The organism is Ruegeria sp. THAF33, assembly GCF_009363615.1.
GTDB lineage: Bacteria > Pseudomonadota > Alphaproteobacteria > Rhodobacterales > Rhodobacteraceae > Ruegeria.
Map to the genome: position 1 here is coordinate 57,672 of NZ_CP045385.1, position 56,659 is coordinate 114,330.

The window sequence follows — 56,659 nt, forward strand, 5'->3', positions numbered from 1 at the left end:
GGCAACCGGATTTTGCCATTTGACCGTGCGGCTGCGGAGGCCCTTGCAAACATGCAAGCCGAAGCGAAAGCCTATGACGTGAAGTTGGCGGACGCGCAGATTGCGGCAATTGCAAAGACACACGGTTTTTCAGTCGCAACAAGAGACGTGAAGCCGTTTCAGTTCTTAGGTGTCAATGTTTTGAATCCTTGGGATCACCCATCCGATTGAGGGACTGGAAGAATGACCAAAGCCACCACCCCAACAGCACCAGAGAGCGCCATTCGCCGCGTCTGGAAGTCCGCGCAGATGTATATTGCGTTCCACAAGGACCAGAACAAACGGCAGCGCAGCGAGCCGAAGTTCTGGCCCCCGAAGTACGGCAGCGCGTCCGTTCATGGCGATCCGAGCGAGCAGGAGGCCATTGTTGTGGTCAAAGCCGCCGACCCGGAGGACACTCAGGATGTGCAAATCAAGCTGCACCCCGGTCGGATTGTTGTGCGTCGTGATGCAGAAAGCTGGTGGCAAGGGGTTGCGGTCGAAGATCATTCTGTAACCGTCCGAATGGCGGATGGCACAATTATTGAGGTTCGACATGATGGGTCTGTCAAACGACGTTCCGCTGAAGATGAAACCCATGTCGAAGCGGATGGCAGCATTTTCAAATGGACCGAACATGCGGAAACAACAATGACAGGTGATGGGATCGAAATGACCCGTCGTACTGAGGACCGGATTACCGCGATCACCTATGACGGCGTTGTCGATCGGGCGCGCAAGCGATAGCCTCACCAAGATTCTTTCATTTTCCTCTTGTGGCGAGAGATACTGGCCCACTTCGGTGGGCCTTTTTTCTTACCGGCGGCTTGATGGTGCAATGTCCTTGTTGTCCTGACCGCGCGGGGTTGGAACCCCGCTCCATCAGGACTGTGCGCTTCCAGCGCAAGGGGCCGCTTCAGCGGCCAGGCCGCGTTTCTTCATCATGGTTTCGGGAATTGAAAGAGGCCAGCATGAGGGGGTAGATGCTGGCCTCTGGGGGAATTACCGTCAGTGAGCGGTAAGTGGTAGGGTTGAGACTTTGATAACCGACTCAAACGCAGGCCGAAATTAGGGCTTTCCCGTAGCAGCGGATGCTTCTTGCGCCGCTGCCAGCAAGAACCGGCGACTTGCGCTGCCACCGCGCCCTTAATCCTTGTTCCGCAGGTCATTCCGTTTCGGGAAAGCGGCCAGATCGCGGATTCGCCCAATGCCCATCTGTCGGATCGAGGTGATGTTGCCGCGTTTCTCTTTGTTCAAGCGTTCCGGGCGCAGCGGGCCCAGAAGCTCTTGCCTTTCACTCGGTCTGACAGCCTCAATCCCGTTGCCAGTGAAGATCCTCGTTCACGTGTTTCTTCTCTGATGAACATAAGCGGGCAGTCGGGGGAGCCGCGCAGCCCCCGTTCCGGGCGCTCCGCTTCAACAGGTAATTTCCCCTGCGCTGATCGCGCATTCCTCGCGGAGCAAATTACCTGCTGACACCCCCTTTATGCCCGCTTCTTCCATGTTCATCGAAACACTCAAAAAACGAGGATCAAACAATGGCAACTCAAACTCTGAAGCTGAACGTCAAAGCCGGTGAAAAAGATGGCAAAAACTTCTGGAACCGCTGCGGTGTCGCGTTCGTAAACACTGACGATCACGGCAACATCACCTCGATCCAGGTCAAACACGATATGTTCCCCGGCGTCGAAATGGTGGCCTTCCCGAAACGCAATGACGACAACGAACAGGTGACCGAATAAAAAGGGGTAGGGCGGCGCAAGTCGCCCTTTCCTTTGCTCCGGCTTCGGTCCGGACGCAATAGCGTCCCAGATTGTCGTAGCCGATGCCTTGGCGGCGCACACCTGCAGCGTCATTGGCCGTCGCTGATCTCATTTTGAGGTCAGTTCCAGCAAACAGATGTATCCACCTGGTTCCCTAGTCGGTTACGTCTTTCTTCGGCCTCATTTTGAGATAAGAAATGCGGTGCTTGCAAAGACGCCACTCACAATACGACCGCACCGGCCACAACCAGCCGTTCCCTCCGGCTAAATTATGATCACTTCCTCCCATTTGATCAGGCCGGTGCGGTTCCTAAAACATCACCTTCAATTGAAAGCCGCCAAAACTCTGTACAGTAGGCTGCGCTGTACAAATGACGGCGTTATGCGCAAATCCCGCGCCTTGGGGCGCGTGACCGCGTGCTAAGCTTCAGCCGGCAGACCGGCTTACGCCCCGAACCAACCACGCCCTTTCTCCCTTCGGCCTGATGCGGTGAATCTGTCTCGTCCCGAGCCAGCTTAACCGCGGCCAAATGGTCGCCAGGACTTGCTTGTTTCGGCCCTTCGGGTAACGCCCGCTTTTGCAAGAGGTCTGGGAGATCCGCGCGCGGCGCGCGGCTCGCATTGATTATTGGACAGGGCAGGGGATCGACGCGCTAAAGCGCGCTCACCCCGGCCCTGGCATTGTCCAATAGTGGGTCTGCTGTGACCGGCAGGCCGGTCCCATCATCCCGATCCGCCCGCATCCTGTGTCGGGCCGGTCAAGGGGCAAGCGCCGCGCGGTGCGCGTCGTCTCCATGTCAAAAAACCCGGTTCCTCCCACGCGCAAGCGCGCGGTTCCCTCCCATTTTTTCGCCACTCCGACCCCGTGACAGTCCCGCCCCGGGCCACAGGCAGGGCTTCGCCCTCCTGTTCTGCCAGCCGATAGATGTGGTCCATCTATCAGCTAACAGATCAGAAGGCCGCGCCCATTGGCGGAAAGCTGGGAAACACCGGCAACCGCATCGCCACGAAAGAAAGGAAGTAAGTCTATGGGTTACAATCGTTATATGAGCGGAATGTCCTGCGGTGGTCTGGTCACAGGGGAAGCCTTGACCGACGATCAACTGCGCTCCGCCGTGCCCTCGATCTTCGCAACCGAAGCCCACGAAAGCCGGTCTGACCGCTTTGTTGTGGTGCCGACAATCGACGTTCTGACCGGACTGCGTAAGGAAGGGTTTGACCCATTCTTTGCTCAGCAGGCCAACACCCGCATTGAAGGCAAAGCCGAGTTCACCAAACACATGCTGCGCTTGCGCCACCGCTCAATCACCAATGCCGAAGGCGAAGCCTTTGAAATCATCTTGGTCAACGCCAATGATGGAACCAGCAGCTATCAGATGGTGCCGGGTTTCTTTCGGTTTGTCTGCGCTAATGGCCTGATGGTTGGCGACAGCTTTAACGAGGTGAAGGTGCGCCATTCTGGTGACGCCATTCATGAGGTGATCGAAGGCGCATACACTGTTTTGGAAGATGCGCCCCATGTGGCCGAGCAGGTTGAAACCTTCAAAGGTATCTCTCTGGACGACGCCGAGCGCAAAGTGTTCGCGGAAGTGGTGCATGAACTGCGCTTTCCCGAGGCTCACAAGGAAGATGGAAAGCCCGCGCCGGTTCAGGCTGACGCTCTGTTGAGAACCCGCCGCAATGCCGACCGTCTGACCGATCTGTGGACCGTTGGCAATGTACTGCAGGAGAACGTCATCAAGGGCGGGCTGCATGGTCGCGTCAAGGATGGCAATGGCCGCACACGCCGACAGCGCACCCGTGGCGTCAAAGGCATCGACCAGAACAAAGCTCTGAACCGGGCCGTCTGGTCTCTCACTGAAAAGATGGCAGAGCTGAAGGGCGTAAGCCTCGCAGCCTGAAGAACAGCGCGCGGCTCGATCCGGGCCGCGCATACCCCCTGACTCGGAGCAGAGACCATGCAAAATGAAATCGTCAACACACCCGCACACGAGCGTTTCAACAACTTGCCGAAAGGCGACAAGCTGGACCAATTCGAGTGGTTCGAAATCATGCCGTGCCGAAATGATGAAAGCGAAGGGTGCGCCGTCCAGTGCGAAGCCGGAGAGGTCGAGTTTTGGAGCATTTACGGCCGGAAGAACGAAGGCACCAAAGACGCGCCGGAGTTTCTGGCGATGGCAGTCCATGACGCATGGGATGCCAAGGCGATTGTAAAAATCGCACGCCAGATTGCCACGGAAACCGGCAAGGGCTTCTTGGCTGGTGACGTCGCCTATGGGCAGTTTCCCCGCCAGAGCGGTCAGCTCGTGCCAGTGACCGAATTCATTGAGATTGCCGAGGCTCTGACATTCGCCATCCACGAAGCCAACGAAAGCGAGATTCCTGACGAAGACCAGCGCGTCGATGATTTTGATAATCATCCGCTGGCCGATCTGCGCGAGGCGTTTGTCGATTACTCCGACTATTCCGGTTCTGACCAGCTCGACCCGTACCAGTCAGACGCCACCCTTCACTGAAACCTTGCAAAGCCGGGAGGCCGCAAAAGCGGCCCCCGCCATTTGCCCGATGGAGACCAGAAATGCAGCAGCTTGATTTGATACCGATGGCCCCGACCGAGAAAGGAACACCCGGCGCAAGTTGGTGGGCCGGTGCCTGGGAATGCCGAAATCATGACGGATATTTCCAGACCCGCGAGCAGGGGCGGGGGCCGTGGAAATTCGTGATCTACGGGTTTGGTGATGACGATGTTTCCGTCTACGGCGTCAACCCGTTCGGCGAGTTGATCCGCCAAAGGGTGCCCATCGACCAGCAGGACCGCATCACCATTCTTGGCCGCAAATATGGCCGGGATAACTGGCAGCACTAAGCCGGGCGAAGCCCGAAAACTGAAATCGAGAGGACAGGCAAATGTATGCCCATTGTTTCCGTTCTGGACACATCGAGCTTTCCGCACATCCCGACATCGAGGGCGGGATTTGTATCGGGGAAGGAACAGAGGACGAGCTGACCCGCAAACTGGATGGACGCGCCCGCATGTCATGGAATGACACGTGGTTGATCCCCGGAGTTCCGGAGGCCGAAACCGGGGATGCGGCCTTAGACGCCACCATTCGGTTCAAGACCCGGATGGACGAACCTTTGCCCGAGGCCGGATAGGTGCGCCACCAGCTCACCTTGCCGGGGCTCGATCAGCCGCGCCGCGAGCAGCGCGTTTTGATGCACGCGGCTGATGTGGGTCAAGCCCCCGGTATGATGCCCGGTTGGCGAACTGCCAAGGGTGGGCACTTCATATGCGGTCAGTGTGGTCATGACGCCGGATGGAGTTTTGACATGACCGATACTGAAATTCGGCGGGGCATTCCGTGCCCGGTCTGCAACCACGAAAAGGAGGATTCCGATGCTTGAGAAATGTGTTCATCACACCATCGACATTGCTGTTGCCGGTGCCCTTCTGGTGGCAGCAGTTTCAGCATTTTGCTGGCACGCGGAACAGCGCGCCACTACCGAGGTTTGGAAGTCTGACCGTGCCGCCCGGCTGACCGTCGCGCGAGACTGACCCGGCCCTTTCAGCGCGTCCTGTTCTTCCTATCATCGACCATCCGGGCGAGGTCCGGATAGCCCGCGCCGCATCGGTTGTGCAGGTCCAGCCCGTCCTTTTCTCGGTCGCATGTTTTGGCGATGATCTTGAGCGCCGAGGGCAGCGGCGTGTCAGCACCGACCAGCTCAATGAACCGCTTTTTCGGGTACTGCCCGTACCGCCTGCAGGTCTTGCAGTTGATCCGGACCATCTCAAACGGATAATCCCAAGCCCTCACAGCGTACAACCCCCGGTAGTGCGATTTTCACGCGGTCTGAAAATCTTCAACCCTTCCATTCTCAGCATCTACCCCACGGGTCCGATTAGAGCCAGCGTAAAGGCTGGCCGCTCAGTCCCCGTTCGGGCCACCCAACGCGAAGCCGCGCGACTGGCACCGTGCCAAGATCCCGACTGAGACACCCTGACCTGATGTGCTACAGCCGGTCAGCTCGTCGGGTCGCGCGGCTGCAGCCCAGCCGATTTGTTGGCGCACTGACCTGACCGGCAGAGCCAATGCCAACTCGTCGGCACCCGCCGCCAGAGCGTCGGGAAGTTGAGCGCGCCCAGGCGCGCGGAAAATGCAGATTGCATTTAACGTGCCGGAAAGTGACGGGCGCTGTTCGGGCAGCCCACGCTTTGCGTGATTGCCCTGCGCCAGTCCACCGGCACCCACGCCTGTTGATTGGAAAAGGGACGGAACCCTTTTCCCGGCGTGGAAATAGCCTCCAAGAGCAAAGTTGCTCCGATCATGATTGGAGAAAATGCGGATTTCTCAAATCACATCGGTTTACTCTTGGTGATTATGACAGGATAAGGTAGTTGTGTTACAAATCACAAATACAACCAGAGGTATAGATTGAGCAAGCCCAGCGACACCACTGTCTTCTCCGTTCGACTGCCATCAGATGCCTTGGCGCGTTTGGAAGAGGCCGTGCAGTCGCTTGGGGCCAAGAGCCGCAACCAAATCATCCAACGACTGATCTATCGTCTGATCGGCTATCTCGATCCTGACCCCGCTGTTGTGGGTCTCTGGCAGACGCACTTGCGACAGGTTCAGGGCGGATACACCAACCTCAACCAGCTTGCGAAATCCGCCAAGCGCGGCTCGGTGATCTGGACGGATGACGATCGGTGCGACGTCGAAAATCTCCATCGAGCGATCATCCAGCACCGGCAAGACTTGAGGGCGCTGATCACCGCGGCGCGTCGAAACCGCGAGCCGGACTCTGCTATTCGCCGGATTTTGCGTCACGACGATTGGACATCTGAAGAATGAACACCGTGACCCGAGATCTCACAGCAGGGGATTTCCTGGAGCTTGCCTTCCGGGAAGCGCAGAAGGGTGTTGATCGGTCCAAGCAGATCAGCCAGCAGCTTCAAACCGCCAAGCGCATGAAGTTCATGATCTCGCGGGCTTCATCCATCAAGGCGCGGCTGGGTGCCGTGGTTGGAAAACCCGAGGCGGTTGTGAAACACGTCCGCAAAGGTGGGGTGAAAAACGCGCATGAGCTGCGCCGCCAGATCACCTATCTGACTGTCCGGGCAGAAGGCGTATTGGACATCCGGGACAACGGTGTGACCCCGCTCGATGCGGATCAGGTCAGTGATCTGATCGAGACCTGGGCCGAGGATTTCAACGGGAAAACCAATTACGGGTATACCCGTCACATGATCGTTTCTTTTCCCGATGGCACCTATCCGGACGCCGCGCATGAGGCCGGTTTGGAGTTCGCGGACCGTCTGTTTGGAAGCGGTGATTTTGGGGATACCTGGGATTACCTGACCGTGTTCCACAACGACACCGATAACCCCCATGTCCACATCGTTGTGAACAACCGAGGCGTCGAGCATGGGCAGTGGCTCGCTATGGGAATGAGCAGTGACATGAACATCGACGTTCAGCGCGCCATCCAGGTTGAGGTTGCCGAAGGATACGGCATTGAGCTGACCGCAACGACCCGCCTTGAGCGCGGTTTGCGGCAGGAAGTCGAGACCGACACGTGGAAAGTTCAGGCCGGAATGTCACTTGTTGAAAGCACTCCGGAGGTTGAAGTTACGGCCCGCGACATGGCCGCCGATGTGATGACTCTCTCCATCGCAAGAATGTCGGATCTGTTTGATGAGCGCGCCAACGCCGTCAAAGACCGGATCGAAGAGTTTGCCATCCAACTCGTGGAAGGAGACGAACCAGTGGTTTCACGCATGGAACATCTACTGGATCAGGCCCATCATTTTGATGACTATGGCGAGCCGGGAGACCCTTCTTACGTGTCTCCCGAGGTTATGAGCAACCTGCGGCGACACATCGAAACAGGTGGGTCCGAGGAAACCATCGCGCCCGAGCTGAAGGCTCAGGTTGTTGCCCATATCAGCGACGTTCGGGACAACGAACAGAGCCATCCGTATCTGTCTGCTTTGGCGGATATTGTCGATGACAAGGCGTTCCAGGCGTCCGCTGATTACGCCCCGGCAGCACGCCGCTACGAGGTCTATATGCAGGACACCTTGGGCGAGGGGGCCTATGAGGACTTCCAGTCTCAGACCAAAGAATTGCTGCAATCAATCGACAAGATGGAAGGGCTGGCCCGTGAAGTTGACGACCCGCATCTGCGTGTCGCAATGGATATTCAGATTGGTGAGCTGAAGGGTGACGTTGCGAATCTGCGCACTAACGACCCGGACCTTCAAGCCTTCATCATCGAAGACCGGCGATATTCAACGATGATGGATACTGCTGAAATGGACACCCTTGATTATCCGCAAGCCGAGCAATGGGTCGACATCCGCAAGGAAGTCACCGACACGGCCAGCAGCTACGGCCTCGATGGCGAGGCGTTTGTTGCCCGCTTTGGCGACCATCACAACGTCACTCTGGGCACAACTATGGGGTGGCGCAGCGAAGACATATCGACTGCAGCGGCCCACTTCCAGGTGCAAGGATTGTCAGACAGCCACCACCGCGCTGAGACCGTTGTTGACGAGCTGCACCAGCTTGCCTCCTCCAGGATCATCGCCATCTCCGAAGAACTCTCAGAGGTTCACGCCCACGCAACGCACTCGCTCTTGCAAGGGCGCGGCGTCGATACCGGTCATAGCTTGGAGGACGATGACGGGCACAGCTTGTAAGGACGTCACCCGGTCTGCCTGATGCGCGCGCCAACGCCACAGGCAGATCCATCAAAGAGTTTTCCATCAACTCGCAAAGGAAAAACTATGGTTTCGCGTACAGACTATCTTTTGAACGAAGTCGAACACTTCGCACCCTATTCCCAATTTGATCAATTCGCCCCGCGCGAGGATCGCGTTTCTGAGCAGATCGACATCATCATGAAAGAGCAGCAGGCGATGGGCTTTGATCGTGCAGCCATCGCTTCAAAGAGCTTCGACATCGAGGACCAAGCCAACCGCCGCGTTGACGAACATACGGCGCAACAGGATCTGATCGAAGAACTGAAAATCGAATTGGAGGCTGCGGAGCGGTCAGGGTAGCCGGTAGATCTGAACGATATGCAGGCTTTGGTTTCTCAGCACATGACCGATGCTCAGGAATACGACCTGTATCACCCCTACTATTCGTCCCTTGCGGATCTGTCGGGCGACAAAGGTTTTCAGGATTCCGACGACTACCAGTCGCCCGGTGATCGCTATGTTCAGTATATGCAATCCGCTCTGGGTCAGGCCGGTTTCCAGAACTACGAGCAACAGACCAAGGACATTGTGAACTCCATCGAGAGCATGGAGGCTCTTGCACGAGAGGTCGAAGATCCGCATTTGCGTGCCGCAATGGACGTCCAAATCGGAGAGCTGAAGGGCGATGTTGCTGAACTGCGCCCATACGACACCGACCTGCAGGCATACACTGTCGAAGATGACTGCTACACCACATCCATGAATGCAGCCGAGCTGGATAACCTGGACCCGACTGAAGCCGAAAAATGGCTGGCTGTGCGTGATGACATTGTTGCAACCGCCAACAGCTTCGGTCTCGACGGAAACACCTTCCTGGCCCGCTACAACGATCATGACAGCGTTTCAGTCGGCACAACGGCGACTTGGAAAGACGCGGACATTTCCACCGCTGCTGCCCACTTTAACCGCCAAGGCGTTCCGGACAGCTACGAGCGCGCCGAGGCCGTTGTTGGTGAGCTGCACCAGGTTTCGTCCAGCAAGATTGCCGCCGTGTTGCAAGAGATTGCCCATACCCGCGAACAGGCCACCCACATCCATGAAGATGAGGGGCACAGCTTGTAGGGGCTACGCAGAAGGTACTTTTGATGCAGCAGGACCAGTTTCAGGCTTGGTGCAAAACAGGGCGGTATGGAAGTTGCCGAACGGGATGTGTTGAAAACCGACCCTTCGCGGCACCTTGCCTGAACTGGTAAGACGCGGGACATAGCTGCCGTAGGCTCAACGGTTGCTGAGGACCGGTCTCAGCCCCAAAGCGGTCATGCTTGATCAGCACGTCGGGCGGGAACCGGCCATTCGCTTTCGGCGCGAAAAAGCCATTTGCACTCTTGCTTAGCGGTCATTCGACGACGGACAGCCTATAACATCAAACGGATGATCACCCTGATCGGGGTACGTGGGCTTCTGACCGCCATTCCGGCCTAATCCGGGGCGAACCGTTCAGATTGCGCGGCGGGATACGCCGATTAGAGCTCAATTTCCACCCTGCTCCAGCGCAATTGGCCCCAAAAATGGTTCAGAAACCGAAACCCCCAAAGGAAACCAGCAGAAAATCTCTAACGTCGAAAACCAAAGAGGTTTCCACACAGCGTCGGTCGAATTCGTCCACAAGTTCGGACGTTCTGAGCACTCGAGTACTCAGACTTAGCTGCTTCAAATGACTAAGTTCCTTGGCCGCCCAAACGCGTCGCCTAGTGCCTAAATTCCATTGCTCAGGTGGGTTTTATACTTTGGCCATATCCCATTAACTGGTCAACATGGTCAGGTTACGCCAACAAATTTCGAAGTGGAAAATTGAGGCAAGGCGAAGACTGGTTGCGAATACCGGTGGACCATCGAGCAGCGAGGCAAACGAGCTCTTTCGGAGACTTGCCGAAGATAACCCATTGATGACGATTGTGTTCATCTTCGGGGGGTGTCGGGACGACACCTTGCGGCGAAGCACTGTATCGGCGATCGGGCCGGTTCGCCGCGCCCAAGAACGAAATTGTTAGCGGACTACGAGCTACATGGTTCGGTCGTCATTCAATCGACAGAGGCGCGCGTCAATGGCCAAAAGTCTCTGCTACAGTTCTATCTGCAGTTTTCAGACCTCCGATCTGCGCCAACAAACTGACGATCGCATCAACGCCCGTACGGTGGCGCAGTGCAGAGAACACGAAAGGCCGGCCTTTCCTCATACGTGTCGCGTCGCGTTCCATCACTTCGAGCGATGCTCCGACATGGGGGGCGAGGTCGGTTTTGTTGATGATCAGAATGTCTGATTTTGTGATCGCCGGGCCACCTTTGCGCGGGATTTCCTCGCCCGCAGCAACGTCAATGACATATATCGTTAGGTCCGCCAACTCGGGGCTGAACGTGGCCGACAGGTTGTCGCCACCGCTTTCGATCAGCACCACATCTACATCGGGGTGGCGCGCCTGCATTTCAGCAACAGCCGCAAGGTTGATCGAGGCATCCTCGCGGATTGCTGTGTGCGGGCAGCCGCCGGTTTCGACGCCAATGATCCGGTCCTGCGGCAGGATCTGCATCCGCATCAGGGCTTCAGCATCCTCTTGAGTGTAAATGTCGTTAGTGATGACACCCAGGGAGCAGACGTCACGCAGGGCTTCGGAAAGGGCGGCAGTCAAGGTGGTTTTGCCAGCTCCGACCGGGCCGCCGATGCCCACGCGGAGGGGGCCGTTCATACTGCTCATGTTCGAAAAATCCTTGAATATTGAGTTTCGTGCTGCATCGTGGCGATGTCGGTCATGAAGGTGGTCGAACTCAGCTCGCTCAGACCTGTTTGCTGCGCTGTTTCAGCGATATCGGCGCAGAGCGGCGTCAGGTCGCGGATCAATCGCTGCGCGTCGGTCTGACCCAGAGGCACAAGGCGGGTAGCGCAGGCGACCAGGTTGCTCATGAACGCCTGCAGGAACATCTGTGTCACCAGCAGACGAGGCAGGTTCTGCATCCGCGCGGCGCGGCCCACCGCGACCGAATAGGTGAGGCGCTGTAGGTCCAACCCCCAGATATCTCCGGTCACGAACCCGAAGGCCCGACCCAGAAGATCGGTTTCCATAAGCCGTTCCGATCCAGCGCACATGGCGCGGGCGGTGGTATCGATCCGGGTCAAAGCAGCCCTGTCAGCGGCATCATAGGCGGCCACAAGAAACAGCGCGTCATTCCAGCCCGAGCCATGTTGCAGCACCGTCGCGACCCAATCGCCTGTCTGGTCAGCGCCCGCGACCCGGCCCTGTTCGATCGCGGCTTCCAACCCATGGGAATAGGCGAATCCGCCCACCGGATAGGCCGGGGACAACCACTGCGTCAGCGTCAGGATGTCGGCGTTAATGGGTGTGTCCATGGGTCCTGCCATGACCATATGCGCCGCCTTCGGGGGTAAAGGGTTCGACGACTTCGCGGATGTCGGCCCCCAGTTTCGTCAGCATGTCGCGGATGACGTGATCGCGCTGAATCAGCAGCCTGTCTGCTTCGATCTGGCAGGGCGTGTGCCGGTTGCCGATATGCCATGCCAGTTGCAGCAGATGGTCGCCGCTGATTTCCAGAAGGTCTTCGGGGGCGGCGATGATCTCGATCTCGCGCCCGTCTTCGAGCACCAGAACCCCGCCATGATCCAGAGACTTTGTCTGGGCCAGATCGACCAGAAACGCCTCACCCTCATCGGTTGCCAGCATCTTTCGGCGCAGGAAGCGCCCGTCATAGTCCAAAGAAACCTGCGCATAGGCCGGGGTGTGGGGGTGATTGTGATAGATGCGGGCGGTTTTGATCGCGGAGGTCATCTTGGCCTTCTTCCTGTCTCAGAACATGAAATAACGTTGCGCCATCGGCAAAACCTCGGCGGGTTGGCAGGTGAGCAATTCGCCGTCCGCACGCACCTCATAGGTTTCGGGGTCGACGTCGATCTGCGGCGTTGCATCGTTCAGCAGCAAATCCTGCTTGCCGATGTCGCGGGTATTGCGCACGACGACGGTCTGTTTCGCCAGCCCAAGCGTATCGCCAATCCCGTCGGCCTGCGCGGCGGCCGAGACAAAGGTGATCGCCGAGTGTTCCACCGAGCGCCCATAAGCCCCGAACATCGGGCGGCTATAGACCGGCTGCGGTGTCGGGATCGAGGCATTCGGATCGCCCATCTGCGCGCACGCAATGGTGCCGCCCAGCAGAACCATTTCGGGCTTCACGCCAAAGAAGGCGGGGTTCCATAGCACCAGATCGGCGCGTTTGCCTTCTTCTATGCTGCCGATTTCATGGCTGACGCCGTGGGCAATTGCCGGGTTGATGGTGTATTTCGCGATATAGCGGCGCACGCGCATATTGTCGTTTTCACCGGTTTCCTCTGGTAGGCGGCCGCGCTGTTTCTTCATCTTGTCAGCGGTCTGCCATGTGCGGATCAGCACTTCACCCACGCGGCCCATGGCCTGACTGTCGGACGCGATGATGCTGAACGCGCCCATGTCGTGCAGGATATCCTCGGCCGCAATCGTCTCGCGCCGGATGCGGCTTTCGGCAAAAGCCACATCCTCGGGGATGGATTTGTCGAGGTGGTGGCAGACCATCAGCATGTCCAGATGCTCTTCGACCGTGTTCACGGTGAAGGGCCGCGTCGGGTTGGTCGAGGACGGCAGAACGTGGTTCTCACCGCAGATCTTGATGATATCCGGGGCGTGGCCGCCGCCTGCGCCCTCGGTGTGAAACGCATGAATGGTCCGGCCTTTCATGGCCCCCACGGTGTTTTCCACAAAGCCGGATTCGTTCAGCGTGTCGGTGTGGATCATCACCTGCACGTCCATCGCGTCGGCGACCGAGAGGCAGCAGTCGATGGCCGCAGGTGTCGTGCCCCAATCTTCGTGCAGTTTCAGCGCGCAGGCCCCGGCCTTGACCTGTTCCTCTAACGCAGCGGGTAGCGAAGCGTTTCCCTTACCGGCAAAGGCCAGGTTCATCGGGAAGGCGTCAGCCGCCTGCAGCATCCGCCCGATATGCCAGGGGCCGGGGGTGCAGGTGGTGGCCAGAGTGCCGTGCGCCGGTCCGGTGCCACCGCCCAGCATGGTGGTCAGACCGGAATGCAGCGCGTCCTCGATCTGTTGTGGGCAGATAAAGTGGATATGGCTGTCGAATCCACCCGCGGTCAGGATACGCCCTTCACCCGCGATGGCCTCGGTTCCGGTGCCGATGATGATATCGACGCCGGGCTGCGTGTCTGGATTCCCGGCCTTCCCGATCTTGGCGATGCGCCCGTCTTTCAGACCCACATCGGCCTTGTAGATACCCGAGTGGTCCACGATCAGCGCATTGGTGATGACCGTATCCACGGCCCCTTCGGCCCGGGTGGCCTGAGACTGCCCCATCCCGTCGCGGATCACCTTGCCGCCGCCAAATTTGACCTCTTCGCCATAGACGGTCAGGTCGCGTTCTACCTCGATCACCAGATCGGTGTCGGCCAGCCGCAGCTTGTCTCCCGTGGTGGGGCCAAACATGGCGGCATAGTCAGAGCGTTTGATTTTTGCTGGCATCAGAGTGGCCCCATGACCTTTTGATTGAACCCGTAAACCTTGCGCGCGCCGCTGATCGGGATCAGCGAGACCTCTCGGGCCTGACCGGGTTCGAACCGCACAGCGGTACCGGGGGCGATGTCCAGACGCAGGCCATGGGAGGCAGCGCGGTCGAATTCCAGTGCGGGATTGGTTTCGGCGAAATGATAGTGCGAGCCGACCTGAATTGGGCGGTCGCCGGTATTGGCCACCATCAGCGTCACCGGTTCAACGCCCGGGTTGAGCGTGATTTCGCCCTCGGCAGGGAAAAGCTCGCCGGGGATCATTTGTTTAGTTTCACCATCAAAGCAACAGCGGCCAGCGCGACCACCGCGAGGCCCACGGCCAAAGCGGCATAGTCCGTGCCATGTGCATGGATATGCGTGCCATTATGCGCGGCGGCGGGGCCAGCCAGGATCAAAGCGGGGAAAAGCATACGGGTCATATCAGGGTTCCTTTGTCAGCGAATAGGGTTGTGGACAGTCACCAGCTTGGTGCCATCGGGAAAGGTGGCCTCGACCTGAACCTCGTGGATCATCTCGGGCACGCCCTCCATGCATTGCGCGCGGGTGATCACCTCGGCCCCGGCTTGCATCATGTCGGCGACCGACCGCCCATCGCGGGCACCTTCGACCACGGCGTCAGTGATCAGGGCAATCGCCTCGGGGTGGTTCAGCTTGACACCACGTGCCAGCCGCTTGCGGGCGACCTCGGCGGCCATGGCGACCAGCAGTTTGTCTTTTTCTCGGGGCGTCAGGTTCATGTCAGATTGTCCAGCATCGGGGAAGCGTATTATTGTTCAGTTGCCGCAGGACCGGCAGCAGCGCGCGGCGCAGGGCAAGGCTGTTTTGGGCCAGCATTCGGATCACCAGCAGATCACGGTGCAGCAAGCTGGCCCCGGCGGTGTCGGGCAGCATCTGACGGATCGCGTCCAACTGGCCTTGGGCCGTGGGTGAGGCGAAGGCGACCAAAGCCATCGCACCTGCATCGCCTGCGATATGGGGCTGGGCCAGATGCGTCTGCAGATCGCCGCTGAACCGCAAGGCGTCCAGAAACAGGGGCGCGCCGTTCCGGCGAATCTCGATCCGGTCGCGCAGGCGGATATCGGTCAAGCGTTCGCCCATGGCCATCCGCCCGAAGATCAGCGGCTCGACCATCAGCGCGCTGGCATCCGGGGCCAGATCGATTTGCAAACGGCGGTCAAGCGCGCTGCCGTCGAACAGGATCGTCTCTTGCGGCAACCAGTTCAGCCGCGCGCCCGGTGCGGCTATCAGGTGATTGACGACCTGCCCGGACGGGCCGGGCTTGGCCTTATAGGCGCGCTCGCAGGCCTGCGTGGTCAGGGTCAACGTTGTGCCTTTACCCGCCTGAGCCTGCAATCGAAACGAATCGCCGCCTGTGATCCCGCCCGCAGTGTTCAGCAACACGGCATCCAGCGCATCCCCGTCGGTTCGGGGGAACAGGCACTTGAACGATCCCGACTGACGAAACCCGTCCAGAACTGAGGCTTTACAATAACGCTTGACGCTCAGCCGAACTGCGCCCTGTGCGCGTGGCGGCGTCGTGGCCTTGGGGGGCGATATCGTGGCGTGATGTGTAATGGCGCACCTGCGGGACAACGTTCGGTGCCGCCTGTTTCAGCGCTTGTTTGTCAAAACTCTATTCCCGAACAGCGAATCCTGTCCGTTTTTCAGAGCAGCAGATTACTTCTTGGGCAATCATCCCGACTTTCGCCGAAAATTTGAGCACAAGTGCCGAATGATCGGGAATGTCCGGCTAACGATTTGCCAACTTCGCCGCAATGCAGAAACCGTATGGGTGCCCACCACGGGGAAAACGCCCAGGGGTGTGTGACGGCTGCGCGAATTGGACCTCGGACACAACCGCCACACGTAACGCAACATACTGTTGCGGGGATCAGGTAGTAGAAGACGGCGTGTCAACGCAAGGATTCTGTGCCCGCCCCGCCAGGAGAATCTAATGACATTTCTCAAATCCACGCTCGCCGGATCGGCCGTCTTCGCCGCCATGGCAACCGCTGCGTTGTCGGCAGAAGACACCATCAAGGTTGGCGTACTGCATTCGCTGTCGGGCACCATGGCGATCTCGGAAACCACGCTGAAAGACACCATGCTGATGCTGATCGACCAGCAAAACGCCAAGGGCGGCCTGCTCGGCAAGCAGCTTGAGGCCGTGGTGGTCGACCCCGCATCCGACTGGCCGCTATTTGCTGAAAAAGCGCGTGAGCTGCTGAGCGTGCATGAGGTGGATGTGATCTTTGGCAACTGGACGTCTGTTAGCCGAAAGTCGGTCCTGCCGGTGATCGAAGAACTGAACGGCCTGCTGTTCTATCCGGTTCAATATGAGGGTGAAGAATCGTCCAAGAACGTCTTCTACACTGGTGCCGCGCCGAACCAGCAGGCAATCCCTGCGACCGACTATTTCCTGGACGAGTTGGGCGTTGAGAAATTCGCACTGCTAGGCACAGATTATGTTTATCCCCGCACCACCAACAACATTCTGGAAAGCTATCTGAAGCAGAAGGGCATCGCGGACGAGGATATCTTCGTCAACTACACCCCGTTTGGGCACTCTGACTGGTCCAAGATCGTGGCCGATGTGGTCGCACTGGGTGCGGATGGCAAGAAGGTCGGCGTGATCTCGACCATCAACGGTGACGCCAACATTGGCTTCTACAAAGAGCTGGCTGCGGCGGGCGTCTCAGCAGACGACATTCCGGTCGTGGCCTTCTCGGTGGGTGAGGAAGAACTGTCCGGTCTGGATACAGCCAACCTTGTGGGCCATCTGGCGGCGTGGAACTATTTCCAGTCGGCGGATACCGACGTGAACGCGGAATTCGTCGAAACATGGAAAGCCACCATGGGCGACGAGCGCGTGACCAATGACCCGATGGAGGCGCATTACATTGGCTTCAACATGTGGGTGAACGCCGCAACCGAAGCTGGCTCGACCGAAGTCGACGATGTACGCGCCGCCATGTACGGCCAGGAATTCCCGAACCTGACCGGCGGCACCGCGGTCATGTTGCCGAACCACCATCTGGCGAAACCGGTTCTGATCGGTGAGATTCAGGAAGACGGCCAGTTCGACATCATCAGCGAAACCGACGTTGTGCCGGGCGACGCCTGGACTGACTTCCTGCCGGAATCGGCGGTGCTGATCTCGGATTGGAAAGAACTGGGTTGCGGTATGTACAACACCGAGACCAAGACCTGCGTTCAGACCCTGTCGAACTACTAAACTATACGCAAGGCGGGTGCGATTGCCCGCCTTGCCCCAAGACATCTCGGGTTTCATCAAATGTTACGACTTTACCTTGCGGGCCTCGCAATCCTGTGCGCCTGCCTGACTGCCAACGCGCAAGAGGCCGGTTTGCAGCCGATTCTGCGACAGCATCAGGAGATCATCGCCAAAAGCTCACGCAAGACGATCAAACCGGCGATTGACGCGATTGCCAGCAGCGGGTTGCCACAGGCGCAGGTGATGCTTGAGACATGGGCCGCCAAGGACGTGTGGATGCGCAAGTCCGACGGCCTGTTCTTTGTCGGGAAAAAAGCCGAGGGGCGGTCGTATGAACTGACCGATTTCGATACCGGAGAGGTCGTCGGGACGTTTGAGAAATCCGACCTGAAACAGTTGAAACCCAATAGCGGTATCCGCGCGATGATCGGAACGGCTTTGGTGCAGTTCCAGTTGACCGATCCAGATAGCGCTCGGCGACAGGCTGCGTTGCAATCCATCCAACGCGATCCCGAGGGGGTATTGTTGGAACCACTTCGCGCGTCAATTGACGACGAACCCGATGCGGATTTGAAGGCGCAGAAGCAGCGGTTGGAACGGTTGTTGACCATTGGGTATGACACCGATACCGACGCGCGTGTGGCTGCGATTGAAGAGATGTCCGACGATCTGGGCGTCGATGTTCGCGCGGCCCTGAACCCTTTGGTAGTGACCAAACGACAGGCCGCTGCCACGCTGCCCTCGGACATGAATATCGCCGCCGTGCTGCAACCCGACTCGGATGACCTGTCGCGCGACGTGGCTTATGATCTGCTGGTTGCCAGCGATTTGGCCGCACCGCGTGTTTCGCCAGACGACATTCGCGCCGCTCTGGCCGCCAATATCGACCGAGGTCGCGTGGGGGGTGTTCCGTTTGCGCAACTGAGCTCCGCCGCTGCCCGCGCGCAGGCGTATGAGGCATTGGCTGAGGCCGGGACCGTCCCGGCCTTGATCACGCAAGCCGACATCGATGCAGCACTTGCCGCGCATGTGTTCTTTGATACCTACGCGGAGCCTTCGCCCGACGTGACCGCCGCCGCCGCGCATGCATTGGAGCAGATTGAGTTGAAGGTCGGCCTGAACCAGACCCTCGACCTGACGCTGGACGCGATTTCTCTGGCGTCGATCTATTTCCTCGCCGCCATCGGCCTGGCGATCACCTTCGGCGTGATGGGCGTCATCAACATGGCCCATGGTGAGTTTATCATGATGGGCGCATACACCGGCTATGTGGTGCAGCAATTTATCCCCGACCACACGCTGTCGATCATCGTCGCGATCCCGATGGCCTTTGCCGTCACCTTCGCCATGGGCGTCGCGATGGAGCGGCTGGTGATCCGCTGGCTGTATTCGCGTCCACTTGAGACTCTGTTGGCGACCTTCGGTATCTCGATTGCGCTGCAACAACTGGCCAAGAACATCTTCGGCACGCAGGCAAGGCCGCTGACCGCGCCCGGCTGGCTGGACGGCGCTTGGGTGCTGAACGACGTGGTCTCGATCAGCTATATCCGTATCGCGATCTTTGTGCTGGCGATGATCTTTCTGGGGCTGTTTTTGTACATCATGAAACGCACCCGGTTGGGGCTTGAGATGCGCGCAGTGACGCAGAACCCGCGTATGGCCGGATCGATGGGCATCAATCCAGGACGGGTGAATATGCTGACCTTCGGGCTGGGTTCGGGCATCGCCGGGATCGCCGGAGTTGCAATTGGACTGTTCGCCAAGGTCACGTCCGATCTGGGCAGCGACTATATCGTGCAGAGCTTCATGACTGTGGTTGTCGGCGGTGTGGGCAATATCTGGGGCGCGTTGGCGGGGGCAGGCATGATCGGCTTCCTGCAAAAGGGGATTGAGTGGATGACCCCCTCGAACACCCTCGCGGCCCAAACCTACATGATCATCTTCATCATCATTTTCATCCAGTTCCGGCCAAGGGGCATCATCGCCCTCAAAGGCCGCGCGGCGGGGGATTGAGCCATGGACCGCAGTTTTGTTGCCAAAAACCCCTCGGTGCTGGTCTTTCTGGCCATCCTGTCCCTGTTCACCTTGGGCGTTACCGTCCTGTCCGAAGGGTTCGGGATCGGCGTGATCTCGACCAGCTTTGTCAAAACGCTGGGCAAGACCCTGTGCCTGTGCCTGATCGCTGTGGCAATGGATCTGGTCTGGGGCTTCACGGGCATCCTCTCTCTCGGTCATTTCGCCTTTTTCGGGCTGGGCGGCTACATGATCGGCATGTGGCTGATGTACGAACGCACCCGCTTGATCGTGGTCGAGTCACTGTCGCAAGCCGACATTCCGCCCACCCCGTCCGAGGTGGTGGACGCCATCGGAACGCAAATCTTCGGCGTCGTCGGATCGTCGGGCTTCCCGCTGATCTGGGCCTTTTCAGACAGTCTGTTCCTGCAACTGGCACTTGTCGTATTGGTGCCGGGCCTGTTGGCGTTGATCTTCGGATGGCTGGCGTTCCGCAGCCGGGTGACGGGCGTGTACCTGTCGATCCTGACGCAAGCAATGACCTTGGCGCTGGCGTTGTACCTGTTTCAGAACGACAGCGGCTTGCGCGGCAACAACGGCCTGTCGGGCTTGCAGAACCTGCCGGGCGTCACGGCTTCGCAGGATGTGGTGTCGATCTGGTTCCTCTGGGCCTCGGCTTTGGCCTTGGGGCTGGGATACATGCTGGCGGCATGGGTGGTGTCAGGCAAGTTTGGCTCGGTCATCCGGGGCATCCGCGACAACGAGGCGCGTGTGCGGTTCCTCGGCTACTCGGTCGAAGTCTACAAGCTGGCCGTCTTCACCCTGACCGCCTGTATCGCCGCCGTAGCGGGGGCGCTCTATTATCCGCAGGCGGGCATCATCAACCCCGAGGAGATGGCCCCGATCGCCTCGATATATCTGGCCGTCTGGGTCGCCATCGGCGGGCGTGGTCGCCTGTACGGCGCCGTCATCGGCGCGGCGTTCGTCAGCCTGCTCAGCACATGGTTCACGGGCGGGCAGGCACCAGATATCCCGCTGGGGTTCTACACGATCAAATGGGTCGACTGGTGGCAGGTGCTGCTGGGCGTGTCCTTCGTGCTGGTCACGCTGTTTGCTCCGCAAGGGATCGGAGGGCTGTTCGACCTCTGGACCAACCTCCGCGCACCACAGCGCCACGGCGCGGCCCTGGGGCCTGATGAAAGCGCGTTGCGTGAAAAGGAGGCCACGGAATGAGCACTCTGCTAGAGGTCAGCGGCGTGTCGGTTACCTTCGACGGGTTCCGCGCCATCAACAACCTGTCCTTCCAGATAGGCAACGCCGAGCTGCGCGCGGTGATCGGACCGAACGGGGCGGGCAAAACCACCTTTATGGATATAGTCACCGGCAAGACCCGGCCCGACGAAGGTCGCGTGATCTGGGGTGAGAAATCCGTTTCCCTGTTGCGAATGAGCGAAGCCAAGATCGCGCAAGCCGGCATCGGGCGTAAGTTCCAGAAACCCACCGTGTTCGAAGATCAAACCGTGCAGGAAAACCTGCTGATGGCGCTGAAAAACAAGCGCGGCTGGCTGGGCGTGCTGTTCTATCGGCCTTCTGCAGATGATCTGGACAAGGTCGCGGATCTAGCCTCTGAAATTGGTCTGAAGGATGAGTTGACCCGCAAATCCGGCGAACTCAGCCACGGGCAAAAACAATGGCTTGAGATCGGTATGCTTCTGGCGCAGGAACCCCGCCTTCTGCTGGTTGACGAACCCGCCGCCGGGATGACCCCGCAAGAACGCGAACACACGACCGATCTATTGGTACAGGCCGCCAAAACCCGCGCCGTTGTTGTGGTCGAGCATGACATGGAGTTCGTGCGCCGCCTCAATTGCAAGGTCACAGTCCTGCATGAAGGCTCGGTTCTGGCCGAGGGCTCACTGGATCATGTCACATCAAATCAGGACGTCATCGATGTCTATCTGGGGCGCTGAGCAATGCTGAAACTGACCGATCTGACCCTGCATTACGGGCATTCGCAAATCCTCAACGGTATCTCGCTGGAGGCCGCGCGAGGAGAGGTGACCTGTGTGATGGGCACCAATGGCGTGGGGAAAACAAGCCTGATCAAGGCGATCTCGGGGACGCATCCGCGCTCGGGCGGCGATCTGATACTAAACGGTGAGGCCCTGCCACCTCTGCCAGCCCATCGCATGGCGTGGAAAGGCGTGGCCTACGTGCCGCAGGGGCGCGAGATTTTCCCGCTGTTGACTGTCCGCGAAAACCTTGAGGCCGGCTTTGTCTGCCTGCCAACAAATGAACATTTTGTTCCGGACGAGATCTTCGATATGTTCCCGGTGCTGAAGAAAATGCAGAACCGGCGCGGGGGTGATCTGTCGGGTGGCCAGCAACAGCAACTTGCTATTGCCCGGGCGCTGATCACCAAGCCTCAACTTTTGCTGCTGGACGAACCGACCGAAGGCATTCAACCCAACATCATCCAGCAGATCGGCGAGGTAATTCGCCACCTCCGAACCAAAGGAGAGATGGCCATCATTCTGGTCGAGCAGTATTTCGATTTCGCCTATAATCTTGCCGACAAGTTCATCGTCCTGCGGCGCGGCGCGGTCCTGATGCAAGGCACGCGGGACGAGCTTTCGCGGGAACAGGTTCTGCAAGGCGTAACGGTTTGACATTCATAAAGGAACCAGCCCGTTGACCGGCGAGAAGCTGCAGGTTTTACGGGGAGCAGTTTAGCACTCTAGCTACCTAATGCGGACTTTAATGCAACATCTCGCAGCGGTGGATTCGTTACGCAATGTAGGGTTCGAACAGTGTCAGATTCTGCACTTGCAGCGGATGACCGGAATGTGGGCTGCGACCGCAGAATGCCACCAGTGTGTCGAATGTCTCTTATGGGCCGGTCCTCAAAATTTGCAAGGTTCCCTATCCGCGTTTTGCTGTCATTGGGGCATCGTGCAGCATTGGTCAAAATGGGCTCGATTGTAACCATCGCTGCGCCGAGAACGTACGCCCGGTCCGGATTGGCGAACGGCACTTGCCGCCCGCCAAGGTACTCTAGATGTCGATTTTCTCGGCGATACTCAGCGCATCTTCAAGTTCGACGCCGAGGTATCTGACTGTGCTATCGACCTTGGTGTGCCCGAGCAGAAGCTGAACCGCTCGGAGATTTCCCGTTTTCCGGTAGATCTCTGCCGCCTTGGTCCGTCGAAGCGAATGCGTTCCGTATCCGCTTGGTTCCAAGCCAATTGCAGCCACCCAGTCTCTGACAAGCCGACCGTACTGGCGCGTCGAGATGTGTGGTCGGTCGTGGAAACGGCTGGGAAACATGAACGGGCAAGCCAGCATCTCGGGCGACTTCACCCATGCCAGGACAGAGTCCCTTGTGTTTTCAGTCAGTTCGAACTGAACGGGGCGCTTGGTTTTGCTTTGGATCACTGAAACACGCTCTCGGACGCGGTCATCCTTGACGAGATCAGCCACTGCGAGTTTGACCAGATCGCATCCACGCAGTTTGCTGTCTATGGCGACGTTGAACAAAGCCAGATCGCGAAGGTAGCCCGCAAGTTCCAGGCGTGCGCGGATCGCCCAGACCTGTTTTGGCAAGAGTGGGCGCTTCTGGCCGATGATACGCCCCTTGTTCCACGCTCTGCGTTTTGGGGTTACGGCGGGTAGTTGGACTCTTGGCATGATATGCCCTCCGATCCCCCCTCCACGCCCAGTCATCAGCACCGTGCTGACAAGGCGATTCTACGAGGCGGCGGAATGTCCGCAGTCCAAAGACAGTTTGGCACGCCATTTCTGCGTGAGCATTAGGCGGCTCCGAGCCCAAAGTGTTCATTTTCAAGAGTCGGGATTCGCGCTTGCAGCGAAGAAATCAAGCACGTGCAGAAATAACGCGATGAACGCGCACCGGCATATTGATTACTGCGTTAAAACGATGCCCGTCTCAGCTTCAAGTTTTTCTGCGTCGACGGTAATTATGCGTCCCGTTGCGTCGGTGCTGATGACGCCGCCTCCAGACTGATGCAGTGACTTGAGGAATTTCAATACTTCCGGAGATGAACCGATCTTGAAATGCTTCAGCGGGTCACCGGACTTAATGTTGGTCAAGTCAAATACGGCAACCTTCAGACCACCAAGCTCAGACACGGATTTGATATCACCGACCCTATCTCCCTGACGCCGAAGTTTTGCTGAGAGGCTAAGCGCCAGATCATCATTTGTTGTCAGCAAGATGATGGGTATACCTTGCGCCAGGACAGGTTGCGCCTGCGTGCGGAAAACATCTATGTCGAGGTCCGCAGATATCAGGATAAGAGCCCGGATTTTCCGCAAAACCGATATTTGATTTTGCTGAGCCAATTCACGCATGGTGTCCATGGCCACGAAATTTCCCATGGAGTGGGCAACCACCAGATAGTTCGTCAGACGCGACTCTGACATGGCGGCGAGGGTCTCTTTGAATGATCCACGGGCAAACAATGCGCTTTCACGGTCATCAAGGTATTTCAACACGCTGCCTGCAGACGGCCAAGAATAGACGATTTCGACCCCTTCGCGTCCGGTATCTTCTGCGAGGGCGGTTGCGCGTATGACAGCTTCGGCTGAATTGGTGTTGAACCCATGGACGAAAACAAATCCTTGACGGTCATCGACAGCGCGTTTGCCGGCCTCTTCATTTATTGCCCGGACAAATGCCTGTTTGCCTTTCAGCCGTACGGCAGAAGAGACCAGGAACTGCGTGTTCGGATCAACATCTTGTCCTTTAGGGTACCTCACTTCCCCGATTTCCCGCGCTGGCGGTATCGAGATGACAAGTTTGGAATAATTGGTCTGGTCGGAACGGGTTTCAGTAAAGAAATCTGGCGCGGGTGCAGGCGCCCGGGAGGCCGCGACCAGGATCGTCCTTTCGCGTGCTGGCGTTGCAGCATTTGGCAACAGGGCCAATGTTCCGCGTTCACCGCAGCCGCTGATCATTGCGGCGGCAACGACAACCAATACAGTCAAACTGCGCATGGCCATGTCCTTTTTTGAAGCGCTAAAATATTGATTAGACGCGCCAGTACGTCAGCCAGAGGCCGATACACGCGGTGCCTCGGTGTCGTCCGCGGTGGCAATAACATCGTCTGAACGATCCACTTTTACAGTACGTTCAGCAAACTCGATACCGTTGTTTGCAAAGCCTTGCTGCACCAGCCTGTAGACTTCGCGGCGGATGAGAAACTGTTCGCCAGGCAGGGTTGTGAATTTGACACGCACGGTCAGCCCGTAGAGATCGACGCCGTAGATACCTTGAAACTTAACAGGCGAGAGCATTTGCGGACCAAAATACTCATCCTCTTCGATTTGCCTGGACAGCGCCTTGATGACTTTCTTAACTTTGAGGATGTCCGTGTCATGCGGGACCTGAAACTCAAGCTTTGAGATGACCCAGTCCCGGCTGCGGTTCTTGACCGATTGAATGGTGCCGTAAGGAAGCGTTTGCAGCGCTCCCCGGTGGTGCCGGATTTGCATCGATCTCAGAGAAATCTTTTCGACGGTGCCACGCGTCTCACCAATTTCTACATATTCTCCCAGCCGAAAGGCATCGTCTATCACAAAAAAAATGCCCGCTAGAATATCCTTCAGGAGGCTCTGCGCCCCCATACCCAATACGATCCCGACAATGCCTGCCCCTGCCAACATTGGGGCAATTTTGACCCCAAGCTCTGCAAGGGCGACAAGGATCGCAATGACGACAGTAAAGGTGATCAAGATTGCCCGCACCAAGGGGATGACACTCAAACCGCGCGACGACGGCGCATGCTCAGGGTCGGTGGTTTCCTGCCGGGCATTGCTGGTCAACAGGTAGTGGCGCAGCGCAGCGAGCATGGCGAGCGACAACAAGCTGCCGCTCAGCAGGAACAAAAGAACGCGAGTTGTCGAGGTGATCTGCTTTGTTTCACCGTGAAGCAGGATGCCGCCAAACACGACCTCTGCCACGACGAGGACGATCGAGCCAAGCCCAATCAGCCACCAGTACAAGGTGCTTGGTTTTGCCAATTCAGTATCCCCCTCTCTTCAAAAATGCAGCAAGCGCTGCGTCGCTAGTACGTCATTGCACGCCGGTAAGTGCGCTGCCTTTCGCGGGCTAAATACGTCATGCCCCTGGCTTTCTGGAGAAATAGAAAATCTGCCTCGCCGTCTGAGGTGTGTTCTGCTTTTATTGGCAGAGCGACTGTGGCGGCCAGCAGCGGTGCCTCACCAATACAAAGCTGGCGCCGGGTTGTGATGGTCTCATGTTTTTTCGGGTGATCCTGCATAACATCCTCCACGGAATTCATCATTGACAGGACCCCGTCGGAAACAGAGCCCTGTTAAGGAGTTAGTCGCTCGCGCGATGCATTGCGTCTTCCAACCGTTTCTTATCGGCGTCCGAGAGTTCCGGCCGTTCGATTTTCAACGTCAGTTTGTCCAGCTTTGCAGTCAGGTTGAAGGGCGGTTTGTAGTCGTTGTCGTAGACACCTGTTAGCGTATCCTGCCCGATGTCGAACGACTCATCCCATTGCAGAATGACCGGGATCGTGTTCTTCATCTTCTTGGTCGCAACAACCTTGCCATTCACGCTCAGGGTGCCGGTGCCGCTCTGTCCGATGCCACTGGCGTCGCCATAGGCCAGCGTTCCGTCACCCAATCCGTCATATTTGAAATCGAACTCGACGGTATGTTTTCCTGGTGTCAAAGCGTCGTCACCCTGCCACTGGATGCGCTCAAGATTGAGCATGTTCCAAGTGAAAGTCGGCTTGCCGTCTTTGAGGTAGAACCCGTAGCCCGCGAACCTGCCGCCAGACGTCACGATCATACCCTCCGCGCCGCCTTCAGGCACCTCGATCTCGGCCGTGAACGTATAGGACGAATTCAAGATACTGGGAGAGTCGCCCTGAGGCACACCGATCATGGGTTGTGTATAGACAAACTCGGTCCGACCTGCCGTGATGCTCGGACGTGGCTTGGCAAGACGCGTTGTTACGGATGCATCCAGCGGGAAGACCTGATACTTTTTGGCTTCTTCAATGAAGATCGCTTTCAGTTCTGTGACCTTCTCAGGATGATCTTTGGCCACGTTCTTTTGCTGGTTTATATCCGTTCTGAGATCATAAAGCTCGAACTCCTGATTGTTCAGCGGGTCGGGGTTCGGTGTCTTGGGGGTTTCCCATGGCATCCGATTGACCTTGGTGCTCAGGAACCAGCCCTCGTGATAAAGTGCCCATTGGCCCATCATCTCGAAATACTGTGTCCGGTGACGGCTGGGGGCATCTGAGTTCGCCTTGTCGAAGGTATAGGCAAAGCTGGTGCCTTCGATCGGGGACTGAACGATGCCATCCACCTCTTCAGGTTCGGTAATACCTGCAACCTCAAGGATGGTCGGCACCACGTCGATCACATGCATGAACTGGTCGCGCTTGCCGCCCTTGTCGGCGATCCCGTTGGGCCATGTCACGACCATGTTCTGGCGCACGCCGCCAAGCCGGTTGGCATTCTGCTTGAAGTAGTCAAACGGCGTATCAAAGGCCCATGACCAGCCTGCCGACATGTGGTTGTAGGTCTCTTCGGTACCCCACTCATCATACCATTGCAGTTGGGTTTTGGCAGGCATTGCGGAGATACCGTTGAACCAGGCAACCTCATTCGGCGTGCCCATTGGACCGCCTTCGGCGGATGTTCCGTTGTCACCGTTGATGTACATTACCAGCGTGTCGTCCAACCGCCCCAGATCACCAATCGCGTCAATAACGCGGCCGATTTCGTGGTCGGTATAGGCGGCATAGGCTGCAAAGACCTCAACCTGTCTGACAAAAAGCTTCTTTTCATCGTCAGTCAGTTGATCCCACGGTTTGATTTTGTCCGCAGGCCATGGCGTGAGGGTTGCGTCCTGTGGCACAAGGCCGAGTTTCTTCTGGTTTTCAAAGATCGTCTGACGCAGCGCCTCATAGCCGTCGTCAAAGAGGTTCATCGCCTCGATCTTTTCGACCCACTCCTTTGTTGGGTGATGCGGTGCGTGGGTCGCACCAGGAGCGTATTTTACAAAGAAAGGTTTCTCAGGGTCGATCTGATGCAGCCGCGTAATATGCTGGATCGCATCTTCGGCCATACCTGTGATCATGTTCCACTCCGGATTGCCGTCGTAGGGGTAAATCTGGGTCGTGTTGCGAAACAGGTTTGGTTGCCATTGGTTCGCGTCGCCTCCGACAAACCCGTAGAAGTATTCAAAGCCCAGGCCCGTCGGCCATTTATCGAAAGGGCCCGACTGACTGGCGGCAAAGGCGGGTGTGTTATGGTTCTTGCCGAACCACGATGTTGCGTATCCGTTCTCCGACAGAATTTTGCCGATCGTCGCCTTGTTTTCGGGGATGATGCTGTTGTAGCCCGGATAGCCAGTAGACTGTTCCGAAATCACGCCAAAACCTACCGAATGGTGGTTGCGGCCCGTGATCAGAGCCGCGCGCGTAGGCGAGCAAAGCGCAGTAGAGTGGATGTTGGTAAAACTCAGACCTTCGGCAGCCAGTTCATCCATTGTATCTGTGGGGATGACACCGCCAAAAGTACTCGGAATGCCAAACCCTGCGTCATCAAGGATAATCAGCAGAATGTTCGGCGCGCGCTCTGGCGGCACCACTTTGGGCGGCCAATATTCGGTAGATTTGAGCGCCTGTGGCTCAATCTTGCCACCGAAACTCGCAGGTGGCGGCGGCAATTGCCTGCCATCAATTGTTGTCGTGGCACCTGGTGACCCAGGCGGCGCCTCGGTCTGTGCATGGGCACTCAGACTCATACAAGACATAGAAGCTATAGCTGCAACAAGTGCTAGATTTCGATGTGTCATAGCTCTGTTTCTTCCCTAAAAGTTGCTTCGCACCCTGAATATGGGAAAAGCCTTGGAGCAGGTCTCGTCCCCATTGGATTTTGCCGATCTTGGGTGGTTAACCAGCATCTGGAGGCTGAGTGATCTTTTATTGATTTGGATCAAAGCGCTGGTCTAGATTTGACTTCAGCGGCCAAAACCCAACGAAAGGCTGGAGTTACATATTATGCCATCATCCATTCCGCTCATTCGCGCCGCATCCATACACCCGATGCGGCGATGGGCGCATGACAATCATATTGACGTTGACGGTTTGCTGGCAAAGGCGGGGCTGGAGTGGGTTCCAGATAATGACCCTAACCTGCCAATTCCGCTGCGCGGCGTCGTTCAGTTGTTGGTAGCGCTTTCGAGGCAGCAAGGTGCCGACACCCCGCGGCAGATCGTCGACGGGCGCGGCGGTTTCGAGATCGGGTTGATTGGTGCAGCGGCCTTTGTCGGGCCGACGGTACGGGATGGGTTCCGCCGCGTATCGCGTAAGATGCAAATCCATTCCACACATGAAATATTCATGGTTGTTGACGGGCCGAATTCAATTCAAATCACAGATGGCTGGATTTTGGAGGTGGGCGAGCAGGAAGTTCTGCACTACGTCCAGCAATATGTGGCGGCGCTGATTGACATGATTTGCTCTGTTGCGACTAAAAATAAACCCGCTGTTTCTCGCGTCGAACTTGTACCCCACCCAGACGAAGGCTTGTCCCATTTGAAACCTTGGCTCGGGGATCGAGTGGTGCCCGCGAAAAATCGCACGCTGAATGTAATAATTGACCAGGACGTGGCCAATACCGAGTTCCCGGAGGAAGTACGCAGCCTCGCTGTCAAAAAAGACGACACAAACTTGCCTGTATTGCGCGAGAGCCAGACGCTGGCCGATCAGGCTGGCGCGCTTGTCGAAAGCATGCTTGGAAAGACGCCACCAAGCTTGGACAGCTTGGCTGCTGCGGCAGGGACCAGCACACGCAGCTTCAGACGGCTACTTTCTGAAGAAAACACCAATCTTGATCAGATTGTAGATAAGGTTCGCGCTGAGATTTCTCTTGGTCGCCTACTTGACGAACCAAGCGTATCGCTGAAGCAGTTATCGCGTGAGCTTGGCTATGCAAATCAGGAAACTCTTTCCCGCGCAGTCAAACGATGGACAGGTCAAACCCCGAGCGGTTATCGACGGCAACACTCCTAGCCGTGACGGTTCTAGGGTCAGGATGCATTGATTTTCGCTGCGCTGCGTGATTCACGGCTCCCAAAACGGAGTGGTGACATGAGAGACCTTTATTGGCTAACCGACGAGCAGGTGCGCATGCTTGATGTCTTTGACGGGAGGATCAAATAAGTCGCTTGCTCGTGTAGCACCGTCTGAATGCCCAACCTCTCTAGTTGGGTCGTGGTCGCAATCGCTGAAAGTTTCCAACTCCACAGAAAGGTTAGCCCTGATATTGCTGCGATCAGAACCAGACAGACAGTCCCCGTCGCCCAGGGTGAAATCCGTAATATTCGTTTGATCGTGTCGATGTGACTCTGCCAAGCCGTCCCGCTCCAATCCAGAAACATGCGGGTAACCATCGGCATCGCGGATCAGATCGCGATTGGCGTCATAGGCCAGCACCTCACGCGCAACAAGATAACCGGCTGGTCCAGCACCCGCGCCTTTGCCATTGGGAAAGAACTTGATCAGCATTGCCGCGCTTCTTCGACAATTTGAGCAAGTTGACGCTCGATCACGACCAGTTGGCGGGCCACGGCCAACGCATCAAGGTTAACTCGACCAACCAGAAGCGCCCGGTTCACGAACCGCGCAACCTGGTTGAGATTTCCGCCAATGCGTCCGACCGCAAGAACCAACGCTGGATCAACGCGTGGTGCGGGCTTGCGACGCCGAGCTTCGGTCAAGCCAAGCGCCTCGCGCAGGAGTGTCGCTGCGGGGACGCCAGCGGTCTCAGCCTTGGCACGAAGCTCAGCCTTCTCGGCAGCTGTACACCGGAAAACGAAGGTCTCGGTCAGCTGCTTTTTGGATTGGGGCTTGCCCCCGATGGTGGGGTTCGAAGAGGAGGCTTGCCACCCCTCGCAAGGTCCCGTGTCAGCAGCGCCAGTGTATGACATGGGTCGCCTTGCTCTTTGCTCAACTCGCATGGCGCACTTCCAGCTCAGATGGCTCGTAAAAGGTCCAACCTTTCTCGATGAGCCAGTGCTGCCAAGCGGGCCAGTCGTCCTTGTTGGTTGGCGGGAACCTGTCCGGAAGCCAGTATCCGCTAGCGCTGTTCTCCCAGGCAGCTGGCAGGATTCTGTCAATCCAGGCCCCAAACATGCGTTCTGCGAACACTTCCCATTGGCGACAACCGAATGATGATTGCGGAACGAATACAGCCTGCGGTACACCTCCGCGCGCCGAGGCGGATGGCCCTCCATCCGGCAGATCCGGCTCAAGCGCGGTTTTTTGTTCTTTGGATTGTTCAATCTCTATATAGGAAAGATCACCTGTGAGCCTCTTTTTACCTACGATTGACCCCTTTTCAGTATTCGAAAGGCTCATTGGTGCGCCCTTTTTTGGGGACGGAATGGAATGATTTTGGAGGGCGCGCGAAGGTCATACTCGGTGCAGTTTCCTGCACCACGTCCCTCAGTCCGATTGAGCCAACCGAACTCAACAAGCTGTCGAAGGCATCGCTTGATGGTCGCTAATGACATACCCGCCAAAAACTCGACCAATGTGTTCAGCGATGGATTGAGCTGGCCGGTTTTGTCATTGGCGAACTGAGCGGAAAGCGCTGATGCGACCGCTTTTGTGGATGAATTGAGGTCGGCACATTGCAGAACAGCTTTCAGCCATTCAAAACGGTTAAGCTTAGGCATGTGCACCTCCCGCGATTGCGGTCAGATGGTCTTTCTAATAAACTGTGTATGCAGAAAGATTTGCATTGCTGTTGAGGTGGGTGGCAGCCCCCTCAGCGGTTTTTTTTGGCCGAATTGCCTCTTGGATAGGTTTGACAAACAGCGACTAAGCCTTTGATACTTGGTAGCTGGTTTGACAGTCTGCTCCGATTTAAGATCTTGAAAACACTGTTTTAGGCTTGGATTGAAAATCCTCGTGTCGGTGGTTCGATTCCGCCCCCCGGTCACCACTAGCATTCATTATCTTTATGATTTTTATAAAAAATCCACATAGAAGGTTGATTTGTCCACCTAAATACCCACCCATTCGGCCTCGGGTGCGCACAATTCCTCGTTCGGTTCAACAGTCGATCCCCTGCTGAGGGGGGCCTACGGCAGATGGTTACAGTGAAGCCCAGAAACACACCGGTCTAGCTGACGCTGCTGTCGAAGCGCGGACCACCACAGGAAAAATTCTACGTCAGGAGCGGAAGTTCGTCTCCTGAATTGCCGCTCAGTGACAATCAACACTAACGAAGAAAGAGGCCATTCGATCAAGATCTCGCACCGCAAGGTTTGGCTCAACGAATTACATGAACCGAGCACCTGGCGTGATGCACGACTCTGTTCGCAGTGGAACCTAAAAATATGTCCTCAAAACCAGGCTTGTGCGAAATCAAGACGATGCAATCCGCGTCACTCTCATTTGCGAAGTCTACAATAGCCCTACCCGCGTGCCCAGAGATGAGCCGAGCCTTCGCGCCTGGAATTTCAGAAGCAGTTTGATGCAGGTTTTCCAGGATTTCATGCCGCGTATTGGCAAGTACTTCGCTGGGAATCTGAGACCCTACATACGCCGGAATTGGCTCTTGGACGTGTATCACGGTGAATACAGCGTCCGCATCAGCCAATTGGCGCGCGGCTTCAAACGACGCTTGTGTGTCGTGTTCTTGGTCCAGAGCAACCGGGATCAGGATATTCTTGTACATTTGACCTCCTATCTACTGCTCCGATGATTCCAGTTTGGTTCCTCGGCAGCAGGAAACCTACACAGGCTCAGACTTTGAAGATTTCCCCGCGCCCTTTGTAGCGGCTACAACTTCATCAATTGTTTTCTCAACAGCTTCAGCTTCGGTTTCAGCGACATAAGATGCACAACGGGACACGGTTTCGAACCATTCCTGAGCGTCAGCAACCAACCGCTCCGCCGAATGGCGCTGCCATTCCGCCATGCTCTGAAGCGCATTAGATGGATCGGAAGGGTTCGCGGAAGACACATTGCGTGCAGCTTTTAGAGCCGTCCGGACCGCCTCATGACGCCGTTCGAACCAATGCTGCGCAAAGGCCTCTGTTTCTTCGAGCAATTTTTCTTGCGCGTCCCAAAATTGTTCGATCTGGGCACCGAAGGCCGGATTGCCAGAAATGGGCGGCTGCATTTGCTTGAAAACATCCAAAAGTGAGGTCGGGCTATTTGTGTTAGATTTCTTTGTCGGCATCGAAAATTCCTCCTCATTCCCTGAATGGGCTATTGTGCCACCTGCGGCGCGCTTTCGCCTTAATACAGATCAAAACCCCTTATTTTTATTACCCTCGGCATAGGCCGCAACGGGACACTCGCATTCTCTCCGACATCGGTTCCTAGAGGGCAGTGTTGGAGTTAGAGTAGTCTAGACAAGAACTTAACGCTTGGTTTTCGATGCACATTGCCGGCTTTCTGATTACCCTCGGTGTCCTCTTCCTCGCCGGATTGGCGGCCGACCAACTTGGTCGGGCCACGCATCTTCCTCGTGTTACAACCTTACTTTTCCTCGGTCTGATCGCCGGGAACGCCGGAATGGGGTTGATCCCACTCGACGTTGCAATGTGGTTCGACGAGATATCCATTGTGGCCTTGACGATGGTCGCATTTCTTCTTGGAGGATCTTTGACCCGCGAAAACTTGGTTAAGCATGGCCGAGCTATTCTGACGATTTCGATTTCAATCGTGGTTGCAACCCTTGTTATTGTGCCTGCTGGACTGACCGCAATTGGCGTACCCTTCGGGTTGGCGTTGGTGTTGGCGGCGATTGCTACGGCTACAGCTCCGGCCGCCATGACAGACGTGATCAAACAATCTGGGGTGTCCAACAGCTTCACCGAGACATTAAAGGGCGTCGTCGCAATTGATGACGCTTGGGGTCTGATTGTTTTCAGCATCGCCTTGGTTCTGGCCAGTCATTCGGACGGTTGGGCCACTGTCACGACCACAGCGATGTGGGATTTCGGAGGGGCTATTTTGCTGGGTTGTGCACTAGGCGTGCCATCCGCTTACCTGACCGGCCGCCTGAAACCGGGGGAGCCAATGCAGGCAGAAGCAGTGGGCATAGTCTTTCTTACAGCGGGCCTCGCGCTTTGGCTGGAGGTTTCCTTCTTGGTAGCAGGCATGGTTGCGGGCGCAGTTATCGGGAATCTTGCCCGCCATCACGACCGTGCTTTTCATGAGATCGAGCACATTCAGTGGCCATTCATGATCCTGTTCTTCCTGTTGGCTGGCGCCACGTTGGAAATTGAAGCCTTCGGTTTGATGGGTTGGGCTGGTGCTCTTTTCCTATTCTTGCGTACCGTGGCCCGCCTTGTCGGAGGTTACTGCGGAGCAAAACTGGGCGGCCTGCCTCGCCGTCAGACCCGCTGGTACGGTCCCGCTTTGTTACCACAGGCCGGTGTCGCGGTAGGAATGGCCCTTGTAGCCGGAGAGCAATTTCCGCATTGGGCCGCGTTGATCATGGCCTTTACTCTAGCCAGTACTGTGGCCTTCGAGGTGTTGGGGCCGCCGTTGACTCTCATGTCAATCAGACGAACGGCTGATACGGACCAGCAGATTGGTCAGTGACTAATCAGCCTGGATCGATTCAAGAAAGGCCAGCAAATTCGCCAACGGCAGGCCTGCCATCATGGGCTGCCCATTAGGTAGAGCCACCGCGATTTGTTGGTCTGTCTCAAACACCGCGCCAAAGATTGGCATTTCGCCCCCATGGGCGAGCAATTGTGAACGACCATCAATCTGTTCAGCTATGCGAACTATCGGAAACACGCCGTCGTTTTCGCCCGCCAATTTGGTTAGGTCGGGTGTTCGAATAGCCAACATTTCGGCCATTGGCCCGTCTCCGGTCGCTTCGAAACCGTGACATTGCCAGCAATACGTCCGGTACAAATCACTTCCCTCACTGACGCTGACCTCCTGCGCTAGTGCAGGCCCCGTGACGAATAGTGCCAATAAAATCCCTCGATAAACCTGCATATTCTCCTCCAAATCGCCGCCACAAATGAAGATCTCATTAAACAGTATAGCTAAGGAACGTCTTTGACCTTGCTCATGTTGTCCGCACCTGCACGAACATTGGCGTTTCAGTCGAATAGCGTTTGAGCGCGCGCCGAATCTAATCCAGCCCGGCCTCCAACTACGCCACCTAGTCATCGACCTCACCACCCTTGCGCCCAAACGGCACTCCTTCCAATGCGTTCAAATGCCGACGAATTCGCCAGAGGTGATAAGACACTCGATGCAACCATCTGAGGGCATCCAAGCGAGCCCAGACCACGTCGTCCGGCAGACTGTCAGTCGCAGCGTCAGAGATGAGCAAGTCTCTGCGAAGTTTCCTCTGTCGTCGCAGAAAACGGCGAACGCGGTTCAGCGTAAGTTCACACTCCACTGGATCATCGATTTCCCAATAGCCATCAGTTGCTGCAATCATCACCGAAGCAAGCCGCTTCAACCGCCAGTCTTTCGGTAACTCGCTTATCCGATCATCTTGGCCACACCGGTAAAGCAGCCGGTCAAGATGATCGAGGATATGGTACATACCCTTGATGCTGGATATCTCTGCGTCGGGCATGCTGGGCAGTTCTATTTTGTCCAGATACGAGCGGGCTTCGGACACGGCGGTCTGAATGTTGTCCCGACCAAAATCGATTCCGTTTGTCTGAGATGCCCCCAGACACGACCGTAGGTGCGCCACTTCGGCCCTAACAACTTGATCGACTGCGGCCTTTGCCGCATCCACGGCTAATTCCGGCATCCCAAGGACAAGCGGATCCAGAGATCTCGTTAACTCAGCACCTCGGTCAGGTATAAGCGCCTCGACAAATCTGGCGAACGGTTTAGCGAAGGGAAGGATCAGCGCTACGCCTATGGCATTGAAAAAACTGTGGAACGCGACCAGCGCAGTCAGAGAATTTCCAGCCCCCGCCCCGCTTGCAAAAACCGAAGTAAATGGACCTAGCAAGAAAAAAGCCATTGCTCCTGTCATCACGTTGTAGACCACATGAGCAAACCCGGTTCGACGCGCCATCGTGCCCCCGCCCAAAGTTGCCAGAACCGCCGTAAAAGTCGTGCCCACATCCATTCCAATGACGAGAGCCGCTGCTTGAGGGAAGTTCACAGCACCCGCGCTCAACGCAGCCAGCGCCGTTGCAACGCCAGCGCTCGAAGACTGCGTCACCATCGTGATAAGCACGCCTATCAATACAAGCTTCAGCCTGCCTAGCAGTGTATCTGGCGGAAAATCGGCAGGAGTAACTACGCCGCGAAACGCGTCAAGCCCGGACTTGAGCTGCTCGATCCCAATGAAAATCAAGCTGAACCCGGCCAACGCCAGCCCAAGGCCGGAAACCGCTTTTTTTCCTGAAAGCGCCAGCAAAGCCCCAACAAAAACAACGGGCAACATCACTTGCCCCAGGTCCAGCTTGAACCCCAGGAGCGCGACGAGCCAACCTGTCATGGTCGTTCCGATATTGGCCCCAAAGATGATCCCAAGCGCTTGGGGAAATGTGAGCAGGCCAGACGCGACAAATCCGACGGCCGCGACGGTCGTCGCGCTGGAAGACTGGATCGCAGCTGTCGTGACCGCGCCTGTTACCGCCCCGGTAAACGGCGTTTTCGTGAAGCGGCCCAAAATATCGCGCAGCCGCGCACCAGCCAAAGCCTTCAGCCCGTCCGTCATCAACAGCATCCCGACAAGGAACAGGCCGATGCCGCCCAAAGCTGGTAACAGGTTCCAGAACATCACGAATAGCTTTCCACCCGAAATCTCACACCGCCTAACATGTTTGCTTTGCCTTTAAGTCCGACGACAAACGACAGTTGGTTTGCGTTCAGCCTCGCAGACCCGACGCCGCGAGTTGATTGACATAGATCAAAGCCCAACATGATTTACATAGTAGAATTCGAATGTTTCAACATATTCTACGTTCACCGTCCTGTCCCCAAGTAAACACGAAGGTGAACGGAATTTTGAAGGAGTGGAAGTTCCACCCACGGGGGCTCGGCAGGAGTGATGGCGAGCCCCCAGTTGGTTGATTGGCGCCTAATGTGCCCAGACGTTGAGACACAAAGCATTCGGTGCAGCTTTGACCATAGGATTAAGCCGCTGCGCCATTCGAGACAAAAAGAGTAGGACGCCACTGACAACGTTCGGAGTGGGCAGTTGGCGGAAATCACTTATGAATTCTGTTGATCCAAACGAACAGAAACTCAGACGGGCCCTTACTACCCCGTTGCTCACGCTTTATGGCCTTGGGGTAACGGTCGGAGCGGGCATTTACGTTTTAGTCGGTGCAACAGCAGACATTGCCGGACCGTTTGCGGCGTTGTCGTTCGTTGTAGCCGCGCTCGTTGTATCACTTACTGCGCTTTCGTATGCAGAACTCGCAACTCGATTTCCTGTCAGCGCAGGTGAAGCAGCCTATGTTGAGGCGGGATTTCAGAAAAGATGGTTGGCGGTTTTCGTAGGGCTCGCGGTCGCGGCTTCGGGGGTTATCTCTGCCTCTGCCGTTGCAATTGGCGCAGCATCATATCTTCATGCTTTGACCGGTTTTGCGATTCCTGTTTTGACCATCAGCGTCGTTTTGATAATGGGTCTAATCGCGCTTTGGGGGATCACTGAATCGGTCTTTGTTGCGGCCGTCATTACGATCATCGAGATCGCAGGCCTTCTCTTTGTGATTGGCTGGGGCATGTCGGTTCAGGATCCGCAGGGATACGGGGTCAGTTCGATGCTTCCGCCACTTGAATTCGACGCGTGGAGAGGCATTTTCGCAGCATCACTTCTCGCCTTCTTTGCATTTGTTGGCTTCGAGGACATGGCCAATGTCGCGGAAGAGGTCAAAGACCCCGTGCGCACCATCCCAAAAGCGATTTTACTAACCCTCGTTCTGGCGACCATGTTGTATCTGGGAACCTCAATGACGGTTCTACTTGTTGTTCCGATCGACGTTCTCTCGACATCCGCAGCACCCCTCGCGCTTGTGTTTTCAAACGCTCCCGAGGTGATCAAACAGGGCTTTTCCGCGGTCGCGATTGTGGCGACAGTCAATGGAGTACTGATCCAGATGATCATGGCCTCGAGGGTGATCTACGGCCTAGCTGACCGTAACCATTTACCGAAGGTTCTGGCGATTGTCCCAAAAGCAACTCAGACACCAGTTATCGCTACTTTGCTGGTCGTGGCGATCATCGTTTTGCTGACCCAAACTATACCGATTGGTACTCTGGCAGAGCGTACGTCTCAGATCGTTCTCGGCGTCTTTGTACTGGTCAATGTCTCGCTGATCCTGCTGAAGATGAAGCCGGACGAGGCCGCCAAGCACTTCCGCGTTCCTCTTGTGGTACCGATCCTTGGGGTGATCACCAGTGCATTGCTTTTCGGATCTGGATTTCTCTAACTAGATACAACGACCCAAAGGCTTCCACGAGCTACCACGGCATATGACGGTTGACCAAACTTCCATAGGATCAAAATTTTCGGCCTGGTGGCATAGAACGTTTGTAGATCTGGTTCAGCAGCTGCAATGGTCCTATCTGCCGCCATTAATGGTCTATTTTGCGGCCGGCGTGTCCGGCCTGACCTCGGTCGTCGGAGCTTTTTTCCTAAAAGACTATCTGGACTTATCCGCCTCTTTCGTTGCAGGACTCGCATTTTGGGCCGGCCTCCCTTGGATCCTCAAAATGCCACTTGGCCATGTCGTGGACCTGTTCTGGCGCTGGAAGTCCCTGCTGATTCTGTTCGGCGCATCCCTGATCACGTTGTCTTTGCTCACAATGTATGGGCTTGTGACCGCACCCGTGCAAATGGCGTCCATTATGCCACTGGAAGACTGGTATGTCGTCGCGTTGCTGTTGGCGCCTTCGGGCTATGCCATTCAAGACGTAGTTGCCGACGCCATGACAGTCGAGGCGGTTCCAAAGTTCGATCAACACGGCCGCCCGTTTACACCCGAAGAAACCCGTGCACAGCACACAACAATGCAAACCTTGGGCAGAGTCGCGATCATTTCCGGGTTTGCGGCGGTTGCAGCTGTGAACATCTGGATTTTCTCTGGAACCGAAGATCTGCAAAAATCCGAGCGCCTTGCGCTCTATGGCCAAGTGTACCTGATAGCACTGGCCATACCCGTGTTGTCGGTCAGCGGAGTCGTTCTTCACAGCTTGATCCAGCGTCAACGTGTCCAGCGGGGCCACCCGCCCCACACACCGGACGCAGTCACCGAAATCAAATGGTCCATATTGCTCGGTGGCGTCGCATTCGTGGTGCTCAGCATCGTGCTGGGAACCGCTGATTTCGATTTTGCGCAGGAAACAGTTTTTGCGGTTTCCCTGACGGTAATCCTGTACCTCATGTCGCGCCTGCTGAAAGAGCTGGAACCGGCCCAAGCCAAAGCCTTAATCGGGACAGCGACAATCATTTTTGTTTTCCGTGCCGTTCCTCTGCCGGGACCAGGTCTGACCTGGTTTGAAATCGATGAACTAGAGTTCGATGAACAGTTCCTGGCAATTCTGGCTCTGTTAACTTCGCTGCTGGCGTTGCTGGGTTTAATTGTTCTGCGACCATTCATGGCCAACCGCTCGATTGCGCATGTGGTGATATTGCTGACGATCGCCGCAGGCATACTCGCCATGCCTAACCTTGCTCTCTACTACGGCATTCATGAATGGACAGCTGAGCGTACCGGCGGAATTGTAGACGCGAGATTTATTGCCATTCTCGACACCGCTGTTGAGTCTCCGCTCGGACAGATCGCCATGGTCCCGATGTTGGCTTGGATTGCACGAAATGCCCCAACTCATTTGAAAGCGACCTTCTTTGCCGTGATGGCATCGTTTACCAACATGGCATTGTCGGCCAGCAGCCTCAGCACCAAATACCTCAACCAAACATTCGTTGTGACTCGCGCTGTCACAAATCCAGAAACCGGTGAGGTCACTTCCACCGCGGACTACAGTCAACTTGGGTACTTGCTGATCTCTGTGGCCGTGATCTCAGTGATCGTTCCACTGGCTACAGTGTTCGTCGTTCAAAACTCGCGCTTCCGAACGAGCGAATGATCACTGGCTTTCCACCTCTCCCAGCAGAACTCTGAGATGTGAGACCGGGACGCCGATGTTTGAACCACCAAACTCGGGCAGGATCGCAGCATTGATGGCAACCACCTCGCCCCGCCGATTCAATGCTGGCCCTCCACTCCCACCGGTCGTGGTCTCAGCGTCATAGACGATGGCGTTCCCACTTGTCCGCGCAACGATCCCCCGGCTTGCTAGTGGGTAAATCTTGCTTTGAGTAGAAAGCCGGGACGCGATCGACCAAAAGTTCAGCGTTCCTTCTGCCTCCAGTTCCTCTAGAAAGCCCGGACCGGCCTGCGCAATCAAAGCTTTCAAACCCGTTGGATACCCCAATAGATACAGTTCTTCACCTACGCGCGACTTGGCATCTGCCAACGGAATCCCGAGGTCCTGAACGCGGCTTGGCTCAACTGCCAAAATCGCCAAGTCTGCCGCTTCACTGTACCGGACCAAACGCGCCTCTATTGGTTCCGTCTGATCAGGCAAATAGGCCAGCAGCCTCAACATCTCTGGCTCAAGACCAGCGTCTCTCAGCGCCTTCTCTCGGTTCCCTGATGTCCACGGCAACGCAACATGGCGGTTGGTGGCCATCAACGGCACCCCAGCGATCAAAAAGCCCGTTCCGGTGAATTGAAATTCTGCAGGTTCGCCTGTCCCGTCCGGTTCGATCCAAGGCTGGCCAAATGGGGTCTTCAGGTTTTCTCCGTTCGGTCCCAACGCATGCCGCAAAATCTTGCCGCTTTCCACGTGACGCAGCCCGTAAGCCCCCTGGAGGAAAGCGACGGATCGAATTGAGGCAGCGATCACGCGCGTGGGTGCTCCCGCCCGCTGCTCCAAAGTTCCAAGACGTTGTTCAGTCGACAAGACCTGGTTCTCAAAAGCGTCACGCAATGAAGCAAAGTCATCAGGCGTAAGTGCGTCTTCTCGCGTCTGAGCGAGCATAACCGCGACCGCTTCGATCTTGCGGGACTCCTGTTCGATACTATCCGCCAAGCGCCGGTCGTTTTGGTAAAGCAGGTACCCAAACCCCGCGATCACAAGAAGCGTCGCAAGAACTGTGATCCTGAACAATATCGTGGTCTGAGACGCAAGCCGCCGCCCACTGTCGCGGAGGGCACCAGACATCTTTTTAGCGAAAGGTCGACGGCTCGTTCGGGTGTAAGCATATGCGTCACTGAGGATATCTTCGACTGTGTGGTGTGAGGGAAATGAGTGATCGCACAACCTGTATCGAGACATAGGGCCCTTTTCGCCAAACTCGATCATGTCGCCGTGCCTCAGAGACACAGATGAGGCTTTTTGTCCGTTTACCCACACATTGCGCCCTGCTGACGCGGTTATCATATAACCGTCGTCAGCCCATTGCAGGGTGGCAATATCGTTATCATGGGGAGGCAGGTCATCTTTAGGTCGAAGGCTTAGCACCCTGCCATCATCAACAGAAACGGTCAGGGCTTTATCGACAAGCCAGTTCACGTTTCCGCGCGATGGTCCGGTCAGGCTCTCCAGAAAGGCCCGAACCTCACCTTCACCAGCATGTCCTGAGGGTGTCATGCCACTCTCTTCTGGTTTTCGCATTGTGGCCCCCTACCCAAACGCGTGAGGGCATTCTACCACGCTTCAACACCAAACCCATGGCCTGGTACGAATGTGCAAAAAACACGTTTGTACATACACTTGCGATGCCTGCCCGGATTCAACTAAAGACACTTATCAGACCGCAACTCTAAGAAGGCCGATCCATGATCGACCCTCTGCCTTAGCATTCTTTTGCACGGTATCGAGCCACCAGACCGTCTATTTCGACGATACCTTGATCTTACGGCTTGGATCCTGAGGCTCAGTCTTCGGCATTTCGATGTGCAGAACGCCTTTGTCAAACGTCGCCGAAATCTTGTCGATTTCCACAGTGTCTGGCAGCGACATGGCTCTGGAAAAGCTGCCATAGCTTCTTTCGCTGACACGCAGGTCGCCCGTTTCATCATGCGCAATCTTCTTCTGACCGCGCAGGATTAGCCTGCGATCCTTGATTTCAATTTCCACATCATCCTCTTCGAGCCCTGGCAATTCAGCCGTCAGGACAATCGCAGAATCCGTTTCTTGGACATCGATTGCCGGTGAAATCGCACCTGTCATGTCAAGAGACGGAAAACCCGTGCGTTGCGCAGCCGTTTCCATTGGTAGGAAAGGTGATCCTCCCCCCAAAAAACGCGACACCAGGGTTTCCATTTCACGTCGAAAGCTGTCGGAGAGCGGATGCGTTCCAGTGAAAAGTTGCGGGGACTTTTTGTCTTCTAGCATTTTTGAGCCTCCTCCTTGGTCTGATTTCGCGCGCGCAACATTATGACAGAAAACGCGGTCAAGAACCTTGATCTTGCGCAAGCATACAACCTCATCCGTCGCCAGATCGCTCGCACCGGTTTAACGAACAGAAACGGGAACCGTCGTCCAACACACTTGCCAGGTCGTGCTGGAGTTAACACCAATCTCAGTAGTCTTGATCGGAACCCCAGGTCAGCTTAGCGTTTATTCTAAATGAGCCCGAGTTGCCTACCTTTAGCGCAGTGGAGCAAAACCGTATGAAATGGCCTTATCTGGCGCTGATTTACGTTTTGCTGATCTTGGCTCCCTTGGGTTTTTCTTGGTCTCTGGGATGGCCACCGCGATCATTTCATCAAGAGCTCGCGTCCGGGCTTGGAATGCTTGCGTTTTCAATAATCTTAGTCGAATTCCTGCTGTCTGGCCGATTCAGGTTCATCTCTTCCGGCTTAGGTATGGATGTGACTATGCGGGTGCATCAGTTGATGGCGCGGACAGCACTTGGCTTTGCACTGATACACCCGCTTCTGTATCAGGGTACACCTTCTGGCGGACGCCGCCCGTGGGATGAAACACACCAACTTACGATTTCGACCGACTTTTCAGCTCTGGTATCGGGCATCGGCGCTTATTTTTTACTGTTCCTTCTGGTCGCCTCGGCAATTGCGCGTAAATCCCTTGATTACAAGTACGAGACATGGCGCCTCTTACACGGGCTGGGAGCCTTGGTGATTGCGTGCCTGCTGTTGCACCACTCGGTCTATGCTGGGCGCTACGGTGGGCATCCGCTGTTGACGTATCTCTGGCTTGCCCTGACCAGTGTTGCAGTTGGAACATTGCTTTATGTTTATCTCGTTCGCCCTTTGCGTCACAGGAAAAGGCCGTGGCGGGTCACGTCTGTATCTCGACTAACACCGAAACAGTGGGAATTGCGCCTAAAGCCCCATGGTCACAATGGTCTAACCTTCGAAGCAGGGCAGTTTGCCTGGCTAAACGTCGGCCACAGTGCTTTCTCGCTGCACGAGAACCCATTCTCGATTAGTTCGGCACCAGCCGAAGGCCCCGAAGTTTCATTCGTGATAAAGGAGCTTGGGGATTTCACATGCGGTCTCGGGCAGATCGCTCCGCAAACCCCGGTCTATCTGGATGCCCCACACGGGAATCTGTCGATCAGCCACCGCACTGAGACAGGCATTGTTCTGATCGCAGGTGGTGTCGGGATCGCGCCCATGTTGAGCATTATGCGTCAGGTAAGGTTGAGCGGAACACAGCACGATCTCAAGCTTATCTATGGCAACCGGGTGGAAGAACAGATTGTTTGTCCCCAGGAGTTGTCCAAAGAAAAAACCGTATTTGTTCTGTCCGAACCGCCAAAGGATTGGCGCGGCGAAACAGGTTTGATCGACGGTCCCCTGTTGGACCGCAATTTATCTTCCAAGCAATTTGAGAGCTGGCTTTTTGTTCTCTGCGGCCCCCCTGCCATGATGGACGCCGTCGAAGATCATCTGATCGCTCGGGGCACCGCGTCACACCGGATTTTGTCTGAAAGGTTTGACTATGATTAGATTGCTCAGAAACTTGCCCGCACGCCAACAAGTGAAGGTCACTGTGTGGTACATCAGTTTTATAATCCTCGTCGCTGTCTTGGCCTTTTCTTTAAGGTAGCAATACAAGCCATTGGGCCATGGCCAGTTTCAAAAATTGTCCGCCAAAAAGGCCGATTTGATTCGAGATGTAGGTCGCCGCGAACTTCCTTAAAATCATGCTCTGCGTGGACATCAAAAGCGTACCACAACTCTCCCGATACTCTCCGAAGTAACGCCTTTGATGGAGATCAAGGGCAACGCAGGCCACTTATTCATAATCAGCAATCTATTCAGACCGATTTATGGGAGGATCGGAATGACCGTACTCATCGCCTTCGCTACAGTCGAAGGCCAGACAGAAAAGATTGCGCGTTTCATCAACGATGTCGCGAAGAATGCTGGTTTCAACGCAAAGCTGATCAATATCAATGAAATGCCCAGCCGCGTTTCGCTTGACGATGTGGTCAAGGTTATTCTTCTGGCCCCTGTACACGAGCGTAGGCACCCCAAGCCATTCGAAGCATTTGTCGCTTCAAATAGGGATGCCCTCATGAAACGAAAGTCTCTCGTGCTTTCCGTCGGTCTAAAAGCTGCTTTCGCGTCAGGTCGAGAAGAAGCGCGCGACTATCTCGACGAAATGCTTATGCGAACAGATTTTGAACCAAATGCGACTGCGTTGATCGCGGGCGCGGTGAGGCCCGAAAACTACGGGTATTTTGAGAGGGAGATCCTTAAGCACGTCGTCTTGCTCGGTCGAAAAATCGATCCACGAGAAGGAGCAAGGGAGTTTACTGACTGGGATGAATTAACGTCAATTGTGATAGATTTCCTTGGCGAAAACGGTCGGGCGAACACGCTTCAACCTCAAGCAAACTCTTAAAAAAGTCTCTCAAGTATTCACCGATGAACTTTGATTGCTATGACTCCCAGAAAGTCACAGTTATCGGCTCACTTCATCAGTGTCCGAAAAGCACTGGTAAACTTGTCTGCTCCAACATTGCTTGCGTCGTGCCCCCAAAAACTGACTCTCGCAAATGGGAATGCCCATAAGCGCCCATAACAACGAGATCGGCCCCCGCTTCGCTTGCTCGTTCTTGAATGCAGTCTGCAATTGAATTTCCCCCGCACTGGAACTGCGACACGGTCACATCGCAACCGTGATGGCCGAGCCATTCAGCTAGGTCAGTTCCGGGCACGCTACCTTCTAAGTCCTCAGGCGACGGTAAATCAAAACACCCAATCACAACTTCCTTGGTCGCCAGAAGACTGGGTAAAGCTAAATGCGTCGCCCTGGACGCAGGCAAGCTGTCATTCCATGCCAAAAAAACGCAGTCGCGTTGGGCAAACGGATCTCCATTGATCATCAGAGCAACCGGCGAATGAAACAATACTCCGCACGCGATCACGTGAAATAAATCGGGATCTCTTCGCAATCCAGCGTCTAGAAAGGCGATATCGGAGAATTTTGCTTGTTCTGCTACAATTTGCTGTAACTCCGCTCCAAGCCCCATAAAGGCAACTACATTTGCCGATACGCCCCGCCCATCCAGAAGCGCTTCAACTCTAGTGGCGCGAGACTTCAAGGCGGCATTCTTCGCGTGAAGAACGTCCAACCAGTTTGAGGGCAGACCCGCCTCAACGAACTTGTTTGATCCATACTTCAGGTAAGGCAGGCTAGGTAACGCCGCGATCAATACGCAATTCAAGTGGTCGTTCTGGATACGGGCAGTTTCAGCGCATTCCAAAATCGACGCGTCGTCAACATCAACTCCTACATAATATGCCACTGTTCTGTATTGCATTCCCGACCTCCGTCCGGAATTTCAATTCGCCCAAGAGCCGTGCGCACGGCTTAAACCAACGAAGAGACAATATTGTTGGTCGTTCTTCTTACTTCGGCAACATAAAGAACTCTTCCAGCACAATCTTGCCTTCTGCCACCGAATACACTGCGGTCCCGCGCAGCGTAATACGGTCACCCGTAGTCTTCTCAAGCGCTTCAGCCCTGCATTACCATTGACTGTACCATTCCTTGCTCGTTCAAATCTTGACAAGGATCAATAAGCGTATCGATGGATACTGTGCAGCCGGTGCGAACCAGTCTCGGCTAGGCTCGTAGACTTGCCTTTTAGGCCGCACCAAGTTCGCTGCACTCGGCGAGAGTGACAGTGCATATTAGCCAGAAGGCATCTCTGCTGGCTAGCGATCTTTCCTGGTTGAAGTGATTGGAGGCGTAGGAATGAACGACGGCGAGCTTCTACTAACTTCGCGTCCGCCTTAACCGCTGGTTCGTATGTCGCGAATTGCTGTTTTGTCCGCAACTTACCTGTTGCGCCGTGATCTTGCGAACGGCTTCGGTTGCGCAATCCGGCCTTTCGTCCATGACGCGGCGAACCGACCTGATGAGCCCGTAGCAGACGCACTGAAAAACCAGCGATCATATGGCCCGGCTTCTTCGCCAGACACGCACGTTGGTCTTGCCAGTTACTATTTTTCGGGCGTCTGCACCATGAACAGGAACTCTTCTACCGCGGCTTGGGACTCGGGCCTGAGATTGTCGATACCCTCATATGGCATGCCCAGTGCAGGCCCTTCATCCGGATACTTTGCCTTACGTTTCAGATGCCGCTGGATCATGCGCACGAACTTCGCACCACCCCACGCACCGATTTCAGTGGAGACAGGGTACTTCTCTTGCGGATCGCGGAACAGATCGTAAAAGTCCGCCAGGATTGCGTTGTCGATGTTCCCACCAGGTATGGCCAGCTTGTATTGCTCTTTCACTACGGCTTCGAGCTTATCGATGTTGTAGAGAAACACATAGTCGCGCCGACCGTGGCTGTCGCCGTTGAGCAGCATCGAAGTCTGATCGACGCCGTCAATGACCCGGTCTCGCGGAATACCATCCGTCGCACCACCAATCCGCGCGAGCGTGGTGAAGAAGTCGCTGACGTGGAAGATGTCATTGGCAATGGTATCTTCTTCAATCATGCCGGGCCACCTAATGAAGGCATCAACCCGCACACCGCCTTCCGTAGTCGACCCTTTGCCACCACGGAAAATCATTGGCGTGTAGCCGGACTGCGGCGAATACTTGGTAAAGTGGCCATTGTCACCCATGACAATCACTATGGTTTCCTCGGCGATGCCCAGAGCGTCCATCTCGGCCATCATCTCGCCGATCCACTGATCCACCAGCTTCATTTTTTCAACGTATGTGCCGCCGTTTGGCGTGGTGTACTCGTCATAGGCCGTTCGCGGCCCTGTCAGCGGATAAAGCGGCCAGTAGTTGAGGAAGAACGGCTCATCTTTTGCTGCGAGTTCGCGCAGCCGTTCCATCGCCTGATCCTGGTAGCGCTGGTTCATCGCCGCGTATTTCGCTTCCGTCCAGCGCTCGCCCGGCGCCATGTCAACTTCCATCACGGTCTGATCGCGCTCGCCTTCGACACCGACAACCATCGAGGAGGCGTCGGTGCGTAGCCAGCCATCTATCGTGTATCGGCGATCGTAGTTGTTATCTCCAATGCCGATGGACACTTCCTCATCCGCAGCATCATCGTGGAAAATCGTCAACTGGCCTTGCTGGTGGATCGGGAAAGCCGCGTAGTCAAAGCCCTGCCAGTTTGGCCAAGCCTCCTTGATGTCGCCCATATGCCATTTTCCAATGTGCACGGTGTTGTAGCCAACGTCCGAGAGCACTTCTGCCAGCGTCACTTCTTTTCCGGCCAGTCCAAAACCCGAAATGTCGACCGAGGTGTTGCCCATCCCATTGCGAAAGGGGTGGCGACCGGTCATGAAAGCCACGCGCGTCGGTGTGCACGAGGGTTCTGTATACATCCTCGCAAGCCGCATACCTTCATCGGCAATCTCGTTGATGGCCGGCGTTGCGTACCCGCGCACAGCGTTCAGCGTCGGGCTGCCGAGGTCTCCAAAACCGATATCGTCGATCAAGATGTAAACAATATTGGGTGGCTTACCTTCATTTGCCTCTTGAAATGCGGCTAAAGCTACGTCAATCGACTGATCTTCTTGCACCCATTTATCGCCATTTTGAGCTTCGAGGATGTAGTACTCAGCGTCCCGAACAATCGGGCTTTCTTGGCCTGCCGCTAGTCCCGGCAAACAGGCGGAAAACACCAAGCCCCCCGCAAATCGACACGCTGTTTTCATCATTTAGCTAACCCCTCTTTGCTATCGCTTTGAAACGGTATGGGAATTGAACTTGTGGATCAACACTGATCCCGTCGTGGTAGCGAGCTTGGTAAGCATAGCAAAATCATGAAGGGCTTCGTCTCAACAGTAAGACCGGAATTGGCTTTAACTGTATCGCTTTATGGTCCATCGGCATCGACCAGTCAGTCTTGTTTAGCGAGGAATAATTCAAGGGTGGGTTTCTCCGCTCAGACTTCTTTCGATAACGAAGATCGTGCCGCTGTGTCGCGAATAATTGCTCACAACCCACTGCGAGCAAGTCTATATGGCAATATGGTCTGAATCGTTTGAGCAAGCCGAATATTGACAGATTCAGGCCTCTGGCGTTTCGATCGAGGCTGCACCATTGGTGCGATTAACATCTGTGTGGGGAAAGAACTCTGCCCATACGTGCCAGAAGAGACCGGGCTTCACATCTGCCGAACGTACGAGTTGCTTGCCGTCGCCGGTGATCCCAAAAAAGTCGACGCTCTGAACTGGTGCCCCGGTGCTATTTACCCAGACGTTCAAGCTTTCATAAGTCGGGCTCCAAGCCACGACCACCGGCCGCCCGCCCACCTCGGCATTCACCACATTGCCCTGCGAGACGACGAAATCATCGGTCCAACAGGTAGCATCCGACCCGATGTTAACGCCCCAGACATACGTCTTAGTAGGCAAGCGCGGATCAATTGGCCGCTCCAAGTTTTGCATGATTGGTTTGGCCTCGGTGTGATGCTTCTGAATCGTCGCGGTAAAGGCCAGTTCCATGGCGCTGTCCAACAGGAACAAAAACGGGTTTGAAGGTAACTTGTTCAAGAAAACCGCACCTTCAGGATAGGCCTTTTGAAACCCACGAAAAGTCATACGGAAGGTCGGCCACGCGCGCATCGCCAGTTCCGGACGCAATGGGCAGACGAGTCCCTCGACGCTGGTATCTTGGTCCTTGGCGCGGAAGCCGTAAATCTGCTGCAATGGCTCGCCCGTGTTATTGTCGCGTAGGACAAGGTTGTTGCCATGCTGGGCAAGCACCTCCAGATCGAGCTCTTTGTCTTCTACCACCGGAACGTAGCCAAGACCCAGATTGGCTATTGCACAGAACGTCATGACTACTGGTTCACCGTCCAGACCGTCATGAGTACCAGCCAGATGCGGGCGCATGATTTGCGGTTGGGGATGCGCACGGGCGACGCCATTGTTTTCCAGAACAATGACCTGAGTTGTCGGGCTGACAAACTCCTGTGCCTCTTCGATACTGTAATATTTTGCATTATCTTTCTGGTTGCGCAGGCCCACATGGACATACACCCAAGTAAAGGCAACAAGACCAAGGCTTAGAGCGGTCCCCGCCCAAAACACCCAGGCAACGCCGCCGCCAAACGCGAAGTGCGTGACAGCGGAGAGGGCCCATGCCGCAATACCAATTCCGACGAATTGATATTCATTGCGAATAAACCGGTCCACGTTGGCGCGCTTCGTTTTAATAAAAAGCTGCGGTATGTCACCGAGATCGCGGAAATAAAGCAATGCAACAATAACCGAAGCGAAAGTTGCCAAGTAAAATATCGCGTCCGCCACAATAGGTACTCCCTGCTCTGAACCCGCTCGAGCCAGTATGTGTTCAAAAGTATCTAACCTAATAAGTAAACAAAACGAAACGCTGCTTCGAGTTTAAACAAGCCATCACTCATTTTCGAGAAAAGTCACCTGCGGCGCGAAACAATGAAACGTAGTTTCAGCCGCAGATTTCTGGGCAAGTAAGAGTCTGCTTTGTCCGCGACCCGTAAATTCGACACTTGAACCATGCTGCGGACCCCACCAATGACCGGTTCTCTCGCCGCGCGACAGCACGGCAGTTTTCGCTCCTGCCGCATTTTTCACGCTGCGAGCGCGCGCAGCACAAAATCACAATGACTAGGTAGGGCTCGATGCAGTCGTTCTCTGCTGTTTGCATAATTGGCTGGTCGCAGCCCGCAGCGGACGTTTACAAGGAAACTTTGCTGTTTCGTAGAGCGCAACAAATCCGTCGTTTGTCGAATCTCTTGAGACGAAATCGCAAATGCGTGTTAGCTCCAGACTATGGCAAATACATCTGCTAAAGATCGACCGTCCATCCCCCACGCAGTTGCGGTAATAGGCGTCCTTATTGCTTCGATCTGTTTCGGATTGGTTCCCTACTTCAGCCGCAGTCTAACCGAGCAGGGTGTAGCACCCTATGCTGTGGCATTCTATCGCTACATTGTTGCAGCGCTTCTTCTGCTTCCCGTCCTCATCCGGCACCGACATGAATGGCGAGAGATCACTTGGGGTCTGTCAGCCGGAGCGGTGATGGGACTTGGTTGGATCGGATATGTAACGGCGCTGGAGAAGTTGCCTGCGTCGACAGTCGGCGTGCTTTACATGACCTATCCGGTGTTCACACTGGTCATTGCCTGGGCTGTGTTCGCCGATGCACCGACGCGGCGCGCCTTGTCAGCTGCTGGTTTGATTGTGGTCGCCGCTGTCATTGCTGGCTCGCCCGCGTCAGTTCCTGTGGCGCATCTACCAACGCTGCTGATATCACTTGCCGCTCCTTTCGGGTTTGGTTTCGGAATTTGCGTCCTGGTGCACAGGTTATCCCGGATTGCGCCCTTGGCCCGCATCGCATCAGTTTCTCTGGGGTCTGCATTGGGCCTCGCGCCGCTCATTCTCGGTGCAGAGGTTGGAGAGCTTCTCCCAAGGGATCAATCCGATTGGCTTCTCATTGTGGGTATCGGACTTGTAACCGCTCTGGTGCCCCAGCTTATCTACACAATCTGCTCGCCGGTCATTGGGGCTTCCCAAACTGCGGTCGTCGGAAGCATCGAATTACCCACAATGTTTGCCGTGGGATTTCTGGCCTTTGACGAGGCCATCTCATTACCTCAGGCCTGGGCTTGTGCGCTAATTCTGAGTGCAATTGCGATCACAAGAAGCCGAAGAACGCGCACCGTATCTACCGTGCTCACAAGATCACCGAAGCGGTAGTGTTGCACTCGCAATAGTCCTACTTTGCGGCGCCGATCAGGCCCCGACATAATGTGGGCGATGAGGTGGTGCGCACCCATTTCGGCACGTCTTGTTCTTGGTTCAGGTGATGCTAGGTCGTGTTGACAAAAGGGATTCCCAGCGCCCGCTGATCGTGATTCAAGCCGGTATCTGCGATGGAGGCCAGCTTGGCAAGAAACCTAATGTCGGACGAGGAGTGGGCGTTCTTTGAACGGTTCATTCTTTCGATCCGTGCCCCGAACGGGCGCAAACCGATCAACCACCGCCTTGTTCTTGATGGCGTTTTCTGGATTGCACGTACAGGTGCCCCATGGCGAGACTTGCCTGAGGAGTTTGGGAAGTGGTCGAGTGTCTACCGACAGTTCCGTCGCTGGACCCTCGCGGGGCTCTGGGAACAGATTTTGGAAACCTTGACCGAAAGCAGGATCGTTCCTGATGCCCTTCAAATGGTCGACAGCACCGTGGTTCGTGCCCATCATCAGGCAGCGGGCGCAAAAGGGGGACTCCGCGACAGGGTTTTGGCCGCTCAAAAGGCGGCTTCACGACCAAGATCCACCTCCGGGTAAATGCCGCCGGGCTGCCGATGAGAACTGACATCACGCCTGGCCAGACATCGGACTATCTTGGATTTGATCGGGTCATGGACGACAACCTGCCCGAGCCAGTCGTGCTGCTAGCCGACAAAGGTTACGACGCCGACCGCATTCGCACCGACCTGCACAACCGCTGCATTCGACCGGTGATCCCAATGCGAAAGTCCCGAAAGAAGCGCGTTGGTTTGGATTGGCATCTCTACCGGCTGAGAAACCTGGTCGAGAGATGCTTCAACAAGCTGAAGAATGCTCGGCGCGTGGCAACCCGCTATGACAAAACAGCCGAAAGCTTCCTCGGCTTCGTAGATATCACTTCGATCCGCCTCTGGATCCGCCATTTGTCAACATGACCTAGGTGAACTTGACCTTCACTGATGTCGCGTGGCCTCTTGAGACGAAATTGATCGACAGGTGTTGTCTTCTCTGTCTCTTGCACTTCGGAAGGATCTTGCAGCCGTGCCCTTTAATGAAATGACGATTGCCCAGGCTCTCAAGCAAATCAATGCGAACAAGTTCGTCTTGCCGGCAATCCAACGTGAATTTGTATGGGGGCCTGAGCGAATTTGTAAGCTCTTCGACAGCCTGATGCAGGGCTTTCCGGTGGGATCGCTGCTTTTTTGGAACGTCGAAGCCGAGTACAGCGGCACGCTGCGGTTCTACGGTTTCATGCGGGACTACCACGAAAGGGACAACCGGACCTGCCCCGAGTTGCCTGTCATCCACGACCAGGATGTCACGGCGATCCTTGACGGACAGCAGCGTTTGACCGCACTAAACATCGGTCTGCAGGGTTCAATGTCCATGAAAAAGCCGCGGATGCGATGGACCAGCGACAACGCGTTTCCGGCCACGACGTTGTATTTCAATCTCACTGATGCGCCAGAAGACGACGAAGAAGGCGAGACATTTCATTTCAGGTTTCATGAACGGCCGCCAGAGGGAGACGACATCTGGTTTCCGGTGCCAAAGTTGCTCAGCCTGACAAAAGGCGTTCCCATGCTGTCGTGGTTGCAGTCGCAGGGGCTGGGTGGCGAGGACCTAAACCGGGCCTTCTCCCGCCTCGATTGCCTCTACGATGTCATCAACACAGAGAAACACATTGCCTACTTCGTCGAGGAACGGCAAGATATCGACCGGGTCCTCCAGATCTTCATCCGGATGAACTCGGGCGGAATTGTCCTGTCCTATTCCGACCTGCTCCTGAGCATTGCCACGGCGCAATGGACGAATAGAGACGCGCGGAAGGAAGTCCAGTCCCTCGTCGACGACATGAACAATGTCGGCAACGGCTTTCGATTCGACAAAGATCTGGTCCTCAAGGCCGGGCTAATGCTGCTTGACGTGCAAAGCGTTGGGTTCAAAGTCGAGAACTTCAACCGCAGCAACATGGAACTGCTGGAAGCAAACTGGGATAGCGTGCGCGAAGCCCTGGTCCGTTCCGTGCAACTCGTCTCCGATTTTGGATTCGACGACACGAACCTGCGAGCAGACAGCGCTCTCCTCCCCATCGCCTACTACATACATCGCCGGGGCCTGCGGCAAACCTATCTCTACGCGCAGGCTGAACATGAAGACCGAGAGCACATCCGGCGCTGGCTAATGCGATCGTTTCTCAAGCCGTCCGGGATCTGGGGGAGCGGGCTCGACACGCTCTTGACGGCGCTGCGAACCATTGTCCGTGAGTCGGCAGCGGACGGTTTCCCTGTTGCAGCTATTGAGGCCGAGATGGCCCGGCGCGGGAAAGGACTCGCCTTCTCAGACGAGGAAGTCGAAGAGCTGTGTGCCATGCGCTACGGCGATCGCCGGCTCTTCTGCCTTCTCACCTTGCTTTACGATTTCGTCGATACCCGCAACAACTTCCACATCGATCACTTCTACCCGCGAAGCCGCTTCACAGTTGCCAGGCTGAAGGCGGAGGGTGTCCCAGATGGGGATCTCGAACGACTACGTAGCCAAGTTGATGAGGTCGCCAATCTCCAACTGCTTGAAGGCGGACCGAATATCGAAAAGGCAGCCAAGTGGCCTCATGACTGGCTGGAAACCCGGTTTGGCAGTAGTGACGAACCGGGAAATTCGAAAACGCGAAGTGCCTATCTTGACCGTCATGACCTTGTCGACGTAGCGCCCGGAATTCAGGATTTTGACAGGTTGTATGAGGTGCGTCGCGCCGCAATCCAAAAGAAGCTGGTCGCAATTCTTGCTTGAGACCGCCCTATTCTGCACTCAGCCTGAATCGACCCCAATTAGTAAATGCACTCCATGAACGACAATTCAACACAAGCCGCCAAGCTCGAAGTGTCACGCGATGATCTATACGATCAGGTCTGGTCAAAGCCGATGACACATTGGGCCTGTTGGTCACTCTGGGCGGTGCGGTCGAATAACTGTTGTCTTGTTAGTCTTCGTGGGGAATCTAATCCCAGCCGGTCAGATAACGCGCTGTGGGATCAAGCGGACATGGGCCGATACCAGCGCCTTCATTTTGTCCCACGGTACGACAGAGTTTTTTGGTGGGATTGTGGGAGAAAACTGGTGTTCTAACACTCAATAATGGAGCAAATCATGAACGCCAAAACGAAAAGCCCCGCTGGTCTGCCCTCGAAGAAACATGGCATGAAGTCCGGAAAGAACCGCGACAACAAATCTCCCAAGTCCGGGAAAGCCCCTCGGGTGCCGATGACAACGGAAGCTGTCCGGCGCATCGAACAAAGCAAGACGCCCGACAGTGGATTTGTAGACCGCGCCCGAAAAACGGTTGCTCACGGCCGCCCGAAGCAACCGGCACGTCAGCCCTGATGCTATGACTTGAGCACAGCCTTGCTGAATTGGGATCAGAGGCCAAATTCAGCAAGGCGCTTCCTATGGTTGTCCAATGCGCTATCGTAGATCTGCGGCCAATCCTGCCAAACGTCGTGCAAGTCTTGAAGCAGTGTCGGATTGTCTAGCTTGCGACTTGCGTACTCCCACACACGCTCAATGTAACTCATGAACCCAGCGATGTGTCCGTAGATTCGCAGCCGAAGAAGTTCATTTTCCCACTTCGCATCCCCGTCGTCTGACAATGCACTCTGCAATGTCCCGTCGGGAGGCGAACCCTCCGCGGCTTCGATCGTTCGGCAAATGTCTTCAACAACCTTGAATGTAAGCGGTTTTTGGCCCGAAAGAACTCCATTCAACTTTCGAACAATATTTTCGCTTCCATTGGCGCCGTCCGGGTGTTTTGCCAAAAGGGTGTGGATCTGGCGGGCAACGCTGGTCGGGCCCCGACTGCCCGTTCGCGGAGCACTATGGTGAGCTCGCTCAAATTCAGCGACGGCGGCGACCCAGGCGGGTCCACTCGACCATCTCTGCCCGCCATTTTCAGTCGACTGAGGTGTCGGGTTCAGAATTGGGTTGTCCTCCTCGCCGGGCGCGGCCGCTGCCGCCGAAACGAGAGCCAGTTGCCACATCATACCGGTCTGAAACGCCAGTCGCCCCAATCGTTCCGCATCGAGGCTTGTTTCGCGTTCCACATACCTTTGCAGAGCTGTTCCTTCGGGCAATCCTTTCAGGCAAGTCTTTATAAGATCCTTTTCGGGGATCTTGCCTTGTTCCAAAGCGAGGCCGTTCCGCTCCGGCTCAGAAAAAGCTTCGATGAACGAGGCAAATAAAGCTCGCGACGTGTTCGAGCCTGGAGCCGATGTACCAGAACGGCTGACTTCCATACCCAAAAGAAGTGAAGTTGGTCCGCCGCACCATTTTGCGAACTCGTCGAAGGACAAAGCGTACTTCTCTTGGAAGGTATTGAGAGAGGCATCAAGGTCAGCGAGGTTGAATCTTTTTGCTTCTTTTCGGTCGGTCCGATCAGCCCAATGATCTAGGAGCTGTGTAAAGAAAGCCCGCATCTTCTTACTACCAAGGGAGACTGCCTCGGTATCGGGAATACGATCTTTCATTTTGCGGAGACGGTCGGCTTCGCGAGCTTGCGTTTCTGTAAGGCTGCTGTTGCGAGCAAGAAAAGGAACATGCTTCGGTTGAATGTTGGGCCGCGCTGCGCCGAGGTCCGCGCAGTACGCATTCATCAGGGGGCCTTTGAAAGGATAGCTGATCATCGCAGTAGTCGGTTTTTTGGGTCTTGTGTTGATTGGAGCTGTTTGGAGGGAAGTGCTATCGATTTGTTGCAGCTACGGAGGGATCCCCTGTTAAATGCTCTTGCCAGAAGGTTTTTCGAGTGGCTTCAGAGCCGATGTTGAACCGATCCATCAGTGAGGATGACGTCCTCCATGGGGATATCCCAAGGCATCGGGAATATTGTCGGAATGCGACAGTCGGCAAACCCGACCCCTACCACTCGTGGTAAGGGATCAAACTGAGCTAGTGTACGGTCATAGTAACCACCGCCATTTCCAAGGCGAAAGCAGGCATCGTCAACCCCCAGCAATGGCGTGACTACAACGTCCGGGATGAAATCTGGTCCGTTCGTAGGTATCGGAATATTCCATATGCCACGAACCATCTTACATCCCGGAAACCAAGGTCGGAAAACCAGCGGTGCGTTTTTTTCTAGGACCACTGGCAATAGAACAGTTGAGCCTGCGGCCTGGACGCGTGCCATCCAGTCACGCAAATCCGGTTCGCCGCGAATTGGCCAGTATACGGCAATCTTCATGCCTTTCTGTGGTGCGATAAGTGTATCAAGCGCCCTAGAAAGCGTTTGCGTCATGACGGCCCGTTCCGATGTGGATACACGCCGCCGCGCGTCCAGCAATCGAACACGCTCGCCTCTCCGGAATCGAGCGACATCTCGCAGGGTATCGGGATCAACCAGTTGCCCGTTTACCAACATGTGAGCTATGCAAGGAATTGAGCCACCTCTGTCGTCTTGCGCCATGCTTCTTTCTTTGCGGGTGAAAAACCGGTGCGTGATGGATTACACAAAATCAGCAAGATGGGAATCCCTGCGATTCAGGTTTTCGGCGGAACGCTTTAAAGGTAGACAGCCGCGCGATCCTCCGCGCCGCGTCCGAGGCGCAGAAGGCCGTGGATTACATCATGGCTGGCGCCGCGCGGGCCGACCGGGTGGGAACTGAATGAAGGCAAAACATAGACCTCGAATCAGGTGAGGCGTGATGCGGCGCGGGTGCTAGGGGCTCGGCGGCATGCCATTCGGCCCGAGCGACGTGGTCTTTTCCAGAAAGACGAAGCCGAATCTCAGAAACCCCAACGCGTATTCGTCGGCATACTGGAACGACACCTGCAACGCACGGCCCCGGTCGACGCCCTTGCCCCAGGATTGCCAATGCTTCGCCGAGGGCGTGTCGCCGGTCCGGTCGTGCTCAATCCCCTTGGCCGTGACCGTGGTCAGGCCGGACCCGTAGCCGGCGGCGAACTCAGCGAGGTTCCAAGCATTGCCAATCTCGACGAAGGGTTTCTGACCCGGAACCGCAAGACGCGCGCGGTGGTCGGAGAGGCACTTG

At 56.0% G+C, this 56,659-nt stretch carries 57 protein-coding genes and 1 pseudogene (2 of these 58 only partly in view); 27 read left to right on the plus strand and 31 right to left on the minus strand.

Going from position 1 to position 56,659, the window contains the following annotated elements; all coding sequences use genetic code 11:
* From FIU92_RS17525 to FIU92_RS22865, 8 genes are all read left to right on the plus strand, one after another.
* Window positions 1–210 carry the end of a type II toxin-antitoxin system VapC family toxin gene (locus FIU92_RS17525; protein ID WP_256367500.1) on the plus strand. 213 nt of this gene lie to the left of the window's left edge, so only the last 210 of its 423 coding nucleotides appear in the window; its start codon lies beyond the left edge, outside the window; the stop codon is at window positions 208–210.
* Between the two features lie 12 nt (window positions 211–222).
* Complete coding sequence (locus FIU92_RS17530; protein ID WP_152459997.1) at window positions 223–765, plus strand: hypothetical protein; 543 nt, start codon at window positions 223–225, stop codon at window positions 763–765.
* Window positions 766–1,556: 791 nt separating this feature from the next.
* On the plus strand, window positions 1,557–1,760 hold the full coding sequence (locus FIU92_RS17535; RefSeq protein WP_152459998.1) for a hypothetical protein: 204 nt from the start codon (window positions 1,557–1,559) through the stop codon (window positions 1,758–1,760).
* Between the two features lie 1,049 nt (window positions 1,761–2,809).
* Window positions 2,810–3,682 (plus strand): DUF932 domain-containing protein, encoded by an 873-nt coding sequence (locus FIU92_RS17540; RefSeq protein WP_152459999.1) that lies wholly within the window; start codon window positions 2,810–2,812, stop codon window positions 3,680–3,682.
* A gap of 57 nt (window positions 3,683–3,739) precedes the next feature.
* On the plus strand, window positions 3,740–4,297 hold the full coding sequence (locus FIU92_RS17545; protein WP_152460000.1) for a hypothetical protein: 558 nt from the start codon (window positions 3,740–3,742) through the stop codon (window positions 4,295–4,297).
* A gap of 62 nt (window positions 4,298–4,359) precedes the next feature.
* On the plus strand, window positions 4,360–4,647 hold the full coding sequence (locus tag FIU92_RS17550; protein ID WP_152460001.1) for a hypothetical protein: 288 nt from the start codon (window positions 4,360–4,362) through the stop codon (window positions 4,645–4,647).
* Between the two features lie 41 nt (window positions 4,648–4,688).
* Complete coding sequence (locus tag FIU92_RS17555; protein WP_152460002.1) at window positions 4,689–4,937, plus strand: host nuclease inhibitor protein; 249 nt, start codon at window positions 4,689–4,691, stop codon at window positions 4,935–4,937.
* Between the two features lie 241 nt (window positions 4,938–5,178).
* Window positions 5,179–5,337 carry a hypothetical protein gene (locus tag FIU92_RS22865; RefSeq protein WP_170514440.1) on the plus strand — a complete coding sequence of 53 codons (159 nt, stop codon included), beginning with the start codon at window positions 5,179–5,181 and terminating at the stop codon, window positions 5,335–5,337.
* A 10-nt stretch (window positions 5,338–5,347) separates the two neighbouring features.
* Here FIU92_RS22865 and FIU92_RS17565 read toward each other — a convergent pair whose 3' ends face one another.
* Window positions 5,348–5,569, minus strand: coding sequence for a hypothetical protein (locus tag FIU92_RS17565; RefSeq protein ID WP_152460004.1), 222 nt, complete (start codon window positions 5,567–5,569; stop codon window positions 5,348–5,350).
* A 138-nt stretch (window positions 5,570–5,707) separates the two neighbouring features.
* Complete coding sequence (locus FIU92_RS22870; RefSeq protein ID WP_170514434.1) at window positions 5,708–6,031, minus strand: hypothetical protein; 324 nt, start codon at window positions 6,029–6,031, stop codon at window positions 5,708–5,710.
* A gap of 183 nt (window positions 6,032–6,214) precedes the next feature.
* Here FIU92_RS22870 and FIU92_RS17570 point away from each other — a divergent pair, with 183 nt between their 5' ends.
* The 4 genes from FIU92_RS17570 to FIU92_RS17585 all read left to right on the plus strand — a co-directional run bounded on the left by FIU92_RS17570 (window position 6,215) and on the right by FIU92_RS17585 (window position 9,609).
* Window positions 6,215–6,634 (plus strand): ribbon-helix-helix protein, CopG family, encoded by a 420-nt coding sequence (locus FIU92_RS17570; RefSeq protein ID WP_152460005.1) that lies wholly within the window; start codon window positions 6,215–6,217, stop codon window positions 6,632–6,634.
* Window positions 6,631–8,484 carry a relaxase/mobilization nuclease domain-containing protein gene (locus tag FIU92_RS17575; protein WP_152460006.1) on the plus strand — a complete coding sequence of 618 codons (1,854 nt, stop codon included), beginning with the start codon at window positions 6,631–6,633 and terminating at the stop codon, window positions 8,482–8,484. Before FIU92_RS17570 ends, FIU92_RS17575 begins: the two co-directional genes overlap by 4 nt.
* A gap of 87 nt (window positions 8,485–8,571) precedes the next feature.
* The gene (locus FIU92_RS17580; protein WP_152460007.1) at window positions 8,572–8,847 is read left to right on the plus strand and encodes a hypothetical protein; all 276 of its coding nucleotides are present in this window, start codon (window positions 8,572–8,574) and stop codon (window positions 8,845–8,847) included.
* A 42-nt stretch (window positions 8,848–8,889) separates the two neighbouring features.
* The gene (locus FIU92_RS17585; protein ID WP_152460008.1) at window positions 8,890–9,609 is read left to right on the plus strand and encodes a hypothetical protein; all 720 of its coding nucleotides are present in this window, start codon (window positions 8,890–8,892) and stop codon (window positions 9,607–9,609) included.
* 980 nt (window positions 9,610–10,589) lie between these two features.
* Here FIU92_RS17585 and ureG read toward each other — a convergent pair.
* The 8 genes from ureG to FIU92_RS17625 are packed head-to-tail and all read right to left on the minus strand — an operon-like array spanning window position 10,590 to window position 15,691.
* Window positions 10,590–11,240, minus strand: a complete 651-nt coding sequence (ureG, locus tag FIU92_RS17590) for an urease accessory protein UreG (RefSeq protein WP_152460009.1) — start codon at window positions 11,238–11,240, stop codon at window positions 10,590–10,592.
* The gene (locus FIU92_RS17595; protein ID WP_152460011.1) at window positions 11,237–11,890 is read right to left on the minus strand and encodes an urease accessory protein UreF; all 654 of its coding nucleotides are present in this window, start codon (window positions 11,888–11,890) and stop codon (window positions 11,237–11,239) included. The genes ureG and FIU92_RS17595 overlap by 4 nt, the downstream gene beginning before the upstream one ends.
* Window positions 11,874–12,326 (minus strand): urease accessory protein UreE, encoded by a 453-nt coding sequence (ureE, locus tag FIU92_RS17600; protein WP_152460013.1) that lies wholly within the window; start codon window positions 12,324–12,326, stop codon window positions 11,874–11,876. Before ureE ends, FIU92_RS17595 begins: the two co-directional genes overlap by 17 nt.
* An 18-nt stretch (window positions 12,327–12,344) precedes the next feature.
* Entirely contained in the window at window positions 12,345–14,054 is a 1,710-nt protein-coding gene (ureC, locus tag FIU92_RS17605) for an urease subunit alpha (protein WP_152460015.1), read from the minus strand.
* Window positions 14,054–14,359: an urease subunit beta gene (locus tag FIU92_RS17610; protein ID WP_152460017.1), complete on the minus strand. Its 306-nt coding sequence runs from the start codon at window positions 14,357–14,359 to the stop codon at window positions 14,054–14,056. Before FIU92_RS17610 ends, ureC begins: the two co-directional genes overlap by 1 nt.
* Window positions 14,356–14,517, minus strand: a complete 162-nt coding sequence (locus tag FIU92_RS17615; protein WP_152460018.1) for a peptidase M23 — start codon at window positions 14,515–14,517, stop codon at window positions 14,356–14,358. Before FIU92_RS17615 ends, FIU92_RS17610 begins: the two co-directional genes overlap by 4 nt.
* A 15-nt stretch (window positions 14,518–14,532) precedes the next feature.
* A complete protein-coding gene (locus FIU92_RS17620; protein WP_152460019.1) occupies window positions 14,533–14,835 on the minus strand; it encodes an urease subunit gamma in 303 nt (100 codons plus the stop codon).
* 1 nt (window position 14,836) lies between these two features.
* Window positions 14,837–15,691 (minus strand): urease accessory protein UreD, encoded by an 855-nt coding sequence (locus FIU92_RS17625; protein WP_254705402.1) that lies wholly within the window; start codon window positions 15,689–15,691, stop codon window positions 14,837–14,839.
* A gap of 361 nt (window positions 15,692–16,052) precedes the next feature.
* On the opposite strand from FIU92_RS17625, the gene urtA reads away from it, so the two are divergent.
* From urtA to urtE, 5 genes are read left to right on the plus strand one after another with little or no spacing between them, the layout of a single operon-like run.
* Complete coding sequence (urtA, locus tag FIU92_RS17630; RefSeq protein ID WP_152460021.1) at window positions 16,053–17,333, plus strand: urea ABC transporter substrate-binding protein; 1,281 nt, start codon at window positions 16,053–16,055, stop codon at window positions 17,331–17,333.
* Window positions 17,334–17,393: 60 nt separating this feature from the next.
* Window positions 17,394–19,346, plus strand: coding sequence for an urea ABC transporter permease subunit UrtB (gene urtB, locus FIU92_RS17635; protein WP_152460022.1), 1,953 nt, complete (start codon window positions 17,394–17,396; stop codon window positions 19,344–19,346).
* Window positions 19,347–19,349: 3 nt separating this feature from the next.
* Entirely contained in the window at window positions 19,350–20,579 is a 1,230-nt protein-coding gene (gene urtC, locus FIU92_RS17640) for an urea ABC transporter permease subunit UrtC (protein WP_152460024.1), read from the plus strand.
* Window positions 20,576–21,316, plus strand: a complete 741-nt coding sequence (urtD, locus tag FIU92_RS17645) for an urea ABC transporter ATP-binding protein UrtD (RefSeq protein ID WP_046210419.1) — start codon at window positions 20,576–20,578, stop codon at window positions 21,314–21,316. The genes urtC and urtD overlap by 4 nt, the downstream gene beginning before the upstream one ends.
* Before the next feature lie 3 nt (window positions 21,317–21,319).
* Window positions 21,320–22,015 carry an urea ABC transporter ATP-binding subunit UrtE gene (gene urtE / locus FIU92_RS17650; RefSeq protein ID WP_152460025.1) on the plus strand — a complete coding sequence of 232 codons (696 nt, stop codon included), beginning with the start codon at window positions 21,320–21,322 and terminating at the stop codon, window positions 22,013–22,015.
* Between the two features lie 385 nt (window positions 22,016–22,400).
* On the opposite strand, the gene FIU92_RS17655 is transcribed toward urtE, so the two are convergent.
* The 5 genes from FIU92_RS17655 to FIU92_RS17675 form a co-directional block, all read right to left on the minus strand.
* Window positions 22,401–23,033, minus strand: coding sequence for a tyrosine-type recombinase/integrase (locus tag FIU92_RS17655; RefSeq protein ID WP_152460026.1), 633 nt, complete (start codon window positions 23,031–23,033; stop codon window positions 22,401–22,403).
* Between the two features lie 234 nt (window positions 23,034–23,267).
* Window positions 23,268–24,362 (minus strand): alpha/beta hydrolase, encoded by a 1,095-nt coding sequence (locus tag FIU92_RS17660; protein ID WP_172978530.1) that lies wholly within the window; start codon window positions 24,360–24,362, stop codon window positions 23,268–23,270.
* A gap of 51 nt (window positions 24,363–24,413) precedes the next feature.
* Window positions 24,414–25,388: a mechanosensitive ion channel family protein gene (locus tag FIU92_RS17665; protein WP_152460030.1), complete on the minus strand. Its 975-nt coding sequence runs from the start codon at window positions 25,386–25,388 to the stop codon at window positions 24,414–24,416.
* 44 nt (window positions 25,389–25,432) lie between these two features.
* Window positions 25,433–25,672: a hypothetical protein gene (locus FIU92_RS17670; protein ID WP_216646606.1), complete on the minus strand. Its 240-nt coding sequence runs from the start codon at window positions 25,670–25,672 to the stop codon at window positions 25,433–25,435.
* Between the two features lie 38 nt (window positions 25,673–25,710).
* Window positions 25,711–28,167 (minus strand): arylsulfatase, encoded by a 2,457-nt coding sequence (locus FIU92_RS17675; protein ID WP_371419759.1) that lies wholly within the window; start codon window positions 28,165–28,167, stop codon window positions 25,711–25,713.
* A 247-nt stretch (window positions 28,168–28,414) separates the two neighbouring features.
* On the opposite strand from FIU92_RS17675, the gene FIU92_RS17680 reads away from it, so the two are divergent.
* Entirely contained in the window at window positions 28,415–29,428 is a 1,014-nt protein-coding gene (locus tag FIU92_RS17680) for an AraC family transcriptional regulator (RefSeq protein WP_152460035.1), read from the plus strand.
* A gap of 96 nt (window positions 29,429–29,524) precedes the next feature.
* Here the strand turns inward: FIU92_RS17680 and FIU92_RS17685 are convergent, their stop codons facing one another.
* The 6 genes from FIU92_RS17685 to FIU92_RS17710 all read right to left on the minus strand — a co-directional run bounded on the left by FIU92_RS17685 (window position 29,525) and on the right by FIU92_RS17710 (window position 32,609).
* Window positions 29,525–29,923 (minus strand): hypothetical protein, encoded by a 399-nt coding sequence (locus tag FIU92_RS17685; protein ID WP_152460037.1) that lies wholly within the window; start codon window positions 29,921–29,923, stop codon window positions 29,525–29,527.
* The gene (locus FIU92_RS17690) at window positions 29,917–30,345 is read right to left on the minus strand and encodes a MobC family plasmid mobilization relaxosome protein (protein ID WP_254705404.1); all 429 of its coding nucleotides are present in this window, start codon (window positions 30,343–30,345) and stop codon (window positions 29,917–29,919) included. Before FIU92_RS17690 ends, FIU92_RS17685 begins: the two co-directional genes overlap by 7 nt.
* Window positions 30,346–30,364: 19 nt before the next feature.
* Entirely contained in the window at window positions 30,365–30,775 is a 411-nt protein-coding gene (locus FIU92_RS17695; RefSeq protein WP_152460039.1) for a hypothetical protein, read from the minus strand.
* Window positions 30,772–31,095, minus strand: a complete 324-nt coding sequence (locus tag FIU92_RS17700) for a helix-turn-helix domain-containing protein (protein WP_152460040.1) — start codon at window positions 31,093–31,095, stop codon at window positions 30,772–30,774. Before FIU92_RS17700 ends, FIU92_RS17695 begins: the two co-directional genes overlap by 4 nt.
* Window positions 31,096–31,694: 599 nt before the next feature.
* Window positions 31,695–32,102 carry a universal stress protein gene (locus FIU92_RS17705; protein WP_152460041.1) on the minus strand — a complete coding sequence of 136 codons (408 nt, stop codon included), beginning with the start codon at window positions 32,100–32,102 and terminating at the stop codon, window positions 31,695–31,697.
* A 57-nt stretch (window positions 32,103–32,159) separates the two neighbouring features.
* Window positions 32,160–32,609, minus strand: a complete 450-nt coding sequence (locus tag FIU92_RS17710; RefSeq protein ID WP_152460042.1) for a phasin family protein — start codon at window positions 32,607–32,609, stop codon at window positions 32,160–32,162.
* 200 nt (window positions 32,610–32,809) lie between these two features.
* Between FIU92_RS17710 and FIU92_RS17715 the strand changes: the two genes are divergently transcribed.
* Entirely contained in the window at window positions 32,810–33,982 is a 1,173-nt protein-coding gene (locus FIU92_RS17715) for a cation:proton antiporter (RefSeq protein ID WP_152460043.1), read from the plus strand.
* Here the strand turns inward: FIU92_RS17715 and FIU92_RS17720 are convergent, their stop codons facing one another.
* On the minus strand, window positions 33,983–34,567 hold the full coding sequence (locus FIU92_RS17720; RefSeq protein WP_371419760.1) for a cytochrome c: 585 nt from the start codon (window positions 34,565–34,567) through the stop codon (window positions 33,983–33,985).
* Window positions 34,560–36,155 (minus strand): Na/Pi cotransporter family protein, encoded by a 1,596-nt coding sequence (locus FIU92_RS17725; RefSeq protein WP_152460045.1) that lies wholly within the window; start codon window positions 36,153–36,155, stop codon window positions 34,560–34,562. Before FIU92_RS17725 ends, FIU92_RS17720 begins: the two co-directional genes overlap by 8 nt.
* A 436-nt stretch (window positions 36,156–36,591) precedes the next feature.
* Between FIU92_RS17725 and FIU92_RS17730 the strand changes: the two genes are divergently transcribed.
* Window positions 36,592–37,812 carry an APC family permease gene (locus FIU92_RS17730; protein WP_152460047.1) on the plus strand — a complete coding sequence of 407 codons (1,221 nt, stop codon included), beginning with the start codon at window positions 36,592–36,594 and terminating at the stop codon, window positions 37,810–37,812.
* 43 nt (window positions 37,813–37,855) lie between these two features.
* Window positions 37,856–39,472 carry a hypothetical protein gene (locus FIU92_RS17735; RefSeq protein ID WP_152460048.1) on the plus strand — a complete coding sequence of 539 codons (1,617 nt, stop codon included), beginning with the start codon at window positions 37,856–37,858 and terminating at the stop codon, window positions 39,470–39,472.
* Here FIU92_RS17735 and FIU92_RS17740 read toward each other — a convergent pair whose 3' ends face one another.
* Complete coding sequence (locus FIU92_RS17740; RefSeq protein ID WP_172978531.1) at window positions 39,473–40,612, minus strand: serine protease; 1,140 nt, start codon at window positions 40,610–40,612, stop codon at window positions 39,473–39,475.
* A 672-nt stretch (window positions 40,613–41,284) separates the two neighbouring features.
* A complete protein-coding gene (locus FIU92_RS17745) occupies window positions 41,285–41,869 on the minus strand; it encodes an Hsp20/alpha crystallin family protein (protein WP_152460052.1) in 585 nt (194 codons plus the stop codon).
* 197 nt (window positions 41,870–42,066) lie between these two features.
* Here FIU92_RS17745 and FIU92_RS17750 point away from each other — a divergent pair, with 197 nt between their 5' ends.
* Together FIU92_RS17750 and FIU92_RS17755 are read left to right on the plus strand one after the other, a co-directional pair.
* Window positions 42,067–43,371: a ferric reductase-like transmembrane domain-containing protein gene (locus FIU92_RS17750; protein ID WP_152460054.1), complete on the plus strand. Its 1,305-nt coding sequence runs from the start codon at window positions 42,067–42,069 to the stop codon at window positions 43,369–43,371.
* Between the two features lie 337 nt (window positions 43,372–43,708).
* Window positions 43,709–44,272, plus strand: coding sequence for a flavodoxin domain-containing protein (locus tag FIU92_RS17755; RefSeq protein WP_152460056.1), 564 nt, complete (start codon window positions 43,709–43,711; stop codon window positions 44,270–44,272).
* Window positions 44,273–44,348: 76 nt separating this feature from the next.
* Here the strand turns inward: FIU92_RS17755 and FIU92_RS17760 are convergent, their stop codons facing one another.
* From FIU92_RS17760 to FIU92_RS17770, 3 genes are all read right to left on the minus strand, one after another.
* Window positions 44,349–45,194, minus strand: a complete 846-nt coding sequence (locus FIU92_RS17760) for a universal stress protein (protein WP_152460057.1) — start codon at window positions 45,192–45,194, stop codon at window positions 44,349–44,351.
* 685 nt (window positions 45,195–45,879) lie between these two features.
* Window positions 45,880–47,565 (minus strand): sulfatase-like hydrolase/transferase, encoded by a 1,686-nt coding sequence (locus FIU92_RS17765; protein WP_254705405.1) that lies wholly within the window; start codon window positions 47,563–47,565, stop codon window positions 45,880–45,882.
* A 351-nt stretch (window positions 47,566–47,916) separates the two neighbouring features.
* Complete coding sequence (locus FIU92_RS17770; protein ID WP_254705406.1) at window positions 47,917–49,161, minus strand: DUF3179 domain-containing (seleno)protein; 1,245 nt, start codon at window positions 49,159–49,161, stop codon at window positions 47,917–47,919.
* A gap of 501 nt (window positions 49,162–49,662) precedes the next feature.
* Here FIU92_RS17770 and FIU92_RS17775 point away from each other — a divergent pair.
* The 4 genes and pseudogenes from FIU92_RS17775 to FIU92_RS17790 all read left to right on the plus strand — a co-directional run bounded on the left by FIU92_RS17775 (window position 49,663) and on the right by FIU92_RS17790 (window position 53,999).
* Window positions 49,663–50,589, plus strand: a complete 927-nt coding sequence (locus tag FIU92_RS17775) for a DMT family transporter (protein WP_152460061.1) — start codon at window positions 49,663–49,665, stop codon at window positions 50,587–50,589.
* A gap of 203 nt (window positions 50,590–50,792) precedes the next feature.
* Window positions 50,793–51,553, plus strand: a pseudogene (locus tag FIU92_RS17780) (IS5 family transposase).
* Window positions 51,554–51,674: 121 nt separating this feature from the next.
* Window positions 51,675–53,408: a DUF262 domain-containing protein gene (locus FIU92_RS17785; protein ID WP_152460621.1), complete on the plus strand. Its 1,734-nt coding sequence runs from the start codon at window positions 51,675–51,677 to the stop codon at window positions 53,406–53,408.
* Between the two features lie 357 nt (window positions 53,409–53,765).
* Window positions 53,766–53,999, plus strand: coding sequence for a hypothetical protein (locus FIU92_RS17790; protein ID WP_152460062.1), 234 nt, complete (start codon window positions 53,766–53,768; stop codon window positions 53,997–53,999).
* 35 nt (window positions 54,000–54,034) lie between these two features.
* Here FIU92_RS17790 and FIU92_RS17795 read toward each other — a convergent pair whose 3' ends face one another.
* The 3 genes from FIU92_RS17795 to FIU92_RS17810 all read right to left on the minus strand — a co-directional run.
* Window positions 54,035–55,294 carry a hypothetical protein gene (locus tag FIU92_RS17795; RefSeq protein WP_152460063.1) on the minus strand — a complete coding sequence of 420 codons (1,260 nt, stop codon included), beginning with the start codon at window positions 55,292–55,294 and terminating at the stop codon, window positions 54,035–54,037.
* A gap of 125 nt (window positions 55,295–55,419) precedes the next feature.
* Complete coding sequence (locus FIU92_RS17800; RefSeq protein ID WP_152460064.1) at window positions 55,420–56,073, minus strand: 5-formyltetrahydrofolate cyclo-ligase; 654 nt, start codon at window positions 56,071–56,073, stop codon at window positions 55,420–55,422.
* A 252-nt stretch (window positions 56,074–56,325) separates the two neighbouring features.
* Window positions 56,326–56,659: the 3' portion of a hypothetical protein gene (locus FIU92_RS17810; RefSeq protein WP_152460065.1), read on the minus strand. It continues 1,061 nt past the right edge of the window; the window shows 334 of its 1,395 coding nt (coding positions 1,062–1,395); the start codon falls outside the window, past its right edge; its stop codon occupies window positions 56,326–56,328.

Coding starts and splice junctions, on each gene's coding strand:
- FIU92_RS17530 (WP_152459997.1), top strand. CDS start 223: ATGACCAAAGCCACCACCCCAACAGCACCAGAGAGCGCCATTCGCCGC.
- FIU92_RS17535 (WP_152459998.1), top strand. CDS start 1,557: ATGGCAACTCAAACTCTGAAGCTGAACGTCAAAGCCGGTGAAAAAGAT.
- FIU92_RS17540 (WP_152459999.1), top strand. CDS start 2,810: ATGGGTTACAATCGTTATATGAGCGGAATGTCCTGCGGTGGTCTGGTC.
- FIU92_RS17545 (WP_152460000.1), top strand. CDS start 3,740: ATGCAAAATGAAATCGTCAACACACCCGCACACGAGCGTTTCAACAAC.
- FIU92_RS17550 (WP_152460001.1), top strand. CDS start 4,360: ATGCAGCAGCTTGATTTGATACCGATGGCCCCGACCGAGAAAGGAACA.
- FIU92_RS17555 (WP_152460002.1), top strand. CDS start 4,689: ATGTATGCCCATTGTTTCCGTTCTGGACACATCGAGCTTTCCGCACAT.
- FIU92_RS22865 (WP_170514440.1), top strand. CDS start 5,179: ATGCTTGAGAAATGTGTTCATCACACCATCGACATTGCTGTTGCCGGT.
- FIU92_RS17565 (WP_152460004.1), bottom strand. CDS start 5,569: ATGGTCCGGATCAACTGCAAGACCTGCAGGCGGTACGGGCAGTACCCG.
- FIU92_RS17575 (WP_152460006.1), top strand. CDS start 6,631: ATGAACACCGTGACCCGAGATCTCACAGCAGGGGATTTCCTGGAGCTT.
- FIU92_RS17580 (WP_152460007.1), top strand. CDS start 8,572: ATGGTTTCGCGTACAGACTATCTTTTGAACGAAGTCGAACACTTCGCA.
- FIU92_RS17585 (WP_152460008.1), top strand. CDS start 8,890: ATGACCGATGCTCAGGAATACGACCTGTATCACCCCTACTATTCGTCC.
- ureG (WP_152460009.1), bottom strand. CDS start 11,240: ATGAGCAGTATGAACGGCCCCCTCCGCGTGGGCATCGGCGGCCCGGTC.
- FIU92_RS17595 (WP_152460011.1), bottom strand. CDS start 11,890: ATGGACACACCCATTAACGCCGACATCCTGACGCTGACGCAGTGGTTG.
- ureE (WP_152460013.1), bottom strand. CDS start 12,326: ATGACCTCCGCGATCAAAACCGCCCGCATCTATCACAATCACCCCCAC.
- ureC (WP_152460015.1), bottom strand. CDS start 14,054: ATGCCAGCAAAAATCAAACGCTCTGACTATGCCGCCATGTTTGGCCCC.
- FIU92_RS17610 (WP_152460017.1), bottom strand. CDS start 14,359: ATGATCCCCGGCGAGCTTTTCCCTGCCGAGGGCGAAATCACGCTCAAC.
- FIU92_RS17615 (WP_152460018.1), bottom strand. CDS start 14,517: ATGACCCGTATGCTTTTCCCCGCTTTGATCCTGGCTGGCCCCGCCGCC.
- FIU92_RS17620 (WP_152460019.1), bottom strand. CDS start 14,835: ATGAACCTGACGCCCCGAGAAAAAGACAAACTGCTGGTCGCCATGGCC.
- urtA (WP_152460021.1), top strand. CDS start 16,053: ATGACATTTCTCAAATCCACGCTCGCCGGATCGGCCGTCTTCGCCGCC.
- urtB (WP_152460022.1), top strand. CDS start 17,394: ATGTTACGACTTTACCTTGCGGGCCTCGCAATCCTGTGCGCCTGCCTG.
- urtC (WP_152460024.1), top strand. CDS start 19,350: ATGGACCGCAGTTTTGTTGCCAAAAACCCCTCGGTGCTGGTCTTTCTG.
- urtD (WP_046210419.1), top strand. CDS start 20,576: ATGAGCACTCTGCTAGAGGTCAGCGGCGTGTCGGTTACCTTCGACGGG.
- urtE (WP_152460025.1), top strand. CDS start 21,320: ATGCTGAAACTGACCGATCTGACCCTGCATTACGGGCATTCGCAAATC.
- FIU92_RS17655 (WP_152460026.1), bottom strand. CDS start 23,033: ATGCCAAGAGTCCAACTACCCGCCGTAACCCCAAAACGCAGAGCGTGG.
- FIU92_RS17660 (WP_172978530.1), bottom strand. CDS start 24,362: ATGCGCAGTTTGACTGTATTGGTTGTCGTTGCCGCCGCAATGATCAGC.
- FIU92_RS17670 (WP_216646606.1), bottom strand. CDS start 25,672: ATGATGAATTCCGTGGAGGATGTTATGCAGGATCACCCGAAAAAACAT.
- FIU92_RS17675 (WP_371419759.1), bottom strand. CDS start 28,167: ATGTCTTGTATGAGTCTGAGTGCCCATGCACAGACCGAGGCGCCGCCT.
- FIU92_RS17680 (WP_152460035.1), top strand. CDS start 28,415: ATGCCATCATCCATTCCGCTCATTCGCGCCGCATCCATACACCCGATG.
- FIU92_RS17685 (WP_152460037.1), bottom strand. CDS start 29,923: ATGCTGATCAAGTTCTTTCCCAATGGCAAAGGCGCGGGTGCTGGACCA.
- FIU92_RS17690 (WP_254705404.1), bottom strand. CDS start 30,345: ATGTCATACACTGGCGCTGCTGACACGGGACCTTGCGAGGGGTGGCAA.
- FIU92_RS17695 (WP_152460039.1), bottom strand. CDS start 30,775: ATGAGCCTTTCGAATACTGAAAAGGGGTCAATCGTAGGTAAAAAGAGG.
- FIU92_RS17700 (WP_152460040.1), bottom strand. CDS start 31,095: ATGCCTAAGCTTAACCGTTTTGAATGGCTGAAAGCTGTTCTGCAATGT.
- FIU92_RS17705 (WP_152460041.1), bottom strand. CDS start 32,102: ATGTACAAGAATATCCTGATCCCGGTTGCTCTGGACCAAGAACACGAC.
- FIU92_RS17710 (WP_152460042.1), bottom strand. CDS start 32,609: ATGCCGACAAAGAAATCTAACACAAATAGCCCGACCTCACTTTTGGAT.
- FIU92_RS17715 (WP_152460043.1), top strand. CDS start 32,810: ATGCACATTGCCGGCTTTCTGATTACCCTCGGTGTCCTCTTCCTCGCC.
- FIU92_RS17720 (WP_371419760.1), bottom strand. CDS start 34,567: ATGACTAGGTGGCGTAGTTGGAGGCCGGGCTGGATTAGATTCGGCGCG.
- FIU92_RS17725 (WP_152460045.1), bottom strand. CDS start 36,155: ATGTTCTGGAACCTGTTACCAGCTTTGGGCGGCATCGGCCTGTTCCTT.
- FIU92_RS17730 (WP_152460047.1), top strand. CDS start 36,592: ATGAATTCTGTTGATCCAAACGAACAGAAACTCAGACGGGCCCTTACT.
- FIU92_RS17735 (WP_152460048.1), top strand. CDS start 37,856: ATGACGGTTGACCAAACTTCCATAGGATCAAAATTTTCGGCCTGGTGG.
- FIU92_RS17740 (WP_172978531.1), bottom strand. CDS start 40,612: ATGTCTGGTGCCCTCCGCGACAGTGGGCGGCGGCTTGCGTCTCAGACC.
- FIU92_RS17750 (WP_152460054.1), top strand. CDS start 42,067: ATGAAATGGCCTTATCTGGCGCTGATTTACGTTTTGCTGATCTTGGCT.
- FIU92_RS17755 (WP_152460056.1), top strand. CDS start 43,709: ATGACCGTACTCATCGCCTTCGCTACAGTCGAAGGCCAGACAGAAAAG.
- FIU92_RS17760 (WP_152460057.1), bottom strand. CDS start 45,194: ATGCAATACAGAACAGTGGCATATTATGTAGGAGTTGATGTTGACGAC.
- FIU92_RS17765 (WP_254705405.1), bottom strand. CDS start 47,565: ATGATGAAAACAGCGTGTCGATTTGCGGGGGGCTTGGTGTTTTCCGCC.
- FIU92_RS17775 (WP_152460061.1), top strand. CDS start 49,663: ATGGCAAATACATCTGCTAAAGATCGACCGTCCATCCCCCACGCAGTT.
- FIU92_RS17785 (WP_152460621.1), top strand. CDS start 51,675: ATGACGATTGCCCAGGCTCTCAAGCAAATCAATGCGAACAAGTTCGTC.
- FIU92_RS17790 (WP_152460062.1), top strand. CDS start 53,766: ATGAACGCCAAAACGAAAAGCCCCGCTGGTCTGCCCTCGAAGAAACAT.
- FIU92_RS17795 (WP_152460063.1), bottom strand. CDS start 55,294: ATGATCAGCTATCCTTTCAAAGGCCCCCTGATGAATGCGTACTGCGCG.
- FIU92_RS17800 (WP_152460064.1), bottom strand. CDS start 56,073: ATGGCGCAAGACGACAGAGGTGGCTCAATTCCTTGCATAGCTCACATG.